Source organism: Bradyrhizobium lupini (assembly GCF_040939785.1).
In the GTDB taxonomy this organism is placed as follows: Bacteria; Pseudomonadota; Alphaproteobacteria; order Rhizobiales; family Xanthobacteraceae; genus Bradyrhizobium; species Bradyrhizobium canariense_D.
The window spans coordinates 4,317,716-4,370,814 of sequence record NZ_CP162553.1 but is presented as its reverse complement, the minus strand read 5'-3'; the positions used below and the strand labels follow the sequence as shown (position 1 = coordinate 4,370,814).

The following is a 53,099-nucleotide window of genomic DNA, read 5'->3' as shown; positions in this document are numbered from 1 at the left end:
ATCGCCTCCCAGCCGATCTTGTCCGGATTCTCCTTCGCGATCGGTGCTGCGGCAAGCGCGGCCAGCGCCACCGGCGGCGAGAGGTCCGCCATGATGCCGTAATAGAACGCGAACATGTGGCTTGCGATCAGGGGCACACCCAGTTTGGCCAACGCGGGCGCCGCGAGCGCTGCCGTGATGATGTAGGTCGGGATGGTCGGGATGCCGGTGCCGAGCAGGATCGACAGCAGCATGGTCATGATCAGCGCCAGGAACAGGCTCTTCTCGCCGAGACCGATCACCCAGCCGCCGAAGATGGTGCCGACGCCGGTCTGCGACATCATGCCGATGATGACCCCGACGATGGCGCAGGCCATGCCGACGGTGATCGCGGATTTGGCGCTTTCAGCCAAGGCATCGCGGCAGGCGCGCAGGGCGGAAAATCCGCCACGCACGAACGCAGTGATCACGATCAGCGCGACGACGACGCCTGCGACCGGCACGATCTGAAGGCCGTCGCGCGAGAGCGCCGCGACGACGAGCGCGAGCCCGATCCAGAAGACATAGCGGATCGCCATCGAAGACGCGCCTGTCGTGATGGCGGTGCCAAGGATCAGCGCCACTGTGAGCGCGAGGCCCATGCTGCCGGCATAGAGCGGCGTAAAACCTTCGAACAGCATGTAGACCAGCGCCGCGAGCGGCAGCACGAGATACCAGCGCGTCACCAGGGCCTTCCAGGCGCTCGGAATCTCCGAGCGCTTCATGCCGGTGAGCCCGTGCTTGCCGGCCTCCAGATGCACCATCCAGAAGGCGGAGGCGAAATAGAGCATCGCGGGAATCGCGGCCGCCTTCACGATCTCAGAATATTGGACGCCGAGCGTCTCTGCCATGATGAAGGCGACCGCGCCCATCACCGGCGGCATGATCTGCCCACCCATCGACGCTGTCGCTTCGACGCCGGCCGCGAACGCGCGGCGATAGCCGAACCTGATCATCAGCGGAATCGTGAACTGGCCGACGGTGACGACGTTGGCGACGCCGGAGCCGGAGATCGTGCCCATCATGCCCGAGGCGAACACCGCGACCTTGGCCGGGCCGCCGCGGGTCCTGCCGAATAACCCAAGAGAAACGTCGGTGAAGAGCTGGATCATGCCGGCGCGCTCCAGGAACGAGCCGAACAGGATGAACAGGAAGATGTAGGTCGCCGAGACGTAGATTGGCACGCCGTAAAAACCTTCGGTGCCGAACGACAGATGCGTGACGATCTGGTCGAAATCATAGCCACGATGGTTGAGCGGTGACGGCAGATACTGGCCGAAGAACCAGTAGACGAGACAGGCGCCGCACATCAGCGGGAGCGCTGCGCCCATCAGCCGCCGCGTGCCCTCGAAGATCAGGACGGCGAGCAGCGTGCCGACCACCAGATCGAGGCGCGTCGGATCGCCGTCACGTGCGATCAGATCCGCATAGAAGATCCATTGATAGAGCCCGCACAGAAAGCCCATGCCGCCGATCAGCCAGCCGATCGCGCGGCCGAAATCGCTTTTGGCGGTGAAGTTGCCGATCAGGCCGAAGGTGAGGAGAATGAGGAAGCCGACATGGACGCCGCGCACCACCTGGCTCGGCAGATAATTGAAGGCCGCGACATAAAGCTGGAAGATCGCGAAGGCGATGCCGATCCAGTAGGCGAGCGTGCCCCACCAGCCCGGGCCAAAGCCTTCCGGAAAACCGTGCTCGAAATTGTCGAACTCGACCTTGATGGGCTCTTGAGCGCCCTCTGCCTTCTCCAGCATTTCAACCCATCCCCAATCGTCGAGCGCTTATAGCATTGGCACGGTCCATCCGCGCCGTCATGCCCGGGCTTGTCCCGGGCATCCACGATCTTTCTCGCCTGGCCTTAGAACGTGGATGGCCGGGACAAGCCCGGCCATGACGTCCGATAACGAGGCCGACGTTACTTGATCAGCCCCTTTTCCTTGTAATAGCGGATCGCGCCGGGGTGCAGCGGAACCGGGCTGCCGCTGGCGGCCGTCTCGAGCTTGATCTCCTTGCCGGCCGCATGCGCGTTGGCGAGTTCGGGCAGCGACTCGTAGACCAGTTTTGTCATCTGGTAGGCGAGATCGTCCGACACCGCCGAGCTGGTGACGAGGTAGTTGACCACCGCCGCAGTCGGCACGTCCTTGTCCTGCCCGGTGTAGGTGTTGGCGGGAATGGTCGCCGCGATGAAGGGCAGGCCGATCTTGTCGACGGTCTCCTTCGGCACCGACACCACCACAATCGGGCTCGAGGTCGACAGATCCTTCAGCGAGGCCACTCCGAGCCCGGCCGATTGCAGCGTCGCGCCGAGCTGGCGGTTCTTCATGAGGTCGACGGATTCGGCAAACGGCAGATACTCGACCTTGCCAAGATCCTTGTAGCTCATGCCGGCCGCCGCCAGGATGGCGCGCGAATTCAGCTCCGTGCCCGATTTCGGCGCGCCGACCGACAGGCTCTTGCCCTTGAGATCCGCAAGCGTCTTGATGCCGCTCTCGGCAGTCGCGACGATCTGGATGTAGTTCGGATAGATCGCGCCGATCGTGCGCAGCTTGTCGAGCTTGGACTTGAAGCCTGCTTCCTCGTCGCCATCCCAGGCCGCTTTCAGCGAGTCACCCAGCGTGAACGCGATCTCGCCGCGACCCTGCTGGAGCAGGATCAGATTCTCGACCGACGCCTTTGTGGCCTGCACCTGCGTCTTCACGTTAGGAATCTTGTCGCCGTAGATCTTCCCGATCGCGACCCCGAGCGGATAGTAGACGCCGGAGGTGCCACCGGTCAGCACATTGATAAAGGATTGCGCCTGCGCGCAAGGTGCCGAGGCCGCCAGAGCAAGAGCCGCGGCCACGCCGAAAATCGTTCGTTTCATGATCTTTCTACTCCCCAAACCGGCCGGAAGTTGGCCGGATGAGGGGGGCGGGTCAACCCATCCAAAAGTCAAAACAGGACTGCAGTAAATGGCTGTGCTGGTTCGATTTTGGGGAACTCGCCGGGTGCGGCGAGGTGGCGCAGCCAGGTCTGGTCAGCCCCTCACTGGAAGGTCATGTCCAGGCACTTGGAGATGTCGGAGCCGAGGCCGGAGGAGATGATGATGCAGCCGCGCACCTTCTGCGCGCCGACGTCGGCGGCCCACACCGAGTAGCCGCCGGGGCCGAAGAACGAATTGGTGTTCGGCGGCTCGGTCTCGGTCGCGTCGAAATCGTAATGGCCGTCGGTGTCGAAGATGCGCGGCTTCTTGGTGCAGCCGCCGTCGGTCTGGACGTTGATGACTTCCTTGTTGTCCCGGGTCAGCGCCAGCGAGACCTGACAACGGAAATATTCCGAGGTCTTGGTGTTGAAGAGGTAGGTGTATGACTTGCAGGTCGCGGTGTTCAGCTTGCCAGGGGCCAGGCCGCGGCTGCACGAGATCCTCTGGTTGTGGCTGAGCTGGTAATCATCGGCACGGGCGGCCGGCGCGAGCACCGTCAGCAACAGGCCGGCGGCCCAGCAAGCTTTAATGACGAGGTTCATTCGAATCATCCCCTACCCAATGTTTTTGTCGAATTGCGTTCTAGACGGAAAGCGGAACATAGTCGCGCGGGGACGAAGGGAAAATCACAAACTGCTCGGCAAGACGTGATGCGCTGCGGCGCTTTCGCAAATTGACCTGAAAGCGCCGTTCGTGATTTGTTCAAGCCGGGAGCCTCGATGGGGAGGATAGGGTGATGGCATTTTCGACAAGGATATTTTTGGTGACGGCCGTGCTCGGCGCGTTCGCTGCACCTGCATTGGCGCAGACCGCTGCAACACCTTGGGAGCTCAAGCCCGACACCGGCTACGCCTATGACAAGGACGGCAAGACCTTCTCCTACAAGATGGGCACCAGCAATGCCGGCGAACTTCTGAAGGGCGCCAAGAAGGTGCCGAAGGGCACGCTGTTCTTCCTCGGCCACAACGGCCAGCTCTACATGCGCAGCGGCCCGTATCTGGAAGGCGACGGCAAGTTCAAGTTCGGGTCGGATCAGTAGGGCGAGGTCGCGGCGACGCCACACACTGGGTGTCATCGTCCGCCTTGTGCGCAATTGCGCACTGGGGCGGACGATCCAGTATTCCAGAGCCGGTTGTGCTTGAACCGTGCCGCCGCGGCGTACTGGATGCCCCGCATGCGCGTGGCATGACAGCTACCGAGGACTAAAACGCCCCCGCCAGCTCGCGCGCGCCGGCGTTGTTGCTGTTGCTGTCCATCCTCGTATCCGTCACCGCCAGCAGCTTCGCCACCGTGTTGTGGCGGATCGCGACCGGGTTACGCTCGTAGCCGCCGCGCTGGAAGAAGTTCGAAGTCGGCACCTGCTCGCGCATTACCTGCGGCATTGTCACCATGTCGAGGCCGGTGCCGTCGCCGGTGAGGTTCATCATCTCGAGCTCGGCCGCGCTGAGCGGGCGGTTGTAGCCCTTGGCACGCGCGAACAGCACCGAGGTGAGCAGCTTGTGAGTCTGCAGCATCGGCCCGATATCGATGTCGAGCACCATGGCATGCATGGCCCAGCCCTGCGCGGTGTTGCCGATCTTCTCGTGCTCCGACCAGGTGTCGGGCACCGACTTGGCGTGCGCCACCATTTTCTTGAGCACAGTGAGCTTGTGCTCGAGCGACTGACGCGCCGGGCCTGAGGTCCGCGCCACCTTGTCAGAGAGAGCGCGGATGAATTCATGGCCTTGCTCGGCCAGCAGCTCGACGCTGTTGGTCGTCAGCAGCTGGTTGTAGCCCATCGCGGTCGAAATGGCGCGCTTGCCGCCATGTTCGATTCCCGCCTGCACGTCGTAACTGCCGGTGCCGCCGGTCTCGAACGCGTAGACCCGCACCGCCTGCTCGCGCGTCAGCCCCGAGGCCAGCGCGTAGCGTGCATAGACGCGCTTGAATTCGACTTCGTTGGCCGGCCGCTGTGGCGTGAACTGATAAAGCTCCTGCGCCGCGCGCAGCAGATCGGCGACCACCGGGATCGGCTTTTTCGTCGGGCGGTCCGGGGTTTCCTCCGGCTCCGGATTCACCGGCCGTTTCGGCCCGTTATAGAGCGGCGGATGCTCCAGCACGTAATCGTCGAGCGTGACCTGCTGCCCGCTGCGCCGCTTGGCATTACGGCCTTTCCGCTTCTCGGAGATCTGACTCCAATAGGCGCCGGCTTCCTCGTCAAAGGCCGCGCGCGCCGCCTGATACTCCTGCAGCTTGCGGCGATATTCCAGCACGGCGGGCGACACGCCGCCTTGCGCAAAGAACTGCGACAACAGCTGGGCATTGGCATTGCGGACGGCCGGCGGCAGCGCGTCGGATTCGCCGCCGCGCACGGCAGGCGCGAGCAGGACGAGCGCGAGTGGAACCAGTCCCACGGCATTTCGAATCGATTGATGCATGCTGCCCTCTTAGCAGGCATCCGGTAACTGTCACGTTAACGCGCCGTTTACCTCGTTTTCGCCCCTCGCATCATTTCCAGGCGAATACCGGCTGTTCCAGCTCGGTGACGCGGGTGTGCCGTCCTGCCAGCACTTCGCGGAACTGGTAGATCAGGGCCGCCGTCGGTGCGTGAATCAAGCTCGACTGATGATGGAAACGGATCACACGGCGCGTGCTCTCGGGGATCGCGACGAAATCGAAGGCGTCGGCGCGCTCGACCGTCGCAAGCGCGATGCGATGGACGGAGGCGACCTCGTCCGGGTTTGGTTTGATCGCGGCACTATCGGCGGCCCAGACCACGACCGGCGTGATCAGATAACCGGAGCGGGTCGGATAGTCATCGAGCGTGCCGAGCACCTCCGCGCCGGTGAGGCGCAGGCCAAGCTCCTCGTCGAGCTCGCGCAGTGCCGCCTGGACCGGCGTCTCGCCGGCATCGCAGCGTCCGCCGGGAAGAGCCCATTGGCCGCGATGGGCGCGCAGATGCGATGCGCGCAGCGTGAGCAGGAACGCCGTGTCATCGCGCTCGCTGGCTGCGGTCAGCGCAATCACCACAGCGGCACGCTTCAACGCCGCCGGCGCCTCATCCTCCGGCAGCCGCGTGAAGGCCGCACAGGCAGCCGCGATATTCCGCCGTGTGGCATCGTCGAACGGTCTCATCATGCTTGACTACACCACGTCCGGCCCCGATGAAACGAGATCGCACGACCCGCTCAGGAAATGGACGACATGACCAACAAACCGCCGCGAGGCTGAAAGCAGACGGCTGGACCATCCTGGAGACCACGGGCTTCATGCACCTGATCGGCCCATTGTGGGAGCGCAAGGTCGACGGCCAGTACGAATTCGCACTTGCGACCGAGGACAAGCACCACAATCGCCGCGGCATGGTCCAGGGCGGCGTGATGATGACGTTCGCGGACCGTACCTGCGGCATGACTGCCCGCTATGTCTCGGGCAAGGAGTTCATGGCGACGGTGCAGCTCGACACCCATTTCGTCGACGCCGGCCAGATCGGCGACATCCTGATCTCCCGCCCGCGCGTGGTGCGCTCGACGCGCAGCCTGATCTTCATGAGCACGGAGGTCAGCGTGGACGGCCGCTGCGTGGTGATGGCCAATGGCGTGTTCAAGATCTTGAAGGGGCCGGGGTAACTCCACACCCAACGCTGTCATTTCCCGCGAAGGCGGGGAATCCAGTACGCCGCGGCTTCTCGATTGAACTACAGCCCTCTCGGAATACTGGATCGCCCGGTCAAGCCGGGCGATGGGAGCGTAGCAAGCATCTCCGCCAACCGCGTCATTGCGAGCGCAGCGAAGCAATCCAGACTGCCGCCGCAGACGCATCTCTGGATTGCTTCGCTGCGCTCGCAATGACGGAGTGAGACGGATATGCTGTCGCCCGAAGAAGCAGCAAGGACGCGCCCATGCAATACCGCCAACTCGGCCGCAGCGGCCTGAAAGTGTCGCCGATCTGCTTGGGCACCATGATGTTCGGCGGGCCGACCGATGAAGCCACCTCAAAGCGGATCATCGCGAAGGCGCACGAGGCCGGGATCAATTTCATCGACACCGCCGACGCCTATTCGAAGGGCGCATCCGAAGAGGTCGTGGGACGCGCCATCGGCAACAACCGTCACGCCTGGGTGCTCGCGACGAAACTTGCAAACCCCATGGGGGGCGACCCTAACCGTGTCGGCCTGTCGCGACGCTGGGTATTGCAAGCGGCGGATGAGAGCCTGAAGCGGCTCGGCACCGACCACATCGACATCTATTATCTGCACAAGGAAGACCATTCGACGCCGCTGGAGGAGACGGTGCGCGCGATGGGCGATTTGATCCGCGCCGGCAAGGTGCGCTATTTCGGCGTCTCGAACTACCGCGCCTGGCGCGTCGCCGAAATCTGCAACATCTGCGACCGGCTCGGCATCGACCGGCCCGCGGTGAGCCAACCCTATTACAACGCCATGAATCGCATGCCCGAAGTCGAGCACTTCCCGGCCTGCTCCTATTACGGCCTCGGCATCGTGCCCTATAGCCCCCTGGCGCGCGGCGTGCTGACCGGCAAATACACGCCCGACGCGGCTCCCGACAAGGAGACGCGCGCGGGCCGCAATGACACCCGCATGATGCAGACCGAATGGCGGCCGGAATCGCTCCAGCTGGCGCAAGAGATCAAGGTTCACGCCGAAAAGAAGGGCATCACCGGCGGCCAGTTCGCGGTCGCCTGGGTGCTGAACTCCGCCTTTGTCTCCTCGACCGTTGCCGGCCCGCGCACCGAGGAGCAATGGGACGGCTACATCGGCGCGCTCGACTATCGGTTCACCGCCGAGGACGAGGCGCTGATCGACAGACTGGTCGTGCCGGGTCATCCTTCGACGCCAGGCTACAACGACCCGGCCTATCCGATCGAAGGACGTCGCGCGCGGACGGCCTGAGCCGGAGACAAGGATGGCCCTCGAAGATCGCTATGGCCTGCCGATCTCCACCTCTTCGCCCGAGGCGGCATCCGCTTATCGTGAGGGCGTCGACCTCATGCTCGCGGGCTGGACCGGCACGGCGGAAACGCTGGAGCGCGCGACTGCGGCCGATCCGGATTTTGCGCTGGCCCATATCGCCCGCGCCCGCCTGCATGGCTTCTATCAGCAAGGCGACCTGGCACGTCAGAAGGCGGCCCTCGCGCGTGAGCTCGTGGCGACACGCGGCACGGAACGCGAGCATTCGCATGTCGAGACGCTGGCGCTCGCAATCGAGGGCCGGCTGCCGGAGGCGATCGCGGCAACGATGAAGCACGTCGAGGCGTGGCCGCGCGATGCATTGGTGCTGTCGCTGCCGCTCGGCGCCTTCGGCCTGTTCGCGTTCTCCGGCATGGCCGATCACGACCGCGCGCGGCAGGAGCTGTGCGAGCGCGTCGCGCATGACTATGGCGAGGATTGGTGGTTCCTCACCATGTACGGCTGGGCGATGACCGAGAACGGCAATGTCGGTCGCGGCCGCGGTGTCACCGAGCGCGGCTTCGAGCTGCGCCGGCAGAATGCCCATGCTGTGCACGCCGTGCTGCATGCGATGTTCGAGGACGGTTCGATCGAAGCGGCCGACCGGCTCGTCGACGACTGGATCCCCTGTTACGACCGCGCCGGGATCTTGCACGGCCACATCCGCTGGCATCAGGCGCTCGGCGCGCTGGAGCATGGCGATGCCACGCGGGCGCTCGCGATCTATGCCGATGTGCTGCAGCCAGAGGCCACACAGGCGCCGCCGCTCAATCTCGTCACCGACGGTGCGTCACTGCTCTGGCGCCTGTCGGCTTACGGCCACGCCGTGCCGAGAGCGCTCTGGGTCGAAGCCGATGCCACCGCGCAAAGACTGTTTCCGAAATCGAGCCTGCCCTTCGCCGATATCCACATGGCACTGTTCGCAGCCGCAACGCAAAATCGCGAGGCGCTTGTCGCGCGGTTGACCGCGATCGAGCAGCGGCTCGCCGATGGCAAGCTGCCGGCCGGCCCCGTCGTGCCGGCGGTCTGCCGCGCGCTGGCAGCCTTTGCGGACGAGGATTACGCGGCATGCGTGCAAATGCTCGCGCCGGTCCTCGACGAGGTCGTGCGTCTCGGCGGCAGCCACGCCCAGCGCGAGTTGATCGAGGACACTTTTGTCGTTGCCCTCATGCGCAGCGGCGACCTGCCGCGCGCCCGCGCCCTGCTCGACGCCCGCCTGCACCGCCGCCCATCCTTGCGCGATACGCGCTGGCGGGCGGCTATGGGATAGCCCCGCCACGAAAAAAACACTGGCCTGACGGCAAGTGCTGGCCGGGAATGGGTTGGGCGATATGGGCGAATTGCCGTTGGGGTGGCGCGGTGGTATTTCAGACGAGTCCGGCAGAACAAACGGGATCGCAACCAATTTACGGTTCGCTGGTTATCCGACGGGACTTTTCGGTCGTTCCCTGGCATGTGAGCCTTCCGATGCGCCTCTGCCGCCCCATCCTCGCTGCTGCCCTCGTCCCCACCTTGGTCCTCTTGGCAAGCCCTTGTTTTGCCGAGTCTTCCGCGCCGATTCCCGTCAACAATCCGCCCGGGCAACAGACCGCCTTTATCGACTTGCTGGCGCTGATGTCCGGCCACTGCAAGACGTTGAAGGTTGCCGGCCGCACCTTCCCCTGCAAGACGGTCGCCTACGCTCATGGTGACAAGGGCCGGGTCAATTTCACGGTCGCGGTCGACGATCCCGCTGATGACAATCACGTCGTGTCGTTCTCCGGCGAGAACGGCAAGCGCGCCGACGACAATTCCTACGAGCTGCCGATCGACCGCATGCTGCTCAACTCCAAGGACCGCCCCAAGGTCGACGGGCTGCCGGTGCCGGCCGAGCAGACCTCCACCGGCCTCTGCCGCCAGACCGGCAATTTCGCCGCCAAGAAGGTGAACGACGTCACCTGCTCCGCGACCGACAGCGAGGGCCGGAAGTACGAACTCCTGTTCGTCTCCGACGGCACGCCGGTGAGCGTGCGCCGCATCAGGCAGTCGGCGCCGTCGATCCAGGATCCGTTCAAATAGCTCCATCCGTTACGTGAACGCCTTTCCAGCGTCGCGAAGAAGGCGAGATTGACGGAATTCCTGGGCACCGGCAGCGGTCGGCCGCGCTGCGCGGCATGAACATGCTGGTGATGTAGGGCATGCGGCAGGGAATGCAGATCGCATCCTCGAAGACGCCAGGGTCGAATTCAGATGGCCGCGCACCAGCTGTGTGTCGAAGCCGAGATTGCTCACCGACGAATTCGCGCGCATCGTCACCACCGATGACGTGATTGCGTCATTCGCGGCAGAGTGATGGCAGAGTTGCGATCACGCCGGTGATGCGACAATAGATCTCACGAGACGCACGCAGCCGCGCGAACCGGACCAATGTAACTGCGTCGTTTCGACGCCCGCACTGGCCGGAACGTGCCGGATGACCATGTGTTGTCACACGACATTCAACCGGAGTGATGACATGAAGTATCTCTTTGTCGCGATGGCCGTCGGTGCTGCGGCGCTTGTCGGCGGATCCGCGGCGAACGCGGCCAATCATTCAAGTGCGAAACAGAACGCGCCAGCCGCCCAGTCAACCGATATCAGCGCGCAGCACAGGCACCACCATCACGGCTATCGCCATCACTGGCGTCCTCACCACCATCATGGATTTCATCGTCCGCACTACCGGAGCTACGGCTATTATCCGCGGCACCACGGCTATTACGGCGGTGGGCCGTACGGGTATTACGGCGGCGGCGGTCCCAGCGTGACGTTCGGCTTCGGCGGTAGCCGCTGGTAAGACGAAAGGCAGCAAGACGAAAGGCTCGCGAAACGCGGGCCTTTCTTTGCTCGTCAGCCTATTCCCGCAAGATTATGCCCGCCGTCTGTTGACCGCTCGCCAGCGCCGCTTCGACTGTACCCATGTCGGCTCCGCGATAGAGCGCCTCGCCGGAGAACAGCACCGGACCGTCGGCGCGCGCAAGGATCGTTTGCGCCTCGCGCGTTCGCGGCGTCGCCCAGGAATAAGCGCCGCGGGCGTAGGGATCGTGCGCCCAGTTTGTCGCGACCGCGATGACGAGTTCGCGTGCGAGGTCCTCGCGCGACAGGCCAAAGACGATCGCAAGCGAATCGAGCCCGGTATCGATCAGCGCTTGCGGGTCGAGACGCGACAGCGCTGCCGTGCGCGGGCCGCCGAACCATCCGGTCAGCACGGGATGCCGGTTCGGATATTGCGTCCACCACACCGGGATGGCCTGGTCGGACAAAAGGAAGGCCATGTCCGCGAGCTCTTCCTTGCGCTCACGCCACCATGGCCGCCTGAAGCGCAGCAGGATTTTTATCACGTTACCGAAGCCGATATCGTCGGCCGCCGCCGCCTTCGCGCGCGCGCGGCTCGGCAGCCCGATCTCGCGCAACAACGGCAACGGAACGGTGATGATCACGCGATCGCAGCCCTGCACGTCGCCGCCGACACAGCGAACGGCGATCGCGCCGCCCTCCTCCTCGATCGCCGACACCACGCAGCCGAAGCGAAACGTCACGCCAAGCTTGCGGCACTCGGCTGCCAGGAAGTCGATCATCCCACCATAGCCGCCCTTGATGCGCGCCTGCGGAGAGTGCCCGCCAGCCATCCATTCCTCGCGCAGCGCCAGCGTGGAGGCGGACTCGGGATCGGCCGCATCATAGCCCTCAACCATTCGCTCGATCGAATGGCGCAGCCGCGCATGCTCATCCCCGGCAAAATGCCGGCGCAGGAAATCGGCGACGGTGAGGTCGTCGTTCAATTCCCGAACCACGGCGTGCAGCTCAGCCTGATGCGGATCGTGGCGATCCTCGCGCACGATGTCAGCGCCGTCAAAGCCCCATCGCTCGCCCTCGATCTCCTGAAGGGACAGCCCGGCTTCACGCAGCAACGCGCGCGTGACCGGCGCCTCGCCGTGGACGAATTCGGCGCCGCCGTCGGCGGGGTAGCCGAACTCGAAGCAGGCAGCGGATGGATGCGGCCGCCGCAGCGCTCGCGCGCCTCCAGGATTGTCACGGTCCTGCCCGCGCGCGCCAGCTCGCGCGCCGCCATCAGACCGGCCGCGCCGGCACCGACAATGACGATATGCTCGGATGTTGCCGACATCTCGGTGCTGTTACTTGCCCACGGCCTGCGGATCGTTCTGGATCAGATAGCGCAGCAGCAGGACGCCGCCACCGACATCCCGCGTGCTCTCCAGCGTCATCGCGCTCAGTGGTGCGCGCCGGTCGCCGTCGGAGTCCGTGGAATCGAACACGAATGGCGCGCCCTTGGCGCCGTCGATCGCGGGACTGAGGATCAGGTTGAACTCGTCGATCAGGCCGGCACGCAGGAACGCGCCGTTGGCGACGCCGCCGCCCTCCACCAGCAGGCGCTTCACGCCGAGCTCGCGGTTGAGGATGTCCAGCGTCAGCGCGAGGTCGATCTCGGACTTGCCGGCAAAGATATAGGACACGCCCTCGCCGCGGAGCCCCGCGAGATGCGAATCTGCGACGCTCTCGGTCAACACGACGACGATCGGATCGCCGCCGATATCGGAGCGGCCCCAGCCGATCTTGCCCTGCGCATCGAGCACGACGCCATAGGTTTTCGCGTCGCGTCGCGCGAACCAGTTTTCGCGCGGAAATTTCGCGTCCGCCGTCGTGGGATAGGGCTCGCCCTTGGCGAACTCCGAGCCGGTGATGCGGCCGATCACCCAGGCGTCGCCGCCGAGCTCGTCGTGGATCTTCTCGAACCAGTCCGTTCTTGCCCCCTTCGGGCGCCAGCGGCTCGGATGGGTGCGGCCGTCCAGACTCGAATGCATCAGGCAGATGACGTAAGGCTTCATGCGTATCTCCGGGCCGCGCTCAGGCAGCCGGCTCATTGCCCTTCTCATTCCCAGTGGCGCGATCGTTCACGATCAAAGCGAGGGGATTGAGCTTTGGCGGCGCGATGAGTTTCAGCGTGTTGGTGTCGCGATGGTTGAACGGCGCGCCGCGCACGAACAACTCGGTCTGGATCAGATAGGTCCAACTGCCGTCGTCGTTGAAGGTGATGTCGCAGCGGTAAGCATCGGTGCGGAACGCTTGTTCCAGAAAATCAGTCGAGCAGATCCCGTAAGCGGTGTCGCCGCGCTTGGCGGTCACGGAGATCTCCTTGTCGCCCGGCCCGGCCTTGCCCGACGCCAGCAGCACCTGCCCGCGCGGGATCGCCAGCGTCTGCATGATCAACCCGGTCGCGGGCTCCCACAACCAGTAGCCGACCTGGTCGTGGAAGGTGATGTCTTCCTCGGGCGTGTTGATGTGGATGTGATAGCGCAGCCCATAGAGCAGCTGCGGCCCGTTGGCCTGCGGATCGATCGGGTCCATCCGGATGCGCTCGATGAAGGTCCGCCGCTCCGGCCCCTGGGCCTTCGGATTGATGTCGATACCCTTGTCGGCCTGCCAGACACCGGCGAGACGGCGGAGCGGGCCGAGATTGGCAAGCCCGTCGGGCGAGACGTCCTCGGGCTCGGTGAAGATATCGGCGGGAAGGGGGAGCATGGGTGTCCTCGTGTCGTTGCGAGGCAGCAATAGCATGAGAGCGCGGGCGTGGCTCGTTCTCCAGCCTCACAATCGCGAATGGACATAGGCGTCACGCGCAGACGATCCATCACGCGAAGCGGAGCCGAACCTCCTCAGTTCGGCTCCGTCGCCAGTGCGCTTAGTGGCGGTGGTCGCGGACCTTAGGTTGATTGCGGTGGTCCCGGACGATGGGTTGATTGCGATGGTCGCGCACGATGGGCTGGTCGCGATGGTCGCAGACGATGCGTCGTCGCGCTCGAGGGTGTCACCACGTCGCCAATGCGATCGCTGGATGGAGTTGTGCATGGAGTTCTGCCTTTCGCTTGGTGGATCACTGCGAGCTACCTGACAACAAGGTAGATTTTGCAATCGACGTCGAATCTGCCGCAGTTTTAATCAGGCACCCGAGCGTCGGGCTTATGCAGCCAAGGCGTTGACGTTCCGGAATTCGTGAAAATCATGGCAGCTGCCCAAGAGAGCGTCATAAGCATTTGTGTTCGGTGTTCCCGTTTGCGCCACGGAATCACGATGATAAGATCACCTCAGGATTGTGAAATACACCATAGGCGATGAAGCCACTCCTAAACTAGCGTTCACGTGACGTCCTTATTTTCAAGTGAGTGGTTTGGAATGCAGCAGGCTTGGGTCGAGAAGTTCTCGGACCTCATCGGCAGTGTCTATGATTGTGTGATCGCGCCGGAAGGCTGGACCGAAGTTCTGGATCAGATCTGCGCCGAGATCGGCTTTGCCACCGGCGCGCTCTCGGTCGCCAGCCTCACCAACATGAAGGCCGTCGTCAATGCGGTCTCCGGGTCCGACCTGGCCCAGATGGCCCAGAACGGGGTCGGCTACGGCCCCGACATCATCGAGCTCTGGGGCGGCGCCGAACGCATTCGGCAATACCCGCTCGGCGAGCCGATCGTTCAATCCCAAGCCGTCCGGCCGGACGTTATTTCCAGCAACCGCTACTATCGCGAATGGGCCATGCCCAGGGGCCTGTTCGACGCCGTTGCCGTCGGCCTCGTTCGCGACAGGACGATGGTTGGAAATGCGATATTCAGCCAGCATGAGTCGGCAGGCCGGATCGACGATGCGCAGGTCGACGGATTGCGCCTTCTGGCGCCTCACATCCGCCGCGCCGTGACGATCAGCAATCTGTTCGACATGAAGGCGGTGGAAGCCAACACATTCGCGGCGACGGTGGAGGCCCTGACGGTGGGCGTCGTCCTGGCCGACGAGGATTCGAAGATCGTTCACACCAACGCCGCAGCCGCGGCGATGCTCGCGGCCGGCGATCCGATCGTGGCAAGGCATGGCAGGATCGCGGTTCAAGCCGCGGCGAGCACGGCCACATTGCAATCAGCCGTCGCGCAGGCGGCAAAGGACGAGGCGACGCTCGGGCAAAAAGGCATCGGCATCCCGATCCCTCGCCAAAGCGGTGAGCCTCTCGTCGTCCACGTTCTGCCGCTGCGACGCAGCCACACACGATCCGGTCTGATCCAGAGCGCCGCTGCCGCCGTGTTCGTGACGTCAGCCTCCGGGCCGCCGCGATTGCCTCACGATGCGCTCAACCAGCTCTATGACCTGACGCCGGCCGAGATTCGCATCTTCGAGCTCATTTGCGAGGGACACACGCGAGACGCGATCTCGGCCTTGCTCGGCGTTTCCGTCAGCACCGTGAAGAGCCACCTCATTCACGTCTTCGAAAAGACGGGCTGCCGGCGCCAGGTCGATCTGGTCAGGCTCGCGAAATCGCTGACGTTCCCGGTGTAACAGAAGACCGCGCTCAAGCCGCTTCCGACGTTGATCGCGCACGCTGCTCGAGCACGCCGATCGTCGAGACCAAATTGTCGCGTCGCGCGCGAAGATTCAGCGCAAGAAGCGGATAGGTCGGCTGAAGCACGTCAAACACCCCTGCTCTCGCCTCTTCCTCGAGAATGTCGGTGTTGATGAGTCTAACGCGCCACCACAAATCGGCGACCAACGCATCGAGCCGGAGTTCGCCGGCAGCACCAGAACGGGACATTTCCTGCATCACTTGCCTCAACCTGAAACGACCTCTCTTCCAAGGCCAGACTTTGGTCCTGGCTGAGCAAGCAGAGTGCCAGCAACGGGCGGGCGCGATCTGGTTCCGGAACGGATTGCTGCGCGAGCCGGCTGGTCAAGGCTTGGCGCTCAAGGCTTGGCGCTGGGCAAGATGTTGCCCGTGGAGAGCGAAAATGGTGCCCAGGGGCGGAATCGAACCACCGACACTGCGATTTTCAGTCGCATGCTCTACCAACTGAGCTACCTGGGCGTGCTCCAAAGAGGGGCCAAAGCCCATCGAGCGGGCGGTTTATAGTGGGCTGAAGGCTGCCTGTCCACCCACGCTTCGCCGATGGCTTCGCGGGGCGTGGCCCGGCTGTGCACAAGGCAGGACGTGGCTCGGAGGCAACGCCGCGTAGCGGTGCATCGACAATTTAAATACTTGATAGAACAGGGTTATTCCTCTCCGTCTGCCTCGTCATCGCGGCCGGGAATGACATAGGAGCCTTTCAGCCAGCGGTTCAGATCGACGTCGCGGCAGCGCGAGGAGCAGAACGGGCGGGTGGCCTCGGACTGCGGCTTGCCGCAGATCGGACAGGTTTTGAGGGGGCTTGCGGGCTTTTTCACCTGGTCGTCCATAGGGTGCTCAGCTTACACGAGGTGAGAGAGTTCAAGAGCCCGTCGCCAAAGGGGTTCCTCCGGCGGAAGCGCAGGCGTCCCGGCCAGATTTCCGCGGGGCAATTCTACTGTGCATGGGGTTGTTTTCGCGATTTTTGCAGGAGCGGCTTTTCGGCTCAGACGGCGGTGGCGTTGAGCCAGCCGAAGCGGATCGGGAAACCTTCGCCGCCGAGCAGCGTGGTGGTCTCGTAGAGCGGCAGGCCGACCACGTTGGTGTAGGACCCCACCATCTTGACCACGAAGGAGCCGGCGATGCCCTGCACCGCGTAGCCGCCGGCTTTGCCGCGCCATTCGCCGGAGCCGATATAGGCCTGGATATCGTCCTCCGAGAGGCGCTTGAAGCGGACGCGGGTCTCGACCAGGCGCTGGCGGAAGGCCTCGCGCGGCGTCACCAGGGTGATCGCGGTGTAGACGCGGTGGTTGCGACCCGACAGCAGCCGCAGGCACTGCGCGGCCTCGTCGACGAGGTTGGCTTTGGGCAAGATGCGGCGGCCGACCGCCACCACCGTGTCGGCGGAGAGGATGAAGGCGCCGCGCAGCTCGTCGTCAAGCTGCACCGATTTGAGCGCCGCATCCGCCTTGGCCCGCGCGAGCCGGTTGGCGCAGGCGCGCGGCAGCTCGCCCCGCTTCGGCGTCTCGTCGACGTCGGCGGGCCGGAGCGCGTCCGGCTCGATGCCGGCCTGGTTGAGCAGCGACAGGCGCCGCGGCGAACCGGAGGCGAGAACGAATTTGGGGCGGCCGAGCATCAGGTGATTTGGGGAATGAAGCAGGGGGTGAATTGCGCGCGGAACCTATCGGACGGGGGCTGATTTCACAACCCGGGAACCCGGACTTTACTGATTCGACGGGTACAGGATGCGTGTGCCTGCAGTCTGTGACGCGGGTGTTACGGGCGCCGAATGCTACCCGTTCGCCGCGCCCACCTTCGAAAACCGCCGGCGGATGCGCAGCAGGAGCTGGTCGCAGACGTCGCGATAGGCAGCCAACTTCTGGTCGCGGCTGCCTTCCATGGTGGTGGGATCATGCGTCGGCCAATACTCGACGTCGGCGGCAAGCGTGCGGGTCAGCTCCAGCGCCCTGTGATGCGCCTCCGGCGACAGCGTGATGATCAGGTCGAAATTCAACCCCTCCCAATCCTCCAGTTCCTCGAAGGTCTGAGGCTTGTGGGCGGAGATGTCCTGGCCGAGCTCGGCCATCACGGACACCGCGAACGGATCGAGTTCGCCGCGCCTGGCGCCGGCCGATTTCACGTAGAGCCCTTGCGGAAACATGTGCCGCAGCAGGCTCTCGGCCATCGGCGAGCGCACGCTGTTCATGGCGCAAGCGAACAGCACCGATTGCGGATCGCGTGCGCGTGGCGGACCCGCCATCGCGCTTAACCCTTCCAGTGCAGAACGGTAATGAGCGTGAACAGCCGGCGCGAGGTCTCGAAATCGACCCGCACCTTGCCCTTCAGCCGCTCCTGCAGCGTGCGCGAGCCCTCGTCATGGATGCCGCGGCGGCCCATGTCGATGGCCTCGATCTTGTCCGGCGTCGCTGTGCGGATCGCCTGATAGTAGCTGTCGCAGATCATGAAATAGTCCTTCACGATCCGCCGGAACGGCGTCAGCGACAACAGATGCGCGACCACGGGCGTGCCGTCCTCGCGACGGATGTCGAACATCAGCCGGCTGCCGGTGATCCCGATATGCAGCGTGAACGGCCCCTTCCCCTCGGCGCCCTCCGGCGCGAACAGGTTCTGCTCGATCAAATCGTAGATCGCGATCGCGCGCTCATGCTCGATGTCAGGCCCGGAACGGCCGATCGAGTCCTCGTCGAGCGTGACGCCGACGATGCGATTGGTCGAGTCGTCCTGTTCGGGCGGCTGGGTCATGACAAATTGAGGCGCAATCCAATCGAGCGCGAATGGGCATCTAGCCCCTCCGCCTTGCCGAGAATCATCGCGGCTGGTCCCAGCGCACGCAGCTGATCCGGGCCGCATTTCAGGATCGAGGTGCGCTTGAGGAAATCGTGCACCGAGAGCCCCGACGAGAATCGTGCCGAGCGCGCCGTCGGCAGCACATGGTTGGAGCCGCCGACATAGTCCCCGATCGCCTCCGGCGTATGCGGCCCGAGGAACACGGCGCCGGCGTTGCGGATTTTTGCGGCGAGCGCGTCGGGATCTTGCGTCATGATCTCGAGATGTTCGGCGGCAATCGCATCCGCGAGCGGAATGGCGTCGTTGAGGTTCTTCACCATGATGATGGCGCCGAAATCGGCCCACGAGGCGCTGGCGATCACGGCGCGCGGCAGCGTCTTCAACTGCGCCTCGACGGCTTTTTCGACATCGGCGGCAAGGCGCGCGGAATCGGTAATCAGGATCGACTGCGCGCTGGCATCGTGCTCAGCCTGGGCCAGCAGGTCGGCGGCAATCCAGTCGGCATTGCCGGTGTCATCGGCGATGACGAGCACCTCGGAGGGACCGGCGATCATGTCGATGCCGACCTTGCCGAAGACCAGCCGCTTTGCCGCGGCGACATATGCATTGCCGGGGCCGATGATCTTGGCGACGGGCGCGATCGTCGCGGTGCCATGGGCGAGCGCGGCCACCGCCTGCGCACCGCCGACGCGATAGATCTCGGTGACGCCGCCAAGCTTTGCCGCCGCCAGCACCAGCGGATTGAGCTTGCCGTCGGGCGAGGGCACCACCATGACGAGACGCGTCACGCCGGCGACCTTTGCCGGCACCGCATTCATCAGCACCGAGGACGGATAGGCCGCGGTGCCGCCGGGCACGTAGAGGCCGGCGGATTCGATCGCGGTGTAGCGCCAGCCGAGCTCGACGCCGAGCTGATCGGTGAAGCGCTCGTCCTTCGGCAGTTGGCGGCGGTGATAGGTCTCGATGCGATCGCGCGCGAGCTTGAGCGCATCCAGCGTCGCTGCATCACAGGCTTTCACCGCGGCCTCGATCTCGGCGGCGGTGACGCGCAGGTCGGATGCATCGAGCGTCAACCGGTCGAACTTTGCCGTGGCCTCGAGCAAGGCGGCATCGCCCCGCTTCGCCACGTCGTCGACGATGGCACGCGCGGCCGCCTCGACATCGGCCGAGGCCTCGCGCTTGGCGGCGAGGAAGGCCCCGAATCGCTGGTCAAAATCGGCGCTGCTGCGGTCGAGACGAACGGGCATCTTGGCTTCTAACTGGTTTTTGGGGGCGCGGTTTGGCTCACCAGGCCCCTGCTCAATGGCGCGGCGGGGAAGCTGCGTCAACCCTTGAGCCGGGCCGCTCCCCTCCGGCGTCGTCCTGGCGAAACCGGAAGGCGTGGCGTTGGCATGCCACCTCACCCCTCGCCTTCAGCCTCCAACCCCGTCCCCAGCTGATCCGCCCCCAGATCAGTCAGCTCGCATTCCAGGCATTCGACGTCGAGGCGGATGGCGCCGCCTTGGGCAAACAGCAGCAGCGCGCTCCCGCCGGGGGCGTCCTGGCCGTGGAATTCGATGCCGACAAGGTCCAGGACAGTGTCCGGCGCGTCGAGGTCGATGTCGCGCGACTTACAGGCGAGCACGCGGTCGAACCGGAGAGCCGCCACCAGCCTGCGCGGCTCGGCTTCGCCGTCCAGCGTCTGCTCCCAGTCCAACCGGCTCATGCCGACGACCAGCCGCTTTTCACTTTGCCGCCAGATGATGTCCGAGGGCTGCACGCGGGCGTCCTGGACGTGGGCCGAGATTACGGAGAGGTCGTCGGCGTCAAGTGCGATCAGTTTGAGCTGGGGAGACATCGACGGCGCTTTCTCCTTCGGGCGGATAGGGCTCAACGCGCGCGGGCGGCGAAATTTCCCTAGAACTAATGCCCTACGGGACTAGAGGCTATTGATATCCTCCATCTCCAGCACCTTTCGCGGATACCCCTCCCGCGCAACCCGGATCATGGCGCGGCCGATCTGCTCGGTCGAGGTAACGAGCCGCGGCGAGAGCCGGCGCAGCACCGACCACAGCGGCCAACTTGCTGCATACACGGCCTGCACCCACGCAGTCTTGGAGCGGGCACCGTGGAGCGGTTGGATCGCACCGGGCCGGAACATGTAGGCCGCCTTGAATGGCAGCTTGAGCAGGTCGTTCTCGGTCTTGCCCTTGATCCGCGCCCACATCCGCGAACCCTGCTCGGTGGAATCAGTGCCGGCGCCCGTGACATAGACGAATGTCATCTGCGGATTGAGCCGTGCCAGCGCGGTCGCCGCTGCGAGCGTGATGTCATAGGTCAGATGGCGGTAGCGCTCCCCGCTCATGCCGATCGAGGAGACGCCGAGGCAGAAGAAGCAGGCATCGAAGCCGGTGAGCTGCGCTTCGATCGCCGAGTAGTCCGTGAACTCGCCGTGTGTGATCTCGGTGAGCTTGGCGTGGCGCACGCCGGTCGGGCTGCGGCCGACCACGAGCACGCGATCGATGCGGGCATCGATCAGGCATTCGCGCAGAACGCCCTGCCCGACCATGCCGGTCGCGCCGAAGATGATGATCTGCATCGGGACCTCCCCGCAGCGCGCCTTCCGCGGCAGACTGGCTAATGAAACGCTGCAACCACCGGCTCACACGCGACTGGAACGTGTTCGCACCCGGCCCGTCCGAAATCAGATCGGTCCGCGCGTGGACTGAGGCCGCTCACTCCTTGAAGAACGCAAGCAGGTCCGCGTTGATGGTCTCGGCGTGCGTTGTCGGCATGCCGTGCGGGAAACCCTTGTAGGTCTTCAGCGTGCCGTTCTTCAAGAGCTTGGCCGACAGCGGCGCGGAGTCGGCGTAAGGCACGATCTGGTCGTCGTCGCCGTGCATCACCAGCACAGGCACATTGATCTTCTTCAGATCCTCGGTGAAGTCGGTTTGCGAAAACGCGACGATGCCGTCGTAATGGGCTTTCGCGCCGCCCATCATGCCCTGGCGCCACCAGTTCTGGATCACCGCTTCCGAGGGCTTTGCGCCGGGACGGTTGTAGCCATAGAAGGGGCCGGCCGCGATGTCGCGGTAGAAGCTGGCGCGGCCGGCAGCGAGCTGCACCTGGAAATCGTCGAACACGCTCTTGGGCAGGCCGCCGGGATTAGCCTCCGTCTTCAGCATCAGCGGCGGCACTGCGGAGAGGATCGCGGCCTTCGCCACCCGGCTCTCGCCATGGCGCGCGATGTAATGCACGACTTCGCCGCCGCCGGTGGAGTGGCCGACGTGGATTGCGTTCTTGAGATCGAGATGGGCCGTCACGGCTGCGAGATCATCGGCATAATGATCCATGTCGTGGCCGTCGGCGACCTGCGACGAACGGCCATGGCCGCGACGGTCATGCGCGATGACGCGATAGCCGCGCGTGACGAAGAACATCATCTGCGCGTCCCAGTCGTCAGCCGACAGCGGCCAGCCGTGACTGAACACGATCGGCTGGCCACTTCCCCAGTCCTTGTAGAAGATCTCGACGCCGTCCTTGGTGGTGATGGTGGGCATTGTCAGGCTCCTTGTATGTTCAGGCGAACGCCATCGGTTTGAAGCGGCGCCAGGCGCCGACGGTGAGCACCACGAAGAACACCAGCACGAGGCCCTGCACCACGGCGAACACCGGACCTCCGGGCGGCGCGGGCGCCACGGCGGGAGCGAGCGCGGCGAGTGCCGGCACCTTCAGGAACGACTGGATCACCAACACGAAGACGTTGAAATAGAGCGAGATCATCGCGGTCACGATGTAGACCGGGCGCCACACCCCAGCGAGCTTCATGCCGTAGAGCGCGACGCAGGCGATCGCGAGCAGCACCAGCGAGATGATGCCGATGATATGCGACGGCAGCAGCTCCTTGAACGGAAACAGGAAGCCGGTGGCACTGGTGAGGATCGTGAACGCTAAGAAAATCGCGGTGAGGCCCGGCATCGACTTCGAGCCGAGCAGGCCGAACATCACGACGAGGCCGGCGGCGATGCCGATCAGGCTGATGATGACATGAACCAGCGTGAAGGCGGGCAAGCTCAACCCAAGAACCATGACATCTCTCCTATTCTCTGCATCGAGTTCGGGAGATTGATATTACGGCCCTCATCAGATTGCCACACGCGCTGGCGTCACACATGCGTGCGCAGCCATGCGTCATCGTGCGAATCGAAAACGCATGGCTGAATTATTTGCACCGCTGTCACAAACGACGGCAGTTGTAGCCCGGATGGAGCGAAGCGAAATCCCGGGCTACGAGTCGACGAAGTCGAATCGCGGTTCACACTTCCTTGGTGTCGAAGATCAACAGGTCGGCGCCGCCACTGGCGAATTTCGGCACGTCGGCGCCGGTCGCCTTGCCTTCCGGGCTAGCGAATGCCGCCTGGATGTCGGCCGTGCTGTCGAAGGTGAGAATGGCGACGAGATGGATTCCGGAAGGTCCAGCGGGGGAGCCGACCGGCCCCTTGCTGATGGCGTACTTCTTCAAGCCTGGAAGTTTCTTGGCGAGCGGAATGTGGGTCTCGGCATAGTATTTGTCGAAGGCCGCAGCATCCGTGGGCGTTTTATACAGCACGACGATTTCAGCCATTTAGTCCTCCCGTTAAGCGCTTCTTTGTCGATCCTCATGGTGAGGAGGCGCGCGAGCGCCCTGCGGACGATGCTTGCGCATCGCCGCGCGAACCATGCAGGCCCGGCTTTGGCAGCTGGGCCTTCATCCTTCGAGACGCGCGCAATGCGCGCTCCTCAGGATGAGGAGATAGTCACGCATCACACCGCAAGATGGCAAGCCTCATTCGACTTGCCATTTACTTGCCTTGTCCTTGACTAAAGCGCCGGTTTTGCGGCGTCGCCGAGGAAGCCGTGCAGGGAGGCCACGACCTGGGCGCCTTCGCCGATGGCGCCGCCGACGCGCTTGACCGAGCCGGAGCGGACGTCGCCGACGGCGTACACGCCGGGCACCGACGTCTCCAGCGGCGCGACCAGCCGGCCCTGGTTCTGCTCGGACTGCGCGCCTGTGACGACGAAGCCGCCGCGATCGAGCGTGATGCCGCAGCCGTCGAGCCAGTTGGTGGCGGGATCGGCGCCGACGAACAGGAAGAGATTGCGGATGTCGGCGAAATCCTCGTCGGCCGAGAGCCGGCTCTTCCAGCGGATGCGCCGCAGCAGCGAGGCCTCGTCGCCTTCGAGCGCCGTGATCTCGGTGTTGAACATCAGTTCGATGTTCGGCGTGGCTTCGATGCGCTCGATGAGATAGCGCGACATGCTGGCGCCGAGACCGCCGCCGCGGATGATCATCAGCACTTTTTTGGCGTGCCCCGACAGGAACACAGCGGCCTGCCCCGCCGAGTTTCCGGCGCCGACCAGCGCCACTTCCTCGCCGGCGCAGAGCTTCGCCTCGACCGGCGAGGCCCAATACCAGACGCCACGGCCTTCGAACTTGTCGAGGTTCTCGATCTCGGGCCGGCGATAGCGTGCGCCGCTTGCGACCACCACCGCGCGCGAATGCAGGGGATCGCAGCCGTCAAGCGCCACCGAGAACGCGCCGTCCTTGCGCGTGCAGTCGAGCGACTTCACCGTCACCGGGATCATGATTTCCGCGCCGAACTTTTGTGCCTGGTTGAAGGCGCGCGCGGTCAGGGCCTGGCCGGAAATGCCGGTCGGAAAGCCCAGATAGTTTTCGATGCGCGCGCTGGCGCCGGCCTGGCCGCCGAAGGCGCGGGTGTCGAGCACGGCGACGGAGAGGCCTTCGGACGCGGCATACACGGCCGTGGCGAGCCCGGCTGGCCCCGAGCCGACGATCGCGACGTCGTAGATACGGTCGTTGCGCGGACCGCCGATCATGCCGATCGCGCGCGCAAGCTCGGTTTCGCCGGGATTGCGCAGCACCGCACCATCGGGTGTGACGACCAGCGGCCAGTCGTCCGGCTTGGGCGAATAACGCGCGATGACGTCGGCGGCGTCGCGATCGCGCGCGGGATCGAGCAGATGATGCGGCTGGCCGTTGCGGGTGAGGAAGCCCTGCAACCGCACCACGCCTGCCGAATGCGACGGACCGATCAGCACCACGCCGCCGACGCCGCCCTGGAGCAGATTGACCCGGCGCAGGATCAGCGCGCGCATGATGCGCTCGCCGAGTTCGGCCTCGGCGACCAGCAGCGCGCGCAGCCGCTCCGGCGGCAACAGCAGCGTCTCGACATCGCCTTCGGCGCGGCCGTCGACCAGCGCCGGCCGTCCGGAGAGCTGGCTCAGCTCGGCCAAAAATTGCCCCGGCCCCTGATCGATCAACGGCGTGACATGGCCGAGGCCGTCGCGCTGGGTGATGGCGACGTGGCCCTTGAGCACGACGAACATGCCGGGTCCCGGCTTACCGGTCTCGAACAGGAATTCCCCATCGGCATAGTTGCGGACCTCGCCGAAATGCCTGACACGCTCGATCTCGGCTGGTGTCAGCGCCGGAAAGGTCTGTTCAGGGCGGGTGAACCGCGACATCTGCGCGTCACTCTCGGGTCGTTGCGATTCGTCCTGCCCCATTGCCACGTCCATGCACTCCAAAAATTCTAGTCGCCGGTCTTGCCGGCTATCTCGCCGGCGGCCCCCTCATCTAGGGAACCATCTTCATTCTGCGAGGGGTCGGTGCTTGCGGCGCGTTCGCGCGCCTGCATCTTCCGCCGCTTCAGGTTTTCGCGCAGCGCCGATTTGAGCCGGTCGTCGCGGGACGCCCTCGCCTGTCTGGCGTCCTGCTTCGTGCTCTTGTCGTTCTCGTCTGCCATCACCGGTCCATTACAGCGATCGGCGATAACATGCCCGAGGAATAAGGCGGCTCAAGAGGCCTGCGCGATCCGATCGTGCGAAAATCGAAATGGATCGAATCCGGCGTATCGGGCAACTGGCCAGTTGGGTGGGGATATCGGAACCTATTCCGCGGAAAGTCGGCCGTTTCGCGCCAGAACAGGCATTTTGGCCCCGATATCGACCCGATTTTATCGCTTTGGCAGAGCTAGCAAGCTTGCACAGGAGGGGGCCTTGTGGCAGATATCGGCCCGCTTGGTAGGCCCTCGTGGCGGCCGATTCTTATCCCAGCACATGCTGCCGTAGCTCAGTGGTAGAGCACTCCATTGGTAATGGAGAGGTCGACAGTTCAATCCTGTCTGGCAGCACCATTCCCTCGCTCAAATCACACATGAAACAGCCTTCTCGCGGCATGAGATGCCCGAGTTTTGCTTCTACCTTGACCCTCCTCTGTGAAGAGGGCGCAGGGAAGACCGGGTGCCGGCTGGCACCCGCGGTCCGCTGCGCGAAAATGTAGCGCAAAAAGACCGCACAGCAGCATACAGGTGACGCCGAACACTCGGCCTTCCCTGCGCAGTGGGTTGACGGCTTATGCCGCGCTCTCCCCGGCGACGAGTTCCTTTTTGTCACCGTCGCCTTGCGAATTGACGATGCATTGAGACCCGGTTGAGCCTCGATCCATCTCCGCAAGGCTTGACCGTAGCAACGACGGCCAGGACCACACGATTTTGCCGTACGCAGCGATCCGGCTTCGCCAAGAGGCTTCGCCGGACACAGGCGCCGTTCGTCCGCACGCAACAGGACCTCACGAGGTTCATCTCGCCCTGGTTCCGCCTTCGCGTGCCCGACACTGCCGCGTCCACCGCCCCCCGATCCACGTACGTTACGACGGACGATCGCCCCTCTCCCTGGACCGGGATGGCGGATTGATACTGCGATTCCGAATTTCGGTAAAGTGGAATATTTTTGTGGAGGAGGGTTGACGAGATTTTGCAGGAGAGAGGTGTTTTGCCCGACGGGTCAGATTTGCCTGCCTAGCGCGCGCCTAAGCACGTATATCGCCCCACCTATGGAAGGGGATACAAGCCGACGTCGAGCAGACTTCCGCTATGGGGCCAAAAGGGGAAGTGGACCTGCATGTAATGCAGTCTTCGGCGCAATCGATCCTTCTTCTGATAAGACGCCAGTTGCCGCGGTCATTCATCCTTACGTCCGCCGCGAGCAATCGTCGCCGCCTCCTGCAACGTAACGCCATGAACCAGCGGGTCTGCGTGGCGATGGACTAACTGCCATTCAGAACCGTCCTTGCGATAGATTTCCGTAACTCGGAGCGACCAGTCTTGTTTTGGTAAGCTCCCGACTTCGGCATATTGCCGCTCGACCATGACGAGAACGACCAGCTTGTCCGATGCATAGGTTTGCACGACCTCCAAGGTCGTCTCACCGTTCTTGAAAAACTGAGATAGCTTCGCCAAACGTTCAGGACTTGCGTCGAACCCGTGGCTAGTTGGGCCGCCGAATGGTTGCATTAACGTGAAGTCACTGGCGATGCGAACAAGGGCCAGCCAACGATCCATGTCCCCGCGCATGAAGGCCGCGTTTTTCGCAGCGGCGCGCTCGATAAGGTGAGCGACGTCGTCACTGGCAGCCACACTAGCGCAAAATCGAGGGGTCAACGATGCCGCAGCGACTGTCGTGATCGCGGACCGCCGTGACAGCGTTCCTGGCCAGTTTGCATGGTGTTTGGTCATTTCAGCTCCTGTGGCTAACGTTGCGCAATCCATGGAGCTTTCAGAGACATGAATCCAGTGATATAACCTCAGCAATATGCTGAACCACATTTCCTTGTCAAAAGTCGATCTTAACTTGCTGCTGGTCTTCCACACTGTGCTGGAGGAGAGCCACGTGGCGCGAGCGGCTAGCCGCTTGAACATCACCCCTTCTGCCGTAAGTCATTCACTTGGGCGGCTACGGCATCTATTTAATGACCCCCTGTTCTTACGGACGCCGAAGGGTGTTGTGCCGACGGAGCGTGCGCTGGAACTCGGCGAGCCAGTAGGAGATATCCTTTCTCGCGTAGGGCGCGTATTTGCTTCAGCTACGCCCTTCGACGCGACTACAAGTAGCCGCCGTTTTTCCATTGGCGCTCCTGATGCGATCATGGACACGGTGATGGGACCATTTGCGGGGCGGCTCAGGAGAAAGGCACCCCGTGCCGACCTGAGCTTGATCCATCTGATGCCAGGGCGGCATGCAAGCGCTGTGGAGCACCCTTGGCGGTCAAGCCTGGAGAAGCTGGAGAAGCGCGAAATCGACTTGGCCATCCTGCCCCTGGGCACAGTGCCAACCCGCTTCCAGGCAAGAAAGCTTTACGATGAGTGTTTCGTGGTCGCGATGCGCAAGGGAAACGGATTCGCCCGCGCACCAACGATTGCTGCATTCTGCAGAGCACAGCATCTTCTTGTGTCGCTCGACGGCGATCCGCGAGGTTTTGTCGACCAACTCCTGGAGAAGCGCGGCCTCCAGCGCCGCATTGTCCTGACCGTGCCCACCTTTATGATGGCACTCACGCAAATTTCAAACTCGGACTTGATAGCAACATTGCCGCGCCGTCTCGTCGAGAGATACGCGGCTCGTTTCGCGCTGCAATTGGTTGAGCTTCCTTTGAAGCGGAAGTCCGATGCAATCATGGCCATTACGACCAAGGCAGCAATGATGGATGCGGGCATTGCGTGGTTGACGGAAGAAATCGCCGCTGAGGTTGGCTCCCTCAGCTGAGGATGTCTCTTATATTCCTTAAAGCACATTTTAGGCCTATGGGGCCTTAGCGAACCTCAACTTCCCCGCGACCGCCGCTTCGGGGTCACTTGCGGGCATCGCCCGAGCGAGAGCTCCAGTCAGTTTTGGCCAGGAATTGCATAGCATTGCTCGGTGACGAAGCATGATGGGTTTCGCAAGTGCTCTACCCATCCTACGCGAGCTGACTGGATCTACCGCCGACCACGGCGCCACGAGGCCCCGATCAGCCAGAACACGAACCGGACAAACAGGATCGCGGCCGTGATCTGGATCCAAAGGAAACCACCGAGTTCGCGCAAGACAATTTCGGCCTGAGCGCCCCAATAACCAGGAAGCGCATCGCCGACAGCTTCAATAGCGTGCGTGCCTGTTCGCAGGGCCCATCGGACCCACTCAGGCTTGTAAAAGAGCGTCGCGCCGAGCAGAATCCAAGTCAGAAAAGCAGTGCTGACTCTGAAGGAGTGCACCTTGGCGTGGTGCTTGAACGCCGCGAACCGTCCATTATCTCCGGCTTGAGCCATGTTAGTTTCCTATTCGAAGCCTACGGTGCCGGGGAGTTCGTAGGATGGGTACAGCGAAACGAAAATCCATGGAAGATTTGCGCGGTGACGAGACATGATGGGTTTCGCTTCGCTCTACCCATGCTACGCATGTCAACTCTCGTCACCCACCTGATGCCCCGCTAACCGATCGTCTGAACGGCGCAGCCGTCGGCATAGCTCGCGATTGATGTTTTGCAGGACGATCACATAGGTGTGGATATCGGCCTTGTAGCAAGCGTAGAGCTTCTGGGCGGTCAGCTCGTAAAGCACGGTCGGACTCTCCGCGACCACCGTGGCGGATCGATTTTGCATTTCAATCAGCGTCATCTCACCGAAGAAATCGCCGGGCTCCAGAACGGAAATCGGGATGACGTTGCCCGCATTCGCCCGCTTGCTCACCGCCAGCCGGCCGGATTTGACGATGAACAGCGAGCGTCCGGGCTCGCCCTCCGTCACGACGGTTGCTCCGGTATCAAATCGGCACTCAACCAGCATCGACATCAGGAGGTCGAGACTTTGATCCGGGATACCGCCGAAGAACGGTGTGGCGAGCAGGAATGCTCTCAGGTCGGGGACACTGACGGCCATCGCGCGAGGATAATCTTGACCGCCTTCCCGGGCAAGCGGAGCCGATACCAGCGGTAACGACGCCGAACGTGTTGGAACAAGGGGGTCAGCGAAAGTTTCGGAGCTCGTAGGCTGGGCGAAGCGAAGCGTGCCCACCAACCACCATTGATAGATAGATGGTGGGCACGGCGCTACGCGCCTTTGCCCACCCTACGCTTACGGCCGCGCAATGCTGCTATCGCGCAACGTCCGCCTTCTCCAGAGATCAACCATCACCTTGACGGTCGCCGCCAGCACAGCTGCGCAAAGCGCAGCCTTCGAGATCGTCTCCATCGTCCCCTCGATCAGCAGGCAATGGGCGACGCTGCCTGCGACGATGACGATCGCGAGGGGAATATGGACGATGCGCCACGTGCGCAACCGCAATCCCAGCCGCCGGCGCAGCAGAGCCAGGAGCGCAACAATGAAGATGGCCCACATGGCGGTCACGCCGAAGGGGGAGAACGGTGTCGGTGACGTATAAGTCAGGGCGTCGATCATGTCGGGCGGGCTGGTGATCCAGAGGCCGGCGACGTGGATCACCACCGCCAGAGCCAGCGTGCCGCCGATCCAGTGGTGGGCGCGCCGGCCGCGATAGGCCGACAGTCCCGGCAGATATCCGCCGATCAGCAGGGGCTGAGCGAGCACGAGACCGAGCGCAATGATGCCAGCGAAGCCGGCGAGGATGTAGACCGGGCCGCGCCATGTGAGCTGTTCGCTTCCCGCAGCGAGCGCGATCGGCACGCCGATGGCCAAGGCAAGGGCGATCCAGATCAGGGGCGCCCGGGCCGATCTCCGCCCCTTCATCTCCAATGCGATCAGGCCGGCTGCAGGACGAAGTGCGCCTCGAGGCTGGTTTCCTTTGCGCTCCGCATTATCGGCCGCAGGAAGACGGTTTTGAATTCACCGCTGTCATAGGCGAGGTGGCCATGCGGCTGGCCGAAGATGGGAATGATCTGCGGCATTTCGAGCCGGAACTTGCCGTCCTTGTCGGTGAGCGTGGCGCCATGACTCTGCGGCTCGTGCTCCTGGCCTTCGACCGTGTGCGCCCAGATCTGGATGCGCTGCCCGGCCAAGGGAGTCCCGTCGCCGGCGCGGCGCACGGTGCCGCTCATCCAGAAGCCACCCTTTCCGATCCGCTCCACGATCGCCGCGCCCTTGCGGTAGTTGTTCGCCCCGCCAGACATCGTCTCGGTCGGTGCGAGGCCGTCCGCGCGTGCAGGCAACAGCAGGCCGGGGACGCCGGTCGCCAAGAGCCCGGTTGCGAGGATCGAGCCGCCCGCGGCGAGGAGGCTCCGGCGATTGAGTACGACCGTGGTCATGTCGGTTCCTCCTGGCGAGCGTCCAAAGGCTCAGTGAGTGTACAAGAAAACGCGCCAGACGCACAGTTGGGCCGGGGGACGCAGCGGGTCGCGATGACGTTGTTGTGAACGGGGTGCAGGCCGCTCGCACATGCATCAGTGATCGTCTTCTTCCTTGACCAGCGTCAACAAGCGAAGCGTCAGGAACGTGAATACGGCGACCGTCACCGCGACATCAAAAGCGCCGAGCCCGACGGAGACGCCGATGGCGCCGGTCGCCCAGAGGCTCGCGGCCGTCGCGGTCCCCTGCACCGAATTCCCCTGCTTGAGAATTGCGCCACCGCCGATGAAGCCGATGCCGGTGATGAGGCCCTCGATCACCTTCGCCATTCCGTCAGGCGAATGCACGAGCAGGCTTTCGCTGGCCTGCACGAAGCCGCAGCTTGCCATTGCGACCAGTGGAAAGGTGCGCAAGCCCGCGCTTCGCGCCCGCTTCTCGCGGTCCCAGCCAATGGGAACGGCGAGTGCGAAGGCCGCAGCCAGCGCAACGACATGAACACCAATGTTGAATCTGTCCAAAGAAAGCCCCCGAAATGAAAATCGTCGCCGTTGATCAAACCGGCCGGCAACGCGGCAATGCGGCCCGCGGTTTCCATACAGGCGAATTTGCCGCATGCAGCGCAGCGATGGCCCCGTCTCCGCGCGATGGAGCCGCCGGCGCAGCACCATGATCGTTTCGGCTGGTATTCCTGCGACCGGCTCCTACATGTCGAGTCCACGTTACCACCGCACGCTCCATCCGGACCCTTCCATGATCCCCTTCTCCGTGCTCGACCTCGCGCCCATCCGCCAAGGCGGCGATGCGTCACAAGCGTTCCGCAATTCGCTCGATCTCGCGCAGCATGCGGAGGGCTGGGGATACAAGCGGTTCTGGCTGGCCGAGCATCACAACATGACGGGGATCGCGAGCGCGGCGACGTCGGTGGTGATCGGGCATATCGCGGGCGGGACGAAGACGATCCGGGTCGGGTCCGGCGGGATCATGCTGCCGAACCATTCGCCGCTCGTCATCGCCGAGCAGTTCGGCACGCTGGCTTCGCTCTATCCCGGGCGGATCGATCTCGGGCTCGGGCGGGCACCGGGCACCGACCAATTTACCGCACGCGCCCTGCGGCGCGACCTCGCGACGAGTTCGGAAAACTTTCCGCAGGACGTGCTGGAGTTGCAGGCGCTGCTCGGCGACGTGCAGCCGAACCAGGCCATCCGGGCCGTGCCGGGCATGGGGACGAAGGTGCCGCTGTGGATCCTGGGATCCAGCACCTTTGGCGCGCAGCTCGCAGGGATGCTCGGCCTGCCGTTCGCGTTCGCTTCACACTTCGCACCGCAAATGATGATGCCGGCGCTGCGGGAGTATCGGGCGCGGTTCGAACCCTCGACGCAGCTCGACAAGCCCTATGCGATGGTCGGCGTCAACGTGTTCGCCGCCGACAGCGACGCGGACGCGCAGCGCATGTTCTCCTCGCTGCAGCAGCAGTTCATCAATCTGCGCCGCGGCACGCCCGGCCCGCTGCCGCCGCCGGTCGACGACATGGACGCGCTGTGGTCGCCAGCCGAGAAGGCGATGGTCGGCCAGTCGCTGTCGTGCTCGGCGGTCGGCTCGCCTGACATGGTCGAAGCGAAGCTGAAGGCGCTGATCGCCGAGACCGGCGCGGACGAATTGATGACCACGGGCCAGATCTACGACCATGCCGCGCGGCTGCGCTCGTTCGAGATCGCGGCCGGGGTAAGGGATCGGTTGGCGGGGTGAGCGGGTGCGATTGTTGCGACGGTGAAGCTGCGCTCGTGGCAGGCCGTGAGCGCCCTAATCCGGAAAGCCGAACAGCTTGGCCGGATTGTGCACCAGGATCTTCTCCAGCGTCGACTGGTCGGGCGCGTAGCGGTACATCAACTCCAGCAGATCGGCGTCGTTGGGCGGCTGCTTGACCGAGACCGGGTGCGGCCAGTCGCTGGCCCAGACGCAGCGGTCGACTGCTGCCTCGATATAGGCACGCGCGATCGGGATGACGTCGTCGTAGGGCGGCCCGAGCTTCGAGGTCTTCTCGCCGAGCGACAGCATCACCCAGAAATTGCCCTTGCCGAGCAGCTCCAGCATCTTGCGCAGGTTCGGATCGTTCCTGCCGGCTTCAGGATCGGGCCGTGCCATGTGGTCGATCAGCACGGGCACGTCGAGATTCTCGTATTTGGCGACGCTGGAGACGATGCCGTCCTTCTCGGGCTGGATCTTGACGTACCAGCCGAGCTCGCGGATGCGCGCAATCGCGCGGGCAAAATCGGCATCCGACAGCACAGCGCCGAGCTCCTGGCGGAAGCTGAAGCGCGCGCCGCGGACCCCAGCATCATGCAGCTTGGCAAGATACGAATCGTTCGCCTCGGCGAACACCAGCGCGTTGGCGCAGCCGCGATAGTTCGGGCCCATCGCGGCGAGACCGTCGAGCACGACGGCATGGTCGGCGCCATACGTCGTGGTCTGCACGATGATGCCGCGCTCGATGCCGAGCGTCTTGTGCACGCGCAGCGCCGCCTCCCAGGTCGCGGTCGGCATCCGATAGGCAGCACCGGGACGCTCCGGATATTTGTCGAGGGGGCCGAGCACGTGAAACTGGCTGTCGACGGATTTGGGCGGCGGCGCCTTGACCGGGCGGCGCGGGTTCGGGTCGAACGGAAGATAGGTTGGCATGCGCAAAACTCCCTCAGTCGATTACGGCGGTGAAGTCGCACTGCACCAGCGCGCCGCCGTCCATGTTGTCCATCGGCAGCGCGTGGCGCGCCGGGCGCGAATGCTCGTCCGGAAACATCTTCAGCCACTCGACATTGACCGGGCCGCGCTGCGTACGGTCCTTCAGCCACACCGTCATCTTGATGATGTCGTCGGTGGTGCCGCCGGCAGCCTCGACCGTCGCCTTCATATGCGCGAACATGTTGGCACATTGCGCTTCCAGGCTCTCGGGCATCGCACCAGTCGCATCGCGGCCGAGAATGACGCCCGACATCACGAGATTGCCGATGCGGCAGGCGTTCGGAATCGGGTTGGCATGCTTGAAGCCGCCGATATGGATGCTCTTGCGCCGCGTGTGACCGGTCATGATGCGCTCCCTTTCATGTGTTGATTCAGACGAACTGGCACGACACCGAGCCGAACGCGCCATAATCGGCATGAAACGTGTCGCCGCGGCGAATGTCGACCGGACGCGTGAACGATCCCGCCAGCACCACCTCGCCGGCGGCCAGATGCTCGTCATGCGGCGCGAGGCGGTTGGCGAGCCAGGCAATGCCGTTGGCGGGATGGTTGAGCACGCCGGCGGCAAGCCCGGTTTCCTCGACCTCGCCGTTGCGGAACAACAGCGCGCCTATCCAGCGCATGTCCGCGTCCATCGGACGGAACGGCCGGCCGCCAAGCACCAGCGCGGCGTTCGCCGCGTTGTCCGAGATCGTGTCCATGACTTTTCGCGCCTTGCCCGTTTCGGGATCGACGCGGTGCATGCGCGTCTCCAGGATCTCCAGCGCCGGGGTGACGTAGTCGGTGGCGTTGAGCACGTCGAAGATGGTGCAATCGGGCCCGCGCAGCGGCGCCTTCAGCACGAAGGCGAGCTCGACCTCGATTCGCGGCGCCTGGAAGCGGTCGAACGCAATCGGCGTGGCGTCGGCATAGAACATGTCGGCGAACAGCACGCCGTAATCGGGTTCGGAAATGCCGACCGCGTTCTGCATCGCTTTCGAGGTCAGGCCGATCTTGTGGCCCTTGATGACCCGGCCGCGACCGAGCTGGAGCTTGGTCCAGGCGCGCTGAACGGCATAGGCATCCTCGATGCTGAAATCGGGATAGTCTTTGGTGAACATCGTGATCAGCGACTTGGTGCGCTCGGCTTCGTCGAGCCGCGCGGCAAGGCGTTCGATCGTGGCAGTGTCCAGCATGACCTACTGCTCCGCCGCGACGGTGTTGCGCAGCACGCCGATGCGGCTGGATTCGACCTCGACGACATCACCGACTTTGAGCCAGCGCGGCGGGTCGAAGCGGGCGCCGGCGCCGGTCGGCGTGCCCGTCACGATCATGTCGCCGGGCTTGAGGGTTGCGAAGGTCGAGAGATAGGAGATCAGGAAATCGAACGGAAACATCAGCCGTTCGGTGGTGTCCTGCTGCCGCACCTCGCCGTTGACGCGGGTGACGATGTCGTGAGTCCCGCGCGGGTCGAGCTCGTCCGCGGTGACGATCCACGGACCGACGCTGCCGGAGCGGTCGAAATTCTTGCCCTGCGTGACGTTGAACTTGCCGTGGCGGAGCCAGTCGCGGATCGTGCCCTCGTTGCACAGCGTCATGCCGAAGATGTGCGCCCAGGCCTTTTCGCGCGGAATGTGGCGGCCGCCCTGGCCAATCACGATGACGAGCTCGCCTTCATAGTCGAGCTGCTCGGAGACGTGAGGCTTCTCCAGCGGCTGGCCTGAGCCCGTCATCGAGGACATGCTGCGCACGAACAGACTGGGATATTTGGGCAGGTCAGAGCTGTCCTTATACTCCGCATTGCGCTCGGCGTAATTGACTCCGATGCACCAGAGCTTTTCCGGCGCCAGCACCGGCGGAAGCAGCACGAGCTCTTCCAGCGCGTAGTCCGGCTTTTGTCCGGCGACGGCTTCCTGCGCGTCGGCCAGCGCGTTGGCTGCGATCAGCGCCCTGACGTCGGAGAAGTCGCGGCCGATCCGCCGGGTCAGATCGACGACACCGCCTTCCATGACGGCACCGTAGCGCGGCTCTCCGTCCACGAGATAGCTTAGAGTCGCATGGTCGTTCTCCAATGGTCTTGGGGCGCGCGCGGGGGCGGCGCGCTCAGTCTTTCGATTTGGGAGTCTGGAACACGCCGTGCAGCGTCACGATCTCGCCGAGCCGGGCGTAGCGCGGCCCGCCGATGCGCGCGATCGGATCGAGCGCGACGGTTTCGACCTTGCCGTCGTTCACGAGGCCGTCGCGGAGGTGGAACATCACGACTTCGCCCACGATGAGACGGCTGCGGGCGTCGCCGAATTCGAGGCACTGCCGAAAGCGGCACTCCATCGCAACGGGTGCAACGCTGAGCCGCGGCACCTTGATGCGCTCGCTCGGGAGCGTCTCAAGGCCGAGCTCCGCGACCTCGCTGATCTCGGGCGGATGCTCGACCGATGAGTCGTGCACCGCCTGCATCAGCGGGGTATCGGCGATGTGGATGACGTATTCCTCGGTGTCGAGGATGTTATGCGCGGTGTCCTTGTAGTCGGCGCCCTTGCGGCCGACGCTGATCGCGAGCATCGGCGGCTTCTGCGAGACGAAGGTGAAGGCGCTGAACGGCGCGAGGTTGAGCACGCCGGAGCGCGACAGGCTCGTCACCCAGGCGATCGGACGCGGCACCACGATGCCGGTCATCAGCCGGTAGATGCGCTCGGCGCCGAGCTCGGTGGGGTCGATCCGCATCGATCAATCCGCCTTGATGTTGGCCTTGCGCACGATCGGAATCCATTTGGCGTCCTCGCGCGCGAGATAGGCCTTGAATTCGTCGGGCGTCATCGCGACGGCTTCACCGCCGAGCTTCTCGAACTTGTCGACCACGGCGGGGTCCTTCAGGATCGCGGTCAGTGCCTCGTGCAGCTTGTCGATCACGGGCGCCGGCGTGCCTGCCGGTGCGAACAGGCCGGTGAAGGTCTGGCCGTCAAAATCCTTGTAACCAAGCTCGGCGAAGGTCGGCACGTCGGGCAGCGACTTCAGGCGGTGCGGGCTGGTGACGGCCAGCGCGCGGAACAGACCGGCCTTGATATGCTGCAGGCTGACCGTGAGCTGGTCGAACGCGAACTGCACCTGCCCGCCCAAGAGATCGTTGACGGCAGGCGCATTGCCGCGATAGTGCGCGGTGACCCATTGCAGGTCGAGGCTGGACTGCATCAGTTCGCTGAGCAAATGGTTGGTGGTGCCGGGACCGGGCGAGGCCATCGTCAGCTTGCCCGGCTCGCGCTTGGCGAGGCCGATGAATTCCTTGAAAGTCGTCGCCTGCACCGACGGATGCACCTCGAGCACCAGCGGCGTCATCGAGATCGTCGAGATCGGCAGGAAATCCTTCTTCCAATTATAGACGTCGCGCTTGTTGATCTCGGTCGCGAACAGCACCGGGCCGTTGGCGCCGACGAACAGCGTGTAGCCGTCGGGCGCGGACTTCGCGAAAGCCTCGCCCGCGATCATGCCGCCGGCGCCCGCCTTGTTCTCGATGATGAAGGGCTGGCCGAGCTTTTCCTGGAGCTTGTCCGCGATGATGCGCGCGGCGCTATCGACATTGCCGCCGGCCGGATAGGGCACGATCAGCTTGACGTTGCGCGCCGGCCATTGCTGGCCCGACGCCGGTCCCGTCAACATCGCCGCTGCGGCAGCTAGGGCAATCCAGATTAATCGCATGTTAACCTCCCGGCGGCGCTTCCAATTTTACGTCGATTTGCCTGACGTCGTACACGGCATGTCGATTCGGAGCGCAATCTCCAGATGGGCGCTTTACCTGTCGAGTGAATTGTGGCGTTCTCGTCCATATTATGGACAAGACGACTTCCGCGAAATCCACCCGCCGCATCACGGGACCGCGACAGGGCGCGCAGGCGATCCGGCGCGCGCTCGCGGTGCTGCGCATCCTTGCCGCAGGCCGCGAAGACGGCGTGCTGCTGGCCGAGGTGGTGCGGGCGACCGGCCTCACCCGCCCGACCGTGCACCGCATCGTCCACGTGCTGATCGAGGAAGGCATCGTCGAACGGCATGACCGGACCGGCCGCTACGCGATCGGCAACCAGGTGCCGGAGCTCGCGCTCGCACGGCCTCGGCCGTCGCGGCTGCTGATCGCGGCAAATCCGTCGCTGCAACGCGCCTCGGCCGAGATCGGCGACACGCTGTTCCTGACGGTGCGGACCGGCAATGACACGCTGTGCGTCGATCGCCGGATTGGCGTCTATCCGATCCAGGTGCTGTCGATCGAGGTCGGCGCGCGCCGACCGCTCGGCGTCTCCAGCGCAGGCGTCGCCATCCTCGCCGCGATGCCGGCGCAGGACGCGCGAAAAATCGTCGCAGCCAACGAGAAGAGACTGGAGGCCTACCGGACCGATGTTGCGACGGTGCTGGGCCAAGTCACCGCCGCAAGACGGCTGGGATACGGCATGAGGGAAATTGGTCTCGTGCAGGGCACGAAGTCGATCTCGACCTGGATCAAGACCCCGGACGGCCGTCCCGCTGCCGCCATGACCGTCTCCGCCGTTCGCACCAGGCTCGGCCCACGACGCGAACAGGAGGTCGCGGAGATCCTGCTGCGGGAGGCGCGGATCATCGAGCAGGCGATCCGGGGTTAGACAACGCTGTCAATGGGCTGACGCCGCGCGCCATTTTATGGCACAAGAGCCGCCTCCGCCGACCGAGCAACGAGGCCCCGCATGCCCACGCCAAAACCGCCTGCCTTCGAGACCCTGAGCCTGCATGCGGGCCAGCATCCGGATCCCGCGACCGGCGCCCGCGCGGTGCCGATCTACCAGACCACGTCCTACGTGTTCCAGGATTCCGATCACGCCGCCGCGCTGTTCAATCTCGAACGCGCCGGCCACATCTATACGCGCATCTCCAATCCGACCACCGGCGTGCTGGAAGAACGGCTTGCGGCGCTGGAAGGCGGCGTCGGCGCGATCTGCACCGCGAGCGGCATGGCGGCGCTGCATCTGGCCATCGCCACGCTTCTGAACGCCGGCGACCATATCGTGGCATCGAGCTCGCTCTATGGCGGCACCATCAATTTGCTGGCGCACACGCTGCCGCGCTTCGGCATCACCACAACGTTCGTCAAGCCGCGCGATCTCGACGCGTTCCGCGCGGCGATCAAGCCGAACACGAAGCTGATGATCGGCGAGACCATCGGCAATCCCGGGCTCGAGGTGCTGGACATTCCGAAAGTCGCTTCGATCGCGCATGACGCGAAGATTCCGCTGCTGATCGACAACACCTTTGCCACGCCCTATCTCAGCCGTCCGATCGAGCTCGGCGCCGACATCGTCATGCATTCGGCGACCAAATGGATCGGCGGCCACGGCATCGCGATCGGCGGCGCCATCGTCGACGGCGGTCGTTTCGACTGGCGCTCATCCGGAAAATTCGGCGTGCTGACCGAGCCCTATGGCGGCTATCACGGCATCGTCTTCGACGAGCAGTTCGGCACCACCGCCTTCATCATGCGCGCGCGCACCGAAGGCCTGCGCGATTTCGGCGCTTGTCTATCGCCGACCAACGCCTTCCAGCTGTTGCAGGGCGTCGAGACGCTCGGCGTGCGCATGGACCGCCACATGCAGAACACGCACCTCGTGCTGGAAGCACTGAAAGCCAACAAGGCGGTCGATTGGGTGCTGCATCCCTCGCTGGAAGATCATGCGGACTACCAGCTCGCAAAACAATTACTGCCGCGCGGCGCCGGCTCGATCGTCTCCTTCGGCATCAAGGGGGCCGGCCCGCGGGCCGCAAATTCATCGAATCGCTGCGCATGATCAGTCATCTCGCCAATGTCGGCGACGCCAAGACGCTGGTGATCCACCCCGCCTCGACCACGCACCAGCAGATGGACGCCGAGCAGCTCAAGGCCTCCGGCATCGGCGAAGAGCTGGTGCGACTCTCGGTCGGCATCGAGACCGGAAGCGACATCATCGACGATCTCGCGCAGGCGCTGCGCATCTCGCAAAAGGTCTGACACCATGAAGCTCTCCGTCAACGGCGCCGAGGTGCTGGTCGCAACCGGCGGCCGCGACTTCGACAAGTCCCTGCCCGCCGTCGTCTTCCTCCACGGCGCCGGTTTCGACCGTTCGACCTGGGCACTGCACACCCGCTGGTTCGGCCATCACGGCTTTGGCGTGCTGGCGCCGGATCTGCCCGGCCACGGCCGCTCGCCCGGACCTTCGCTCGGCAGCATCGCCGAAATGGCCGACTGGACGGCGGCCCTGCTCGATGCGGCCGAAGCGACGAAAGCGCATCTGATCGGCCATTCCATGGGATCGCTGATCTCGCTGGAGACGGCCGCACGTCACCCCGACAAGGTTTCCGCGCTCAGCCTGATCGGCACGGCCGCGACCATGACGGTCGGCCCGGATCTGCTGAAAGCGGCCGAAGCCAATTCGCAGGATGCAAACGACATGGTCTCGATCTGGGGACTCGGCTTCAACGCTGAGTTCGGCGGCAGCCTCGCACCGGGCCTGTGGATGCATGGCGGCGCCCAGGCCGTATTGAAACGCTGCGAGCCGGGCGTGCTGTTCAGGGATTTGTCGGCCTGCAATGCTTACGCCAATGCGCTGCAAGCAGCCGCAAGCGTGAAGGTGCCCACCACACTCATCCTCGGCGAACGGGACATGATGACGCCGGTGAAGGCCGGCAAGGCACTTGCCGCCGCGATCCCGCATGCGAAGACCGTCGTGGTGCCGGGCGCCGGCCACATGATCATGGCCGAACGCCCCGATGAACTGCTCGCTGCGCTACGGAACTGACAGGATCAATCGTCCATCTTGCGCGTTGCGGTCAGACATTCCCGTGAATTCCAGAGGGAACTGGACCCATGCCAAGACAGGAAGTCATTCGCAAAGCCAGGCAAGACAAGCGTGCCGGAAAATCGGCAAGCACGCAGGCCGGCGAATTCGTCAAGGACCAGATCGACAAGATCCGCAAGGGCAGGCATGGCGCGCGCTCGACGAAGCAGGCCATCGCCATCGGTCTCTCCGAAGCGCGCCGCGCCGGCGTCGATCTGCCGCCGCCGCGCAAGGGACGCGTCAAGAAGGCGACGCGCCGCAGCGCCAAATATGCCTATGACGTCGGTCAGGGCAAGCGCACCCCGAAGCGCCGGCCGCGCGTGTCGCAAGCCGTCGAAAAGGTTTTGAAGAAGGAGCCGCGCTCGACCGCATCGCGCAGCGCACTGTCGAAGCAGGGCAAGCGCGCCGCGAGCCGGCGAACGGCCGCGTCGCGTTCAGCCGCCGCGCGCAAGGCGAGCCGCACCAAGGGCGCCAAGGCCCGCTCCACCGCCGCAAAGAAGGCGGCACGCACCAGGGCGCGCCGCCGGAGCTGATCAGTTCGCGCGCCGGCCCCGCTCGGAGAATACCGCACGGGCGGCGCGCTCCGCCTCGCGCGCCGAGCGGAACTGGCGGCCTTCGAGGCTGTCGAACAGACGCTCGGAGGAGAAGAAGCGGAAGCCGCGCGTATCCCTCGTGACGATGCCGGCGGCGCGGTCGTGGATCTCGATGACGTAGGCATTCGATTGAGTTCGGGACATGACTGCTCGTCCGCCGGGTCTCGGCGTTCCTGTCTTTGGATTTGCTTCTTGGGATTTGCTGGGTGAGGTGCTGCTAGGAGGCGGCGGTCAGCAACAACAACATGCGCCGGTGGCCGCCGAGAAACAGCGGCGCGTCATGCACGCATGCATGTCATTGTTACTGCGCTGGTGATCGGTTCTCATATCGCGGCTTCGGCTCGAAGGAGCAGTGTCGATGCGTCGAATATCGCGCGTTTAGCGCGAACGGTCAATGAAATGTCTATCCGTAATTGCGATGAGCGCGCAGGGGCGCTTCTCCGCGTGCGAGCGCCGGCAAACGAATTCATCTCGCGATGAGTTCTTCCTTCTCCCCTTGCGGGAGAAGGTGGCGCGAAGCGCCGGATGAGGGGTTTGCCTCCGCGAATCCTCAAGAGAGTCGCACGCGGAGAGAGACCCCTCACCCGTCTCGCCGCTACGCGGCGAGCCACCCTCTCCCGTAAGGGGAGAGGGGAAGAACGAACTCACCACATCGTCGCGGCCGCACGCTCGGGCCAGGCGCGATCATACTCCGCGCCGCCGACCTTGTTCTCGCTCATCTCGGCGAGGATCTGGCCGGGCGTCGGCAGCGTCTTGGGGTCGATGCGCTTGTCGGGATTCCAGAGATCGGAGCGGACGATGGCGCGGGCGCACTGGAAGTAGATTTCGTTGACCGTCATCACCATCACGCTGCGCGGCGCCTTGCCGTCGACTTTGAACGAGGCGAGCAGCTCGGGATTGATGGACAGATGCGCCCGGCCATTGGCCCGAACCGCATTTCCGGAGCCGGGGATCAGGAACATCAGGGACACCCTGGGATCGCGCACGATGTTGCGCAAGGAATCGACCCGGTTGTTGCCGCGGCGATCCGGCAGCATCAGCGTCTTCGGGTCATGAATGCGGACGAAGCCGGAGAGATCGCCGCGCGGCGAGCAGTCGATCCCCTCGGGTCCGATGGTAGCGAGCGCGGCGAACGGGGCCTTTTCGATGAAGACGCGATAGAGTGGGGTGACGTGGTCGGCGACTTTCACGGTCGAGGCGTCGTTGGTGACGCCGTAGATGGCCTCCAGCTGCTCGACCGTTTCGATCACCGACATTCCAGTCTCCTTGTTGTGCCGGCTATTCGTGCCAGCCTTGATTCCTGATCACGCGCAGAAGCTGGCGGCCATGATACTCCGCGCTGTGCGCGTTGAGAATGGTGACATCGGCCTGGGCCGATGCGTCGTCGACGCTGCGCGTCAACCGTTCGGCGATATTGCCGTCGCTGTCCCGGGCGCGAGCAGCAAGCCGCTGCGCCAGCACATCCGGCGGCGCGGTGACCGCGACCACCACGACGTTTGCATAGGCCTGGCGCAGCGCGCCGATCACCGTGCGCGAAACATTGGCCACGACGGCGCGTCCGGCACGAATATCGTCGTTGAGGTCGCGGGGCAGCGCGTAGCAATGCCCATGCGCCTCCCAATGCACGGCGAATTCGCCATGCTCGCGCGCGCGACGGAATTCGTCTGGGCTCACCGCAATATTGTCTTCGTCGGCCGAGGATTCCCGCGTCACGACACGGCGCGGGAAGACGATGTCGTGATCCTCGATGCAGGCTGCCCGCGCCAGCCGCAGCAGCGTGTCCTTGCCGGCACCGCTGGGACCGACCACGAGCACGAGCCGCCCGGGCCCGATCGCACCCGTTGTCTTTCCCGCCACGGTGACGGCCTCGCTCATGCGACACGGCTTCCTTCGCGCCAGACGCTGCGGACCGCGGGGACGCTGCCCGCGACATGCACGCGGATCAGATCGGCACGCTTGCCGATCGCGATCTCGCCGCGGTCGGACAGGCCGACTGCCTCCGCGGGCGCCTTCGTCACGGTGCGGATCGCCGCCGGAAGAGTGATGGCGGGCACGTGCTCGGGCAAGTGCAGCGCGGCCATCAGAAGGCTCGAGGGAATGTAGTCCGACGACAGGATGTCGAGCAGGCCCTCGCGGGCGAGATCGACCGCGGCGATATTGCCGGAATGCGAGCCGCCGCGCACGACGTTCGGCGCGCCCATCAGGATGTCGATGCCGGCCTCGTGCAGGCCGCGCGCGGCCTCCAGCGTGGTCGGAAATTCCGCCACCGAAACGCCATCGCGCACGGCGTCCACGACGTTCTCCTCAGTGGTGTCGTCATGGCTCGCCAGCGGGATCTTGTACTTGTGGGCCAGCGCCACGATCTCGCGCATGTTGGTCGCGGCATAGGCCTTCTGATATTCGAAGCGCTTCGCGAACAGCTCGTCGAGCTCGGCGTCGGTCTTGCCGCCGCCCTTGCCGCGATAATAGTCGCGCAGCTTGCCTTCGTCCCGGAACTGGCGCTGGCCGGGGGTGTGGTCCATCAGCGACATCAGCCGCACGTCGGGACGGTCGATCAGCTCCTGGCCTCCTCGACCACGCTCGGCATCGGGATTTCGCAGCGCAGATGCAGGAAGTGATCGGCGCGGAGCAGGTCAGCATCGCGAGCGGTCGTGATTGCGGCGGCGAGCGTGCCGGCGCGGCCGTCGACTTCCTCGGCGCCATCCTCGCGCCAGACCCGGAGCGAGTCGAACACCGTCGTGATGCCTGATGTCGCGAGCTGGCCGTCATAGGAGACGACGGCGGCGACTGGATTCCAGAACACTTTTGGTCGCGGCACGTAATGCGCCTCGAGGTGATCGGTGTGGAGCTCGATCAAGCCGGGCATGATCAGATCGCCGCCGGCATCCTCTGCCCCCGCGGGCGCCCTGCCCTCGCCGATCTCGGCAATGCGTCCATCGGCGAGGGCAAGCCAGCCCTGCTCGATCACCCGTTCCGTCAGCACGATCCTGGCGTTGGCGATCACGATGTCCTTCTTGGCGTTCATGTCCATTTCCTTCAGGCCGCGGCGGCGAAGCTGGTGACGTCGACGATGCGGTCGGCAATCTGATGACGGATTTCGTCGTCATGGACAATGGCGACCATGGCGACGCCCTGGCGCTTCTTTTCGGCTACCAGCCCGACCACGACGGCGCGGTTGGCGGCGTCGAGCGACGCGGTCGGCTCGTCGAGCAGCAGGATCGGCAGATCCGAGATGAAGCCGCGCGCGATGTTGACGCGCTGCTGCTCGCCGCCGGAAAAGGTCGCGGGCGGAAGCTGCCAGAGCCGCTCGGGGATGTTGAGGCGATGCAACAGTTCGCCAGCACGGGCTTGCGCCTCCGCGCGCGCCAGGCCGTTGACGATCAGCGGCTCGGCGACCACGTCGAGGGTCGCGACGCGCGGCACCGCGCGCAAGAACTGGCTGACATAGCCAATGGTCGCGCGGCGGATGTTGAGAACCTGCCGCGGCTCGGCGGTGGCGAGATCGACCAGCGCGCCGCGATGGTGGATGCCGATCCGGCCGGAATCGCAACGATAACTGCCGAAGATCATCTTCAGGATCGACGATTTTCCGGCGCCTGATGGCCCCGACAGCACGACGCATTCGCCGGGATTGACGTGAAAGGTCACGCCGCGCACCACGGGCAGCTCGATGCCACCTTGCAGGTGCATCGTGAAGGTCTTGTTGGCGTCGGCGATGTCGATCATGGCGGTCATTGGAGAACTCTTCTTGCAAGGCTCATTACGTGGAAGGCTCATGGCGGCAGGATCGAGGAGACGAGCAGCTGGGTATAGGGCTCGCGGGGGTCGTCGAGCACCTGATCGGTGAGGCCGGTCTCGATGACTCGGCCGCCCTTCATGACCATGACCCGATGCGACAGCAGGCGCGCGACCGCGAGATCATGGGTGACGATGATGACCGCGAGATGCAGCTCCGCGACCAGGCTGCGCACGAGGTCGAGCAGACGGGCTTGCACGGAAACATCGAGGCCGCCGGTCGGCTCGTCCATGAACACCAGCCGCGGCTCGGTGACGAGGTTGCGGGCGATCTGGAGCCGCTGGCGCATGCCGCCGGAATAGGTCCGCGGCGCATCGTCGATGCGCGCGATGTCGATCTCGACGCGAGTCAGCCAGTCCGACGCGGTATCGCGGATGCGGCCGTAGTGATTCCACCCCACCGCCATCAGCCGCTCGCCGACATTGGCGCCGGCCGAGACGGCCATGCGCAGCCCCTGCGCGGGATCCTGATGAACGAAGCCCCAATCGGTACGAAACAGGAAGCGCCGCTCGGCCTCGCCCAGCGTGGCGAGATCGCGGGTGACGCCATCGCGCATCCGGTAGGACACCTCACCGCCGCTGGCCGCGAGCTGACCCGACAGCAGCTGCAGCAGCGTCGATTTGCCCGAGCCGGATTCGCCGACGATCGCCAGCACCTCGCCGGGGTAGAGCGCAAAGGACACGTCGCGGCACGCCGCGATCCGGCCATAGGACTTGCTGAGGGATTTTGCGACCAGCAGCGGCTCGTCGTTCTCGAGCATGTCTTGATCAGCCATTCGATGCCTCCTGCGCCTTGTCCTTGTACGGCGCGGCGCTGAGGCTGCCGTGATGGCCGGCGGCCTGACGTCCCTCGCAATAATCGGTGTCGGAGCAGACGAACATGCGCCCGCCCTTGTCGTCGGTCACGATCTCGTCGAGGTAGGAATTTTCAGCGGCGCACAACGCGCACGGCGCGTTGAAGCGGTACGGCTCGAAGGGATGGTCCTCGAAGTCGAGCGACACAACTTGCGTATAGGGCGGGATCGCATAGATGCGCTTCTCGCGGCCGGCGCCGAACAGTTGCAGCGCCGGGCAATTGTCCATCTTGGGATTGTCGAATTTGGGCGTCGGCGACGGGTCCATCACGTAGCGCGCATTGACCTTCACCGGATAGGCGTAAGCCGTCGCGATGTGGCCGAAGCGGGCGATGTCCTCGTAGAGCTTCACATGCATCAGGCCGTATTCGGCGAGCGCGTGCATGCGCCGCGTCTCCGTCTCGCGCGGCTCGAGGAAGCGCAGCGGCTCCGGGATCGGCACCTGGTAGACCAGCACCTGATTTGCGTGTAGCGACGTCTCCGGAATGCGGTGGCGGGTCTGGATCACGGTCGCATCGATCGTCGCCGTCGTCGTGGCGACGCCGGCGGTCTTGGCAAAGAACTTCCTGATCGAGATCGCATTGGTGGTGTCGTCGGAGCCCTGGTCGATCACCTTCAGCACGTCCTCGGGCCCGAGGATCGCGGCCGTCACCTGCACGCCGCCGGTGCCCCAGCCATAGGGCATCGGCATTTCACGGCTGGCGAACGGCACCTGATAGCCGGGGATCGCGATCGCCTTGAGGATCGCGCGGCGGATCATCCGCTTGGTCTGTTCGTCGAGATAAGCGAAATTGTAGGCGGGCGCGTTCATTCCGCGGCCTCCTTCATGGCATCGGGCGCATTGGCCTCAGTGAATTCCTTCCGCAGCTTGCGCAACAGGCCGAGCTCAGACTGGAAGTCGACATAATGCGGTAGCTTCAGATGCTCGACGAAGCCGGTAGCCTGGACGTTGTCCGAATGCGACATCACGAATTCTTCGTCTTGCGCGGGGGCGAGTGCCTCTTCGCCGAGCTCGCGCGCACGCAACGCGCGGTCGACCAGCGCCATCGACATCGTCTTGCGCTCGCTCTGGCCGAAGGCGAGGCCATAGCCGCGGGTGAAGCACGGCGCCTCCGTCGCGGAGCCCTTGAACTGATTGACCATCTGACACTCGGTGAGCTCGATCGAGCCGAGCGGCACGGCGAAGCCGACGTCTTCCGCGGAGAATTCAACCTCGACCTCACCGAAGCGAATCTCGCCAGCGAAGGGATGGTTGCGGCCGTAGCCGCGCTGGGTGGAATAGCCCATCGCCAGCAGAAAACCTTCGTCGCCACGCGCGAGATTTTGCAGGCGCATGTCACGATCGGCGGGAAAATTGAGCGGCTCGCGGGTGAGATCGCCGACGCTGGCGCCTTCCTCGGCCTTAGGCGAGGATTCGATCAGCCCGTCGCGGCCGAGGATGTCGGTCACCCGCGGGGTCGGCGCAGACGATGCTTCGGCCGTCGCCGGCGCTTCCGGCACAAAGCCCTCGGCGAGCAAGGGATCGAGCAGGCGGTGGGTATAGTCGAAGGTCGGGCCGAGGATCTGGCCGCCGGGAATGTCCTTGAAGGTCGAGGACACCCGCCGCCGTACCCGCATCGCGCCGGTCTCGACCGGCTCGCTGGCGCCGAAGCGGGGCAGCGTCGCGCGGAAGGCGCGGACCAGGAAGATCGCCTCGATCAGATCGCCGCGCGCCTGCTTGATGGCGAGCGCCGCGAGCTCGCGATCATAGAGCGAGCCTTCGCTCATGACGCGGTCCACGGCGAGACCAAGCTGCTCGGAGATCTGGTCGAGCGAGATTTCCGGAACGCTTTGGTCGCCACGCCGCGCACTGGCGAGCAGGCGATGGGCGTTCTCGATGGCGCGTTCGCCGCCTTTGACTGCGACATACATGCTTAGCTTCCCTTGCTCACGACACGCGTGGTGCGCGGAATCGCAACCACGGCATCATTTGCGACCAGCACCACATCGATGCCGCGCGGAAACAGCGTTTCGTTGACGCGCAGGCGCTCGAACAGGTCGAACGGCTTGATCGAAGCCTGGAGCGTCGCGACACCGTCAATGCCGGGGCCGCGCAGCTCGAAGCTCCGCCCTCCGTCCAGACTCTCGACCTGCAGGATCAACGTGGTCGACCGATCCGGATATTCGCTGGTGCCGAGCGCGAAGCGCTCCAGCGAAGGCAGCGCCCCGCCGTCGCTGATCAGCGCGAAGCTGGCGATGGAAGAATCCTGCACCACCGGCGCACCAGTATGGAATTTCAGCCATTTCACGACGTCGGAAGTCTCATGCATGCGCGCATCGAGCCAGAGCGGCGTGTCGTGATCGAACAGCGTCAACGCGATCGCGGCCGTGCCGCGCATCATCACATGAGGCGCTCCTGATGTCGGCACGATGCGCTGGACCGACCCCGGCCGGGCCATCGCGTCCATGACCGAACGAAAGGTCGATTGCGCCGACAGCACCTTGTCGGCGAACCCGGGGGGCAGTTCCGCAATCGTGGTCATGATCTCACCCCTCACCGCGCACCATGGTATAGAAATCAACCTTCGTCGCGGCGGTCTGGGCCGCCACCTGCTTGCGCCTGACCATAAGCTGCTCACGCAACGGCGCGATAATGTCCCGCTCCACCGCGCCGGCGAAATCGCGGGACTGCACCAGGGCATCGCACAGCGCGATCAGCCGCGCCTTCTCGCCGTCGCGACCGAGCGTGTAGCCGAAACCGACCTCGCCGCTCGCAAGCCGCACCGCGGCGCGCGACACCGTGGCTTCACCGAGGTTGAACGGCGCACCATCGCCGCCGACCCGGCCGCGCAGCATGACGAGGCCGTTTTCCGGCGCGCGCAGATCCTGATGCGCCGGCAAAGCGAGAGCTTGGAGGCGAGCGGCGATCTCGTCCGCCTCCGCGTGCGCCAGCACGGCCATTGCGGCCTTGCGCTGGGCTTGCTGATTATTGTGCTGGGTCACCGCATCCACCGACTTCTCTGCAGAACTTGCCGAATCCAAGTTGTCTATGATACTAGACAACTTGATAGCGGAGCGCCATGACTGTTTCGTGACAAAGGCGTGATTTCTGGAGTAGCTTCCCGGCCACATGAGCATGCAGGACACAGCCTCCTCCGGCGTCGCGTTGTGGCGTCTCGTTGCCGACGGCATCGAGCGCGGCATCGCCGACGGCCGCTTTGCGGCGGGCGACAAGCTGCCGGGCGAGGTGGAGATCGCCGAAACCTATCGCGTCAACCGCCACACCGTGCGACGCGCGCTGGCCGCGCTTGCCGAGCGCGGCATCGTGCGGGCAGAACGCGGCAGCGGAACCTATGTCGAGGCGCAGAAGCTCGCTTATCCACTGCGCTCGCGGACCCGTTTCTCCGAGATCGTCGGCGCGGACGGCCGCGAACCGCATGGCCGGCTGATCGAGGCGTCCGCTGACGTTGCGACCCGCGAACTCGCGCGGGAGCTTGGCCTCAAGACCGGCGCACCGCTGGTCCGGATCGAGGCGATGCGCCTCGCCGACCGCACGCCGATCTGTGTCTCCACGACGTGGCTGTCGGCGCAGCTATTCCCGGCTGCGGGCGACGTCTTTGCCGCGACCCGCTCGATGACGAAATTGCTCGAGCATTACGGCGTCCGGGACTATCGCCGCGGCGCGACCCGGATCACCGCCGGTATCGTCGACGCAACCGACGCCGCACGGCTCGATCTGGCGCTGGGACGGCCGATCCTGGTGGTCGACGCCACCGATCACGATCTCGACGGCAAGCCGCTGGTGACCAAGCATTCGCGCTTTGCCGCGGAGCGGGTGGAATTTCTGGTGGAGAACGGGTGAACTGGCTGCCCTCTGCCCCTCTCCCCTTGCGGGAGAGGGTGGCTCGCCGCGCTAGCGGCGAGACGGGTGAGGGGTTGCCTCCGCGCACTGATCTGAATTGAGGATGCAGACCCCTCATCCGGCGCTTCGCGCCACCTTCTCCCACAAGGGGAGAAGGAAGAAGGTTACGCCACCGCCCGCCGCCCGATAATCGCAAAACGCAATTTGCCCGAAACGAAATCGATCGCGGCGACTGCGACCAGGATCATCAGGATCAGGAACGACACCTTCTGCCATTCCAGCACGCGGATCTGCTCGGCGAGCTGGAGGCCGATGCCGCCGGCGCCGACGATGCCGATGATGGTGGCCGAGCGCGTATTCGACTCGATGAAATAGAGCACCTGCCCCGCAATCACGGGCAGGACCTGCGGCAGCAGGCCGAAGCGAATCTCGTGCAGCGCGCTGCCGCCGGAGGCGCGGATGCCCTCGACCTGCTTCTGATCGGCGCCCTCGATCGCCTCCGAGAACAGTTTTCCGAAGGCGCCGAAATCCGACACGGCGATGGCGAGCACGCCGGCAAACGGGCCGAGCCCGACCACGTTGATCCACACCAGCGCCCAGATCAACGTGTCGACGCCGCGAATCGAATCCAGGAAACGTCGGACCGGAAAGCGCAGCAGCTTTGATGGCACGACATTACGGGCCGCAAGAAGACTGACCGGCAGTGCGAACAGCGCGGCGAGCGTTGTGCCGAGCAGCGCGATCGACAGCGTCTCGCCCAGCGCCTTCAGATAGACCGGCAGCGACGAGCCGGGATCCGGCGGGATCATCATCAGGCTGATCCAGCCGAGCTGGTTGAGGCCCGCGACGAACCGCGACGGCGAGAAGTCGAGATCGACGAGGCCGTAAATCAGGATCGCGAGCGCCGCGACGCTCATCGCCGGCATGGCGAGCCGCGCCGAGGCCGGCCGGTCGAACACGTCAGGATAGCGCGCGCGAAGCGCCGCAGTGTCGGTCTCCTGCGGTCCCGTCACGTCCGCGCCTCCTTGCCGAACAGACGGCCGCGCAGCCATCCGGTGCTGATGTCGATGATGAAGACCGTGACGATGATGGTGAGCAGGATGGCGCTGACGTCGGAGTAATAGAACTTGCGGATGGCGACGACGAGCTCCTGGCCGATGCCGCCGGCACCGACGAAGCCCATCACGGAGGCCTCGCGGACGTTGATCTCGAACCGCAGCAGCGCGTAGCTGGCATAGCCTGCCGTGACCTGCGGCAGGATGGCGAAGCGCATGCAGGAGAGCCAGCTTGCGCCGGTCGAGCGGACGCCTTCGACCGGCTTCATGTCGGCATTCTCGACGATCTCCGAGAACAGCTTGCCGAGCGCGCCGGTGGAGTGGATCGCGATCGCAAGCACGCCGGCCATCGGACCGAGCCCGAAGGCGATCACGAAGATCAGCGCAAACACGATGCCGGGCACCGTGCGCGCGAATTCGAGCAGGCGCCGCACCATGAAACGCAGCCAGGGCGCGGGCGAGGTGTTTTCAGCGGCGAAGAAGTTCAGGCAGAACGCAAGAGTCGCGCCGATCAGCGTGCCGACATAGGAGATCAGCAAAGTCTCGCCCAGCATCCTCAGCCATTTGCGCCAGCCCCACAGCCACTCCCCGACATCGGTCCAGACCCGCTGGCCGGTGTCGAGTGTGAGGATGCGGTCGAAATAGCTGATGAAGTTGCCAAAGTGGGCGAACAGCGTGCGCAGATTCACTTCAGCGCCGATCGCGGCCAGACACAGTGCTGCGGCGAAGATCACGGCTCCAGACAGGATTCGGAGCCGCTTGCGCGCCACCGCCTGGCGATAGGCGGCGTTGAGCACGGCGAGCTGCTGCTCGGGGAGAATCGAAACCGCGACGGTCATCTGATCAGGAAAGGTGGTCGATCAAAGAGAAAGAGCCGGGTCCATCGACCCGGCTCCAGTGGCATCGTCCCGAAACTCAGGACGCCTTCTTCTTACGCAGCGCATCGACGAACTTGATCAGCTCGATCGTGCCATCCCAATCCTTGGTGGTCGCGGGATGAAAACCTTTCTTCTGGCCGTCCTGTAGGCGGTCGAAGGCAGCCTTGTCCTTGGCCGGCGCGTCGAAGAACGCCTTCGCGATGGCGGCCTTGGCCTCTTCCGGCAGGTCGGAATTGTAGGCATACGGACCGTTGATGATCGGCGCCGACTTGTGGATGATGCGGAAATCGTCCTTTTTCATCGCCGAGCCATCGGCATTCTTCAGCATGCCCTTGGTCAGCATCTGCGCTAATGTCGAGTCGTTGTCGCTGGTCCACTGGTTGGCCGCGACGTCGACCGTGCCCTGCGCCAGCGCCAGGATCGCGTTCTCGTGGCTTCCGGTGAAGACGACCTTGCTGAAATAGGTGTCGGCGTCCGCGATGCCCATCTTGTCGAGCTCGAAGCGCGGCACGTTGTTGCCGGAGGTCGAGTTCGGGTCGACCAGGCCGAGGTTCTTGCCCTTGAGCTGGTCGATGCTCTTGTAGGCGCTGCTCGCCTTGACGAAGAACACCGAGTAATAACCGGTGGAGCCGTCGGAGTTGATGTCGTTGGCGAAGGCGTCGGTCTTGACGCCGGTCAGGCGGGCGCGGGCGAACGAGGCCGAGCCGTAGCTCGCGATGTGAATGTTGCCGGCACGCTGGCCTTCGATTACGGCAGCGTAGTCGTTGGCGATGCGCAGCGTGACTTTCACGCCCAATTCCCTGGAGAGATAGCTCATGAACGGCGCCCAGCGCTCGGTCACGCCCGAGGCGTTTTCCGCCGGAATGACCGCGAAGGTCAGCTCGGGATATTTGGCTTTCCAGTCTTCGGCGGAGGCCGAAGTCGTCAACGCGAGCGCGGCGGCGCCGGCGAGAATCAATCTGCGAGTAATCATGATAGCCTCTTCATTGGTTGAGGTCGGTTGACGCAAAATTGGTAAGTCCTGATGCGGCGCAGCTCAGGCGGCGGCCGCCCTTCCAAGCGCCGGAATGCCCTGTCGCACCGGTGCAGGCGTGCCGCCCATGACTTCGGCGGCTTCGAGATCGTAGAGCTCGCGCGCCACGTGGTCGGTCAACTCGGCCGGCGCGCCGTCGAACACCACGCGGCCCTGCGCCATGCCAATCAGGCGGTCGCAATAGCTGCGCGCCAGGTCGAGCGAATGCAGATTGCAGAGCACCGTGATGCCGAAGTGCTTGTTGATGCGCAGCAGCGCATCCATGACGATCTTGGTGTTGCGCGGATCGAGCGAGGCGATCGGCTCGTCGGCGAGGATGATGTCGGGCTGCTGCACCAGCGCGCGGGCAATCGCGACGCGCTGCTGCTGGCCGCCGGAGAGCTGATCGGCGCGCTGGGCCGCGAGCGGGGCAATGTCGAACTGTTCGAGCGCGGACATCGCCAGCGCCCTGTCCTGCTCGGGCCAGGTCTGCGACAGCGAGCGCCAGGCCGGCATCGTCGCAAGCCGTCCCATCAGGACGTTGGTGAGCACATCGAGCCGGCCCACCAGATTGAACTGCTGAAAGATCATCGCCGAGCGCGCCCGCCACTGCCGCAGCTCCTTGCCGCGCAGCGCCGTGACGTCGAGGCCGTCGAACAGGATGCGGCCCTGTGCAGGGGTCGCGAGACGGTTGATGGTCCGCAGCAGGGTCGACTTGCCGGCGCCGGAGCGTCCGATCACGCCGACGAAGCCGCCGGGAGAGACTTGAAACGAGGCGTCGTCCACCGCGGCTTTCACGCCGAAGCGACACGTCAGACCTTCAACCACCAGCATGCAGGGCTCCAGAGTAGCTGGGACCCACCGCTAAAGCCGGCGCTTGACACTTGTGTGACACGGACGTTGCGGTGCGGCGATCCTACACACCTCATCTCCTGTTCATCCCCTGTCATGGCGTCGTCATGACATTGTCATCAAGCCGCTCGAAGAGAAACGCCCGCCCTCTCGTTCGGATTCAACATGGCCGCCAAAGCTCTTTCGGTCCAGCCGACTGTCGATCCCTCCGCGAAGCTGCACGACGCCAGGCTTGGGGCCTACACCGAGGTCGGCGCGCGCACGATGCTGCACGAGGTGACGATGGGGGATTACTCCTATGTCGTGAACGACGCCCAGATCACCTACACCACCATCGGAAAATTCTGCTCGATCGCGGCGATGACACGGATCAATCCGGGCAATCACCCGATGCAACGCGCCACGCAGGCGCACTTCACCTATCGTTCGAGCGCCTAT

Annotated in this window: 60 protein-coding genes, 2 tRNA genes and 4 pseudogenes (2 of these 66 running past the window's edge); 17 read left to right on the top strand and 49 right to left on the bottom strand. The window is 64.5% G+C overall.

Annotated elements, in window-relative coordinates; genetic code table 11:
* The 3 genes from AB3L03_RS20665 to AB3L03_RS20655 all read right to left on the bottom strand — a co-directional run.
* Positions 1-1,772 carry the 5' portion of a TRAP transporter permease gene (locus AB3L03_RS20665; protein ID WP_018453127.1) on the bottom strand. It extends 340 nt beyond the left edge of the window, so only the first 1,772 of its 2,112 coding nucleotides appear in the window; it begins with the start codon at positions 1,770-1,772; its stop codon lies beyond the left edge, outside the window.
* Positions 1,773-1,933: 161 nt separating this feature from the next.
* Positions 1,934-2,881 (bottom strand): TAXI family TRAP transporter solute-binding subunit, encoded by a 948-nt coding sequence (locus AB3L03_RS20660; protein ID WP_018453126.1) that lies wholly within the window; start codon positions 2,879-2,881, stop codon positions 1,934-1,936.
* Positions 2,882-3,042: 161 nt separating this feature from the next.
* On the bottom strand, positions 3,043-3,522 hold the full coding sequence (locus AB3L03_RS20655; RefSeq protein WP_018453125.1) for a hypothetical protein: 480 nt from the start codon (positions 3,520-3,522) through the stop codon (positions 3,043-3,045).
* A 194-nt stretch (positions 3,523-3,716) separates the two neighbouring features.
* Between AB3L03_RS20655 and AB3L03_RS20650 the strand changes: the two genes are divergently transcribed.
* The gene (locus AB3L03_RS20650; protein ID WP_026232467.1) at positions 3,717-4,019 is read left to right on the top strand and encodes a hypothetical protein; all 303 of its coding nucleotides are present in this window, start codon (positions 3,717-3,719) and stop codon (positions 4,017-4,019) included.
* Positions 4,020-4,182: 163 nt separating this feature from the next.
* Here AB3L03_RS20650 and AB3L03_RS20645 read toward each other — a convergent pair whose 3' ends face one another.
* Together AB3L03_RS20645 and AB3L03_RS20640 are read right to left on the bottom strand one after the other, a co-directional pair.
* Positions 4,183-5,397, bottom strand: a complete 1,215-nt coding sequence (locus tag AB3L03_RS20645) for a hypothetical protein (RefSeq protein ID WP_368506968.1) — start codon at positions 5,395-5,397, stop codon at positions 4,183-4,185.
* Positions 5,398-5,467: 70 nt separating this feature from the next.
* Complete coding sequence (locus AB3L03_RS20640) at positions 5,468-6,097, bottom strand: CoA pyrophosphatase (RefSeq protein WP_018453122.1); 630 nt, start codon at positions 6,095-6,097, stop codon at positions 5,468-5,470.
* A gap of 26 nt (positions 6,098-6,123) precedes the next feature.
* Here AB3L03_RS20640 and AB3L03_RS20635 point away from each other — a divergent pair, with 26 nt between their 5' ends.
* From AB3L03_RS20635 to AB3L03_RS20620, 4 genes are all read left to right on the top strand, one after another.
* Complete coding sequence (locus AB3L03_RS20635) at positions 6,124-6,588, top strand: PaaI family thioesterase (RefSeq protein WP_368506967.1); 465 nt, start codon at positions 6,124-6,126, stop codon at positions 6,586-6,588.
* 272 nt (positions 6,589-6,860) lie between these two features.
* A complete protein-coding gene (locus tag AB3L03_RS20630; protein ID WP_085350814.1) occupies positions 6,861-7,871 on the top strand; it encodes an aldo/keto reductase in 1,011 nt (336 codons plus the stop codon).
* A 13-nt stretch (positions 7,872-7,884) separates the two neighbouring features.
* Positions 7,885-9,198, top strand: coding sequence for a tetratricopeptide repeat protein (locus AB3L03_RS20625; RefSeq protein WP_368506966.1), 1,314 nt, complete (start codon positions 7,885-7,887; stop codon positions 9,196-9,198).
* Between the two features lie 197 nt (positions 9,199-9,395).
* A complete protein-coding gene (locus tag AB3L03_RS20620; protein ID WP_204512526.1) occupies positions 9,396-9,986 on the top strand; it encodes a hypothetical protein in 591 nt (196 codons plus the stop codon).
* Between the two features lie 32 nt (positions 9,987-10,018).
* On the opposite strand, the pseudogene AB3L03_RS20615 reads toward AB3L03_RS20620, so the two are convergent.
* Positions 10,019-10,152 (bottom strand): annotated as a pseudogene (locus AB3L03_RS20615) (oleate hydratase); the annotation flags it as partial.
* A gap of 270 nt (positions 10,153-10,422) precedes the next feature.
* Here AB3L03_RS20615 and AB3L03_RS20610 point away from each other — a divergent pair.
* Positions 10,423-10,743, top strand: coding sequence for a hypothetical protein (locus AB3L03_RS20610; RefSeq protein WP_018453118.1), 321 nt, complete (start codon positions 10,423-10,425; stop codon positions 10,741-10,743).
* Between the two features lie 58 nt (positions 10,744-10,801).
* Here the strand turns inward: AB3L03_RS20610 and AB3L03_RS20605 are convergent.
* The 3 genes and pseudogenes from AB3L03_RS20605 to AB3L03_RS20595 form a co-directional block, all read right to left on the bottom strand.
* Positions 10,802-12,072, bottom strand: a pseudogene (locus tag AB3L03_RS20605) (flavin monoamine oxidase family protein).
* Between the two features lie 10 nt (positions 12,073-12,082).
* Positions 12,083-12,793 carry a RibD family protein gene (locus AB3L03_RS20600; RefSeq protein WP_368506965.1) on the bottom strand — a complete coding sequence of 237 codons (711 nt, stop codon included), beginning with the start codon at positions 12,791-12,793 and terminating at the stop codon, positions 12,083-12,085.
* A 19-nt stretch (positions 12,794-12,812) separates the two neighbouring features.
* On the bottom strand, positions 12,813-13,487 hold the full coding sequence (locus tag AB3L03_RS20595; protein WP_368506964.1) for an FABP family protein: 675 nt from the start codon (positions 13,485-13,487) through the stop codon (positions 12,813-12,815).
* Between the two features lie 651 nt (positions 13,488-14,138).
* On the opposite strand from AB3L03_RS20595, the gene AB3L03_RS20590 reads away from it, so the two are divergent.
* Complete coding sequence (locus AB3L03_RS20590) at positions 14,139-15,281, top strand: helix-turn-helix transcriptional regulator (RefSeq protein WP_368506963.1); 1,143 nt, start codon at positions 14,139-14,141, stop codon at positions 15,279-15,281.
* Between the two features lie 13 nt (positions 15,282-15,294).
* Here the strand turns inward: AB3L03_RS20590 and AB3L03_RS20585 are convergent, their stop codons facing one another.
* The 14 genes from AB3L03_RS20585 to AB3L03_RS20520 all read right to left on the bottom strand — a co-directional run bounded on the left by AB3L03_RS20585 (position 15,295) and on the right by AB3L03_RS20520 (position 24,914).
* Entirely contained in the window at positions 15,295-15,543 is a 249-nt protein-coding gene (locus AB3L03_RS20585) for a hypothetical protein (protein WP_007615460.1), read from the bottom strand.
* A gap of 185 nt (positions 15,544-15,728) precedes the next feature.
* Positions 15,729-15,804 (bottom strand) — tRNA-Phe (locus tag AB3L03_RS20580).
* A 185-nt stretch (positions 15,805-15,989) separates the two neighbouring features.
* The gene (gene yacG / locus AB3L03_RS20575; RefSeq protein ID WP_007597555.1) at positions 15,990-16,172 is read right to left on the bottom strand and encodes a DNA gyrase inhibitor YacG; all 183 of its coding nucleotides are present in this window, start codon (positions 16,170-16,172) and stop codon (positions 15,990-15,992) included.
* Positions 16,173-16,327: 155 nt separating this feature from the next.
* Positions 16,328-16,957: a Maf-like protein gene (locus tag AB3L03_RS20570; RefSeq protein WP_007597557.1), complete on the bottom strand. Its 630-nt coding sequence runs from the start codon at positions 16,955-16,957 to the stop codon at positions 16,328-16,330.
* Between the two features lie 156 nt (positions 16,958-17,113).
* Positions 17,114-17,581, bottom strand: coding sequence for a low molecular weight phosphatase family protein (locus AB3L03_RS20565; protein ID WP_368506962.1), 468 nt, complete (start codon positions 17,579-17,581; stop codon positions 17,114-17,116).
* A 5-nt stretch (positions 17,582-17,586) separates the two neighbouring features.
* On the bottom strand, positions 17,587-18,084 hold the full coding sequence (locus AB3L03_RS20560; RefSeq protein ID WP_368506961.1) for a UPF0262 family protein: 498 nt from the start codon (positions 18,082-18,084) through the stop codon (positions 17,587-17,589).
* The gene (gene hisD, locus AB3L03_RS20555; RefSeq protein WP_368506960.1) at positions 18,081-19,376 is read right to left on the bottom strand and encodes a histidinol dehydrogenase; all 1,296 of its coding nucleotides are present in this window, start codon (positions 19,374-19,376) and stop codon (positions 18,081-18,083) included. Before hisD ends, AB3L03_RS20560 begins: the two co-directional genes overlap by 4 nt.
* Positions 19,377-19,528: 152 nt before the next feature.
* Positions 19,529-19,966: a DUF2948 family protein gene (locus tag AB3L03_RS20550; protein WP_026232464.1), complete on the bottom strand. Its 438-nt coding sequence runs from the start codon at positions 19,964-19,966 to the stop codon at positions 19,529-19,531.
* 81 nt (positions 19,967-20,047) lie between these two features.
* Positions 20,048-20,707 carry an NAD(P)H-binding protein gene (locus AB3L03_RS20545; RefSeq protein WP_368506959.1) on the bottom strand — a complete coding sequence of 220 codons (660 nt, stop codon included), beginning with the start codon at positions 20,705-20,707 and terminating at the stop codon, positions 20,048-20,050.
* A 136-nt stretch (positions 20,708-20,843) separates the two neighbouring features.
* Positions 20,844-21,668, bottom strand: a complete 825-nt coding sequence (locus AB3L03_RS20540; RefSeq protein ID WP_368506958.1) for an alpha/beta fold hydrolase — start codon at positions 21,666-21,668, stop codon at positions 20,844-20,846.
* Between the two features lie 19 nt (positions 21,669-21,687).
* A complete protein-coding gene (locus AB3L03_RS20535; protein ID WP_368506957.1) occupies positions 21,688-22,197 on the bottom strand; it encodes a hypothetical protein in 510 nt (169 codons plus the stop codon).
* Positions 22,198-22,423: 226 nt separating this feature from the next.
* Entirely contained in the window at positions 22,424-22,732 is a 309-nt protein-coding gene (locus tag AB3L03_RS20530; protein ID WP_007615494.1) for an EthD family reductase, read from the bottom strand.
* Positions 22,733-22,968: 236 nt separating this feature from the next.
* On the bottom strand, positions 22,969-24,675 hold the full coding sequence (locus tag AB3L03_RS20525) for an FAD-dependent oxidoreductase (RefSeq protein WP_247821031.1): 1,707 nt from the start codon (positions 24,673-24,675) through the stop codon (positions 22,969-22,971).
* A 26-nt stretch (positions 24,676-24,701) separates the two neighbouring features.
* The gene (locus tag AB3L03_RS20520) at positions 24,702-24,914 is read right to left on the bottom strand and encodes a hypothetical protein (RefSeq protein WP_085361131.1); all 213 of its coding nucleotides are present in this window, start codon (positions 24,912-24,914) and stop codon (positions 24,702-24,704) included.
* Positions 24,915-25,229: 315 nt separating this feature from the next.
* On the opposite strand from AB3L03_RS20520, the gene AB3L03_RS20515 reads away from it, so the two are divergent.
* Positions 25,230-25,304: transfer RNA gene (locus tag AB3L03_RS20515), tRNA-Thr, on the top strand.
* Positions 25,305-26,129: 825 nt separating this feature from the next.
* Here the strand turns inward: AB3L03_RS20515 and AB3L03_RS20510 are convergent.
* Complete coding sequence (locus AB3L03_RS20510; protein WP_026232462.1) at positions 26,130-26,684, bottom strand: DUF4440 domain-containing protein; 555 nt, start codon at positions 26,682-26,684, stop codon at positions 26,130-26,132.
* A gap of 76 nt (positions 26,685-26,760) precedes the next feature.
* Between AB3L03_RS20510 and AB3L03_RS20505 the strand changes: the two genes are divergently transcribed.
* Positions 26,761-27,711, top strand: a complete 951-nt coding sequence (locus tag AB3L03_RS20505; protein WP_085361133.1) for a LysR family transcriptional regulator — start codon at positions 26,761-26,763, stop codon at positions 27,709-27,711.
* A gap of 212 nt (positions 27,712-27,923) precedes the next feature.
* Here AB3L03_RS20505 and AB3L03_RS20500 read toward each other — a convergent pair whose 3' ends face one another.
* From AB3L03_RS20500 to AB3L03_RS20480, 5 genes are all read right to left on the bottom strand, one after another.
* Positions 27,924-28,253, bottom strand: a complete 330-nt coding sequence (locus tag AB3L03_RS20500; protein ID WP_085361134.1) for a hypothetical protein — start codon at positions 28,251-28,253, stop codon at positions 27,924-27,926.
* A gap of 132 nt (positions 28,254-28,385) precedes the next feature.
* Positions 28,386-28,862 carry a Crp/Fnr family transcriptional regulator gene (locus AB3L03_RS20495; RefSeq protein ID WP_018453100.1) on the bottom strand — a complete coding sequence of 159 codons (477 nt, stop codon included), beginning with the start codon at positions 28,860-28,862 and terminating at the stop codon, positions 28,386-28,388.
* Positions 28,863-29,057: 195 nt separating this feature from the next.
* Entirely contained in the window at positions 29,058-29,687 is a 630-nt protein-coding gene (locus AB3L03_RS20490; RefSeq protein ID WP_026232461.1) for a ferric reductase-like transmembrane domain-containing protein, read from the bottom strand.
* Positions 29,688-29,698: 11 nt separating this feature from the next.
* Positions 29,699-30,202: a twin-arginine translocation pathway signal gene (locus AB3L03_RS20485; protein WP_018453098.1), complete on the bottom strand. Its 504-nt coding sequence runs from the start codon at positions 30,200-30,202 to the stop codon at positions 29,699-29,701.
* Between the two features lie 135 nt (positions 30,203-30,337).
* Entirely contained in the window at positions 30,338-30,760 is a 423-nt protein-coding gene (locus AB3L03_RS20480; RefSeq protein ID WP_018453097.1) for an MgtC/SapB family protein, read from the bottom strand.
* Between the two features lie 232 nt (positions 30,761-30,992).
* Between AB3L03_RS20480 and AB3L03_RS20475 the strand changes: the two genes are divergently transcribed.
* The gene (locus tag AB3L03_RS20475; protein WP_368506956.1) at positions 30,993-31,988 is read left to right on the top strand and encodes an LLM class flavin-dependent oxidoreductase; all 996 of its coding nucleotides are present in this window, start codon (positions 30,993-30,995) and stop codon (positions 31,986-31,988) included.
* A gap of 54 nt (positions 31,989-32,042) precedes the next feature.
* On the opposite strand, the gene AB3L03_RS20470 is transcribed toward AB3L03_RS20475, so the two are convergent.
* From AB3L03_RS20470 to AB3L03_RS20445, 6 genes are all read right to left on the bottom strand, one after another.
* The gene (locus AB3L03_RS20470; protein WP_085351535.1) at positions 32,043-32,918 is read right to left on the bottom strand and encodes an amidohydrolase; all 876 of its coding nucleotides are present in this window, start codon (positions 32,916-32,918) and stop codon (positions 32,043-32,045) included.
* A 13-nt stretch (positions 32,919-32,931) separates the two neighbouring features.
* The gene (locus tag AB3L03_RS20465; protein WP_018453094.1) at positions 32,932-33,324 is read right to left on the bottom strand and encodes a RidA family protein; all 393 of its coding nucleotides are present in this window, start codon (positions 33,322-33,324) and stop codon (positions 32,932-32,934) included.
* Positions 33,325-33,349: 25 nt separating this feature from the next.
* Complete coding sequence (gene hpaH, locus AB3L03_RS20460) at positions 33,350-34,153, bottom strand: 2-oxo-hept-4-ene-1,7-dioate hydratase (RefSeq protein WP_368506955.1); 804 nt, start codon at positions 34,151-34,153, stop codon at positions 33,350-33,352.
* A 3-nt stretch (positions 34,154-34,156) separates the two neighbouring features.
* The gene (locus AB3L03_RS20455; RefSeq protein WP_368509063.1) at positions 34,157-34,966 is read right to left on the bottom strand and encodes a fumarylacetoacetate hydrolase family protein; all 810 of its coding nucleotides are present in this window, start codon (positions 34,964-34,966) and stop codon (positions 34,157-34,159) included.
* Positions 34,967-35,060: 94 nt separating this feature from the next.
* Positions 35,061-35,678 (bottom strand): flavin reductase family protein, encoded by a 618-nt coding sequence (locus tag AB3L03_RS20450; protein WP_368506954.1) that lies wholly within the window; start codon positions 35,676-35,678, stop codon positions 35,061-35,063.
* A 3-nt stretch (positions 35,679-35,681) separates the two neighbouring features.
* Positions 35,682-36,647 carry a tripartite tricarboxylate transporter substrate binding protein gene (locus AB3L03_RS20445; protein ID WP_247820981.1) on the bottom strand — a complete coding sequence of 322 codons (966 nt, stop codon included), beginning with the start codon at positions 36,645-36,647 and terminating at the stop codon, positions 35,682-35,684.
* A gap of 131 nt (positions 36,648-36,778) precedes the next feature.
* On the opposite strand from AB3L03_RS20445, the gene AB3L03_RS20440 reads away from it, so the two are divergent.
* The 4 genes and pseudogenes from AB3L03_RS20440 to AB3L03_RS20425 all read left to right on the top strand — a co-directional run bounded on the left by AB3L03_RS20440 (position 36,779) and on the right by AB3L03_RS20425 (position 40,314).
* The gene (locus AB3L03_RS20440) at positions 36,779-37,579 is read left to right on the top strand and encodes an IclR family transcriptional regulator (protein WP_368506953.1); all 801 of its coding nucleotides are present in this window, start codon (positions 36,779-36,781) and stop codon (positions 37,577-37,579) included.
* Between the two features lie 81 nt (positions 37,580-37,660).
* A pseudogene (locus tag AB3L03_RS20435) lies at positions 37,661-38,955 on the top strand (O-acetylhomoserine aminocarboxypropyltransferase).
* A 4-nt stretch (positions 38,956-38,959) separates the two neighbouring features.
* Positions 38,960-39,742 carry an alpha/beta fold hydrolase gene (locus AB3L03_RS20430; RefSeq protein ID WP_368506952.1) on the top strand — a complete coding sequence of 261 codons (783 nt, stop codon included), beginning with the start codon at positions 38,960-38,962 and terminating at the stop codon, positions 39,740-39,742.
* Between the two features lie 68 nt (positions 39,743-39,810).
* A complete protein-coding gene (locus AB3L03_RS20425; RefSeq protein WP_247820977.1) occupies positions 39,811-40,314 on the top strand; it encodes a DUF6496 domain-containing protein in 504 nt (167 codons plus the stop codon).
* Here the strand turns inward: AB3L03_RS20425 and AB3L03_RS20420 are convergent, their stop codons facing one another.
* Positions 40,315-40,518, bottom strand: a complete 204-nt coding sequence (locus AB3L03_RS20420; RefSeq protein WP_018453086.1) for a hypothetical protein — start codon at positions 40,516-40,518, stop codon at positions 40,315-40,317.
* On the opposite strand from AB3L03_RS20420, the gene AB3L03_RS20415 reads away from it, so the two are divergent.
* On the top strand, positions 40,517-40,690 hold the full coding sequence (locus tag AB3L03_RS20415) for a hypothetical protein (RefSeq protein ID WP_158091562.1): 174 nt from the start codon (positions 40,517-40,519) through the stop codon (positions 40,688-40,690). The two genes, AB3L03_RS20420 and AB3L03_RS20415, sit on opposite strands and share 2 nt — an antisense overlap.
* A 328-nt stretch (positions 40,691-41,018) precedes the next feature.
* Here the strand turns inward: AB3L03_RS20415 and AB3L03_RS20410 are convergent, their stop codons facing one another.
* The 9 genes and pseudogenes from AB3L03_RS20410 to phnG all read right to left on the bottom strand — a co-directional run bounded on the left by AB3L03_RS20410 (position 41,019) and on the right by phnG (position 48,014).
* Positions 41,019-41,630, bottom strand: a complete 612-nt coding sequence (locus AB3L03_RS20410) for a pyridoxamine 5'-phosphate oxidase family protein (RefSeq protein ID WP_204512544.1) — start codon at positions 41,628-41,630, stop codon at positions 41,019-41,021.
* A 22-nt stretch (positions 41,631-41,652) separates the two neighbouring features.
* Positions 41,653-42,249, bottom strand: coding sequence for a phosphonate metabolism protein/1,5-bisphosphokinase (PRPP-forming) PhnN (phnN, locus tag AB3L03_RS20405; protein WP_204512545.1), 597 nt, complete (start codon positions 42,247-42,249; stop codon positions 41,653-41,655).
* A pseudogene (locus tag AB3L03_RS20400) lies at positions 42,246-43,399 on the bottom strand (alpha-D-ribose 1-methylphosphonate 5-triphosphate diphosphatase). Before AB3L03_RS20400 ends, phnN begins: the two are co-directional and overlap by 4 nt.
* A gap of 11 nt (positions 43,400-43,410) precedes the next feature.
* Positions 43,411-44,109: a phosphonate C-P lyase system protein PhnL gene (gene phnL / locus AB3L03_RS20395; RefSeq protein WP_368506951.1), complete on the bottom strand. Its 699-nt coding sequence runs from the start codon at positions 44,107-44,109 to the stop codon at positions 43,411-43,413.
* 38 nt (positions 44,110-44,147) lie between these two features.
* Positions 44,148-44,945: a phosphonate C-P lyase system protein PhnK gene (phnK, locus tag AB3L03_RS20390; protein ID WP_085351548.1), complete on the bottom strand. Its 798-nt coding sequence runs from the start codon at positions 44,943-44,945 to the stop codon at positions 44,148-44,150.
* Positions 44,938-45,834: an alpha-D-ribose 1-methylphosphonate 5-phosphate C-P-lyase PhnJ gene (locus AB3L03_RS20385; RefSeq protein WP_247820972.1), complete on the bottom strand. Its 897-nt coding sequence runs from the start codon at positions 45,832-45,834 to the stop codon at positions 44,938-44,940. Before AB3L03_RS20385 ends, phnK begins: the two co-directional genes overlap by 8 nt.
* Positions 45,831-46,934, bottom strand: coding sequence for a carbon-phosphorus lyase complex subunit PhnI (locus tag AB3L03_RS20380; RefSeq protein WP_204512548.1), 1,104 nt, complete (start codon positions 46,932-46,934; stop codon positions 45,831-45,833). Before AB3L03_RS20380 ends, AB3L03_RS20385 begins: the two co-directional genes overlap by 4 nt.
* Before the next feature lie 2 nt (positions 46,935-46,936).
* Entirely contained in the window at positions 46,937-47,545 is a 609-nt protein-coding gene (phnH, locus tag AB3L03_RS20375) for a phosphonate C-P lyase system protein PhnH (protein ID WP_085384267.1), read from the bottom strand.
* Positions 47,546-47,549: 4 nt separating this feature from the next.
* Positions 47,550-48,014 (bottom strand): phosphonate C-P lyase system protein PhnG, encoded by a 465-nt coding sequence (gene phnG, locus AB3L03_RS20370; RefSeq protein WP_204514012.1) that lies wholly within the window; start codon positions 48,012-48,014, stop codon positions 47,550-47,552.
* Between the two features lie 118 nt (positions 48,015-48,132).
* Here phnG and phnF point away from each other — a divergent pair, with 118 nt between their 5' ends.
* Positions 48,133-48,864 (top strand): phosphonate metabolism transcriptional regulator PhnF, encoded by a 732-nt coding sequence (phnF, locus tag AB3L03_RS20365; RefSeq protein WP_018453077.1) that lies wholly within the window; start codon positions 48,133-48,135, stop codon positions 48,862-48,864.
* Between the two features lie 164 nt (positions 48,865-49,028).
* Here the strand turns inward: phnF and phnE (AB3L03_RS20360) are convergent, their stop codons facing one another.
* The 4 genes from phnE (AB3L03_RS20360) to phnC form a co-directional block, all read right to left on the bottom strand.
* Complete coding sequence (gene phnE / locus AB3L03_RS20360) at positions 49,029-49,790, bottom strand: phosphonate ABC transporter, permease protein PhnE (RefSeq protein WP_231190863.1); 762 nt, start codon at positions 49,788-49,790, stop codon at positions 49,029-49,031.
* An 83-nt stretch (positions 49,791-49,873) separates the two neighbouring features.
* On the bottom strand, positions 49,874-50,758 hold the full coding sequence (gene phnE / locus AB3L03_RS20355; protein WP_204512550.1) for a phosphonate ABC transporter, permease protein PhnE: 885 nt from the start codon (positions 50,756-50,758) through the stop codon (positions 49,874-49,876).
* 76 nt (positions 50,759-50,834) lie between these two features.
* On the bottom strand, positions 50,835-51,770 hold the full coding sequence (phnD, locus tag AB3L03_RS20350) for a phosphonate ABC transporter substrate-binding protein (RefSeq protein ID WP_204512551.1): 936 nt from the start codon (positions 51,768-51,770) through the stop codon (positions 50,835-50,837).
* A 63-nt stretch (positions 51,771-51,833) separates the two neighbouring features.
* Positions 51,834-52,643: a phosphonate ABC transporter ATP-binding protein gene (gene phnC / locus AB3L03_RS20345; protein WP_368506950.1), complete on the bottom strand. Its 810-nt coding sequence runs from the start codon at positions 52,641-52,643 to the stop codon at positions 51,834-51,836.
* A gap of 183 nt (positions 52,644-52,826) precedes the next feature.
* On the opposite strand from phnC, the gene AB3L03_RS20340 reads away from it, so the two are divergent.
* On the top strand, positions 52,827-53,099 hold the start of the coding sequence (locus AB3L03_RS20340; RefSeq protein WP_018453072.1) for an acetyltransferase. It continues 387 nt past the right edge of the window; 273 of the gene's 660 nt are visible here — the first part of the coding sequence; it begins with the start codon at positions 52,827-52,829; its stop codon lies beyond the right edge, outside the window.

What these genes read in the sequence shown, in the direction of transcription:
- AB3L03_RS20440 (WP_368506953.1), top strand. Translation starts at nt 36,779, where the DNA reads ATGGACAAGACGACTTCCGCGAAATCCACCCGCCGCATCACGGGACCG.
- AB3L03_RS20595 (WP_368506964.1), bottom strand. Translation starts at nt 13,487, where the DNA reads ATGCTCCCCCTTCCCGCCGATATCTTCACCGAGCCCGAGGACGTCTCG.
- phnN (WP_204512545.1), bottom strand. Translation starts at nt 42,249, where the DNA reads ATGAGCGAGGCCGTCACCGTGGCGGGAAAGACAACGGGTGCGATCGGG.
- AB3L03_RS20470 (WP_085351535.1), bottom strand. Translation starts at nt 32,918, where the DNA reads ATGCCAACCTATCTTCCGTTCGACCCGAACCCGCGCCGCCCGGTCAAG.
- phnH (WP_085384267.1), bottom strand. Translation starts at nt 47,545, where the DNA reads ATGACCACGATTGCGGAACTGCCCCCCGGGTTCGCCGACAAGGTGCTG.
- AB3L03_RS20415 (WP_158091562.1), top strand. Translation starts at nt 40,517, where the DNA reads ATGACTGCTCGTCCGCCGGGTCTCGGCGTTCCTGTCTTTGGATTTGCT.
- AB3L03_RS20490 (WP_026232461.1), bottom strand. Translation starts at nt 29,687, where the DNA reads ATGAAGGGGCGGAGATCGGCCCGGGCGCCCCTGATCTGGATCGCCCTT.
- AB3L03_RS20550 (WP_026232464.1), bottom strand. Translation starts at nt 19,966, where the DNA reads ATGTCTCCCCAGCTCAAACTGATCGCACTTGACGCCGACGACCTCTCC.
- AB3L03_RS20600 (WP_368506965.1), bottom strand. Translation starts at nt 12,793, where the DNA reads ATGAAGCCTTACGTCATCTGCCTGATGCATTCGAGTCTGGACGGCCGC.
- AB3L03_RS20380 (WP_204512548.1), bottom strand. Translation starts at nt 46,934, where the DNA reads ATGTATGTCGCAGTCAAAGGCGGCGAACGCGCCATCGAGAACGCCCAT.
- AB3L03_RS20475 (WP_368506956.1), top strand. Translation starts at nt 30,993, where the DNA reads ATGATCCCCTTCTCCGTGCTCGACCTCGCGCCCATCCGCCAAGGCGGC.
- AB3L03_RS20590 (WP_368506963.1), top strand. Translation starts at nt 14,139, where the DNA reads ATGCAGCAGGCTTGGGTCGAGAAGTTCTCGGACCTCATCGGCAGTGTC.
- AB3L03_RS20505 (WP_085361133.1), top strand. Translation starts at nt 26,761, where the DNA reads ATGCTGAACCACATTTCCTTGTCAAAAGTCGATCTTAACTTGCTGCTG.
- phnL (WP_368506951.1), bottom strand. Translation starts at nt 44,109, where the DNA reads ATGACCGCCATGATCGACATCGCCGACGCCAACAAGACCTTCACGATG.
- AB3L03_RS20425 (WP_247820977.1), top strand. Translation starts at nt 39,811, where the DNA reads ATGCCAAGACAGGAAGTCATTCGCAAAGCCAGGCAAGACAAGCGTGCC.
- AB3L03_RS20635 (WP_368506967.1), top strand. Translation starts at nt 6,124, where the DNA reads ATGAAACGAGATCGCACGACCCGCTCAGGAAATGGACGACATGACCAA.
- phnE (WP_204512550.1), bottom strand. Translation starts at nt 50,758, where the DNA reads ATGACCGTCGCGGTTTCGATTCTCCCCGAGCAGCAGCTCGCCGTGCTC.
- AB3L03_RS20530 (WP_007615494.1), bottom strand. Translation starts at nt 22,732, where the DNA reads ATGGCTGAAATCGTCGTGCTGTATAAAACGCCCACGGATGCTGCGGCC.
- AB3L03_RS20500 (WP_085361134.1), bottom strand. Translation starts at nt 28,253, where the DNA reads ATGGCTCAAGCCGGAGATAATGGACGGTTCGCGGCGTTCAAGCACCAC.
- AB3L03_RS20565 (WP_368506962.1), bottom strand. Translation starts at nt 17,581, where the DNA reads ATGGCGGGTCCGCCACGCGCACGCGATCCGCAATCGGTGCTGTTCGCT.
- AB3L03_RS20420 (WP_018453086.1), bottom strand. Translation starts at nt 40,518, where the DNA reads ATGTCCCGAACTCAATCGAATGCCTACGTCATCGAGATCCACGACCGC.
- AB3L03_RS20640 (WP_018453122.1), bottom strand. Translation starts at nt 6,097, where the DNA reads ATGATGAGACCGTTCGACGATGCCACACGGCGGAATATCGCGGCTGCC.
- phnF (WP_018453077.1), top strand. Translation starts at nt 48,133, where the DNA reads ATGAGCATGCAGGACACAGCCTCCTCCGGCGTCGCGTTGTGGCGTCTC.
- AB3L03_RS20455 (WP_368509063.1), bottom strand. Translation starts at nt 34,966, where the DNA reads ATGGAAGGCGGTGTCGTCGATCTGACCCGGCGGATCGGCCGCGACTTC.
- hpaH (WP_368506955.1), bottom strand. Translation starts at nt 34,153, where the DNA reads ATGCTGGACACTGCCACGATCGAACGCCTTGCCGCGCGGCTCGACGAA.
- AB3L03_RS20585 (WP_007615460.1), bottom strand. Translation starts at nt 15,543, where the DNA reads ATGCAGGAAATGTCCCGTTCTGGTGCTGCCGGCGAACTCCGGCTCGAT.
- AB3L03_RS20450 (WP_368506954.1), bottom strand. Translation starts at nt 35,678, where the DNA reads ATGCGGATCGACCCCACCGAGCTCGGCGCCGAGCGCATCTACCGGCTG.
- AB3L03_RS20495 (WP_018453100.1), bottom strand. Translation starts at nt 28,862, where the DNA reads ATGGCCGTCAGTGTCCCCGACCTGAGAGCATTCCTGCTCGCCACACCG.
- AB3L03_RS20570 (WP_007597557.1), bottom strand. Translation starts at nt 16,957, where the DNA reads ATGCTCGGCCGCCCCAAATTCGTTCTCGCCTCCGGTTCGCCGCGGCGC.
- AB3L03_RS20655 (WP_018453125.1), bottom strand. Translation starts at nt 3,522, where the DNA reads ATGAACCTCGTCATTAAAGCTTGCTGGGCCGCCGGCCTGTTGCTGACG.
- hisD (WP_368506960.1), bottom strand. Translation starts at nt 19,376, where the DNA reads ATGCCCGTTCGTCTCGACCGCAGCAGCGCCGATTTTGACCAGCGATTC.
- AB3L03_RS20430 (WP_368506952.1), top strand. Translation starts at nt 38,960, where the DNA reads ATGAAGCTCTCCGTCAACGGCGCCGAGGTGCTGGTCGCAACCGGCGGC.
- AB3L03_RS20485 (WP_018453098.1), bottom strand. Translation starts at nt 30,202, where the DNA reads ATGACCACGGTCGTACTCAATCGCCGGAGCCTCCTCGCCGCGGGCGGC.
- AB3L03_RS20535 (WP_368506957.1), bottom strand. Translation starts at nt 22,197, where the DNA reads ATGGTTCTTGGGTTGAGCTTGCCCGCCTTCACGCTGGTTCATGTCATC.
- AB3L03_RS20650 (WP_026232467.1), top strand. Translation starts at nt 3,717, where the DNA reads ATGGCATTTTCGACAAGGATATTTTTGGTGACGGCCGTGCTCGGCGCG.
- AB3L03_RS20660 (WP_018453126.1), bottom strand. Translation starts at nt 2,881, where the DNA reads ATGAAACGAACGATTTTCGGCGTGGCCGCGGCTCTTGCTCTGGCGGCC.
- AB3L03_RS20540 (WP_368506958.1), bottom strand. Translation starts at nt 21,668, where the DNA reads ATGCCCACCATCACCACCAAGGACGGCGTCGAGATCTTCTACAAGGAC.
- AB3L03_RS20630 (WP_085350814.1), top strand. Translation starts at nt 6,861, where the DNA reads ATGCAATACCGCCAACTCGGCCGCAGCGGCCTGAAAGTGTCGCCGATC.
- AB3L03_RS20560 (WP_368506961.1), bottom strand. Translation starts at nt 18,084, where the DNA reads ATGACCCAGCCGCCCGAACAGGACGACTCGACCAATCGCATCGTCGGC.
- AB3L03_RS20445 (WP_247820981.1), bottom strand. Translation starts at nt 36,647, where the DNA reads ATGCGATTAATCTGGATTGCCCTAGCTGCCGCAGCGGCGATGTTGACG.
- AB3L03_RS20645 (WP_368506968.1), bottom strand. Translation starts at nt 5,397, where the DNA reads ATGCATCAATCGATTCGAAATGCCGTGGGACTGGTTCCACTCGCGCTC.
- phnC (WP_368506950.1), bottom strand. Translation starts at nt 52,643, where the DNA reads ATGCTGGTGGTTGAAGGTCTGACGTGTCGCTTCGGCGTGAAAGCCGCG.
- phnD (WP_204512551.1), bottom strand. Translation starts at nt 51,770, where the DNA reads ATGATTACTCGCAGATTGATTCTCGCCGGCGCCGCCGCGCTCGCGTTG.
- AB3L03_RS20525 (WP_247821031.1), bottom strand. Translation starts at nt 24,675, where the DNA reads ATGGGGCAGGACGAATCGCAACGACCCGAGAGTGACGCGCAGATGTCG.
- AB3L03_RS20385 (WP_247820972.1), bottom strand. Translation starts at nt 45,834, where the DNA reads ATGAACGCGCCCGCCTACAATTTCGCTTATCTCGACGAACAGACCAAG.
- AB3L03_RS20610 (WP_018453118.1), top strand. Translation starts at nt 10,423, where the DNA reads ATGAAGTATCTCTTTGTCGCGATGGCCGTCGGTGCTGCGGCGCTTGTC.
- yacG (WP_007597555.1), bottom strand. Translation starts at nt 16,172, where the DNA reads ATGGACGACCAGGTGAAAAAGCCCGCAAGCCCCCTCAAAACCTGTCCG.
- AB3L03_RS20545 (WP_368506959.1), bottom strand. Translation starts at nt 20,707, where the DNA reads ATGCAGATCATCATCTTCGGCGCGACCGGCATGGTCGGGCAGGGCGTT.
- AB3L03_RS20620 (WP_204512526.1), top strand. Translation starts at nt 9,396, where the DNA reads ATGCGCCTCTGCCGCCCCATCCTCGCTGCTGCCCTCGTCCCCACCTTG.
- AB3L03_RS20410 (WP_204512544.1), bottom strand. Translation starts at nt 41,630, where the DNA reads ATGTCGGTGATCGAAACGGTCGAGCAGCTGGAGGCCATCTACGGCGTC.
- phnK (WP_085351548.1), bottom strand. Translation starts at nt 44,945, where the DNA reads ATGGCTGATCAAGACATGCTCGAGAACGACGAGCCGCTGCTGGTCGCA.
- AB3L03_RS20625 (WP_368506966.1), top strand. Translation starts at nt 7,885, where the DNA reads ATGGCCCTCGAAGATCGCTATGGCCTGCCGATCTCCACCTCTTCGCCC.
- AB3L03_RS20510 (WP_026232462.1), bottom strand. Translation starts at nt 26,684, where the DNA reads ATGACCAAACACCATGCAAACTGGCCAGGAACGCTGTCACGGCGGTCC.
- phnE (WP_231190863.1), bottom strand. Translation starts at nt 49,790, where the DNA reads ATGCCGGCGATGAGCGTCGCGGCGCTCGCGATCCTGATTTACGGCCTC.
- AB3L03_RS20520 (WP_085361131.1), bottom strand. Translation starts at nt 24,914, where the DNA reads ATGGCAGACGAGAACGACAAGAGCACGAAGCAGGACGCCAGACAGGCG.
- AB3L03_RS20465 (WP_018453094.1), bottom strand. Translation starts at nt 33,324, where the DNA reads ATGACCGGTCACACGCGGCGCAAGAGCATCCATATCGGCGGCTTCAAG.